General features: G+C 68.6%; 56 protein-coding genes (2 of these 56 running past the window's edge). 23 read left to right on the forward strand and 33 right to left on the reverse strand.

Annotation, left to right across the window (positions count from 1 at the left end; translation table 11 throughout):
* The 3 genes from glpX to AB0I34_RS08605 form a co-directional block, all read left to right on the forward strand.
* A protein-coding gene (gene glpX / locus AB0I34_RS08595) for a class II fructose-bisphosphatase (RefSeq protein WP_360441657.1) crosses the window boundary here: on the forward strand, positions 1-549 show its 3' portion. It extends 486 nt beyond the left edge of the window; the window shows 549 of its 1,035 coding nt (coding positions 487-1,035); its start codon lies beyond the left edge, outside the window; the stop codon is at positions 547-549.
* A 109-nt stretch (positions 550-658) separates the two neighbouring features.
* Complete coding sequence (locus tag AB0I34_RS08600) at positions 659-1,606, forward strand: carbohydrate kinase (RefSeq protein WP_360441660.1); 948 nt, start codon at positions 659-661, stop codon at positions 1,604-1,606.
* A gap of 1 nt (position 1,607) precedes the next feature.
* Positions 1,608-2,078: a hypothetical protein gene (locus AB0I34_RS08605; protein WP_360441663.1), complete on the forward strand. Its 471-nt coding sequence runs from the start codon at positions 1,608-1,610 to the stop codon at positions 2,076-2,078.
* Here AB0I34_RS08605 and AB0I34_RS08610 read toward each other — a convergent pair.
* Positions 2,075-2,743, reverse strand: a complete 669-nt coding sequence (locus tag AB0I34_RS08610) for a FadR/GntR family transcriptional regulator (protein ID WP_360441666.1) — start codon at positions 2,741-2,743, stop codon at positions 2,075-2,077. The two genes, AB0I34_RS08605 and AB0I34_RS08610, sit on opposite strands and share 4 nt — an antisense overlap.
* Positions 2,744-2,952: 209 nt before the next feature.
* Here AB0I34_RS08610 and AB0I34_RS08615 point away from each other — a divergent pair, with 209 nt between their 5' ends.
* Complete coding sequence (locus AB0I34_RS08615; protein ID WP_360441668.1) at positions 2,953-4,326, forward strand: 2-isopropylmalate synthase; 1,374 nt, start codon at positions 2,953-2,955, stop codon at positions 4,324-4,326.
* Complete coding sequence (locus AB0I34_RS08620) at positions 4,314-5,081, forward strand: ATP-binding cassette domain-containing protein (RefSeq protein ID WP_360441671.1); 768 nt, start codon at positions 4,314-4,316, stop codon at positions 5,079-5,081. The genes AB0I34_RS08615 and AB0I34_RS08620 overlap by 13 nt, the downstream gene beginning before the upstream one ends.
* Here AB0I34_RS08620 and AB0I34_RS08625 read toward each other — a convergent pair.
* The 3 genes from AB0I34_RS08625 to AB0I34_RS08635 are packed head-to-tail and all read right to left on the reverse strand — an operon-like array spanning position 5,078 to position 6,493.
* Positions 5,078-5,377 carry a helix-turn-helix transcriptional regulator gene (locus tag AB0I34_RS08625; protein ID WP_360441674.1) on the reverse strand — a complete coding sequence of 100 codons (300 nt, stop codon included), beginning with the start codon at positions 5,375-5,377 and terminating at the stop codon, positions 5,078-5,080. The genes AB0I34_RS08620 and AB0I34_RS08625 overlap by 4 nt on opposite strands.
* Complete coding sequence (locus AB0I34_RS08630; RefSeq protein ID WP_360441677.1) at positions 5,374-5,730, reverse strand: type II toxin-antitoxin system RelE/ParE family toxin; 357 nt, start codon at positions 5,728-5,730, stop codon at positions 5,374-5,376. The genes AB0I34_RS08625 and AB0I34_RS08630 overlap by 4 nt, the downstream gene beginning before the upstream one ends.
* A 58-nt stretch (positions 5,731-5,788) precedes the next feature.
* A complete protein-coding gene (locus AB0I34_RS08635; protein WP_360441680.1) occupies positions 5,789-6,493 on the reverse strand; it encodes a DUF1707 domain-containing protein in 705 nt (234 codons plus the stop codon).
* Between the two features lie 97 nt (positions 6,494-6,590).
* Here AB0I34_RS08635 and AB0I34_RS08640 point away from each other — a divergent pair, with 97 nt between their 5' ends.
* From AB0I34_RS08640 to AB0I34_RS08655, 4 genes are all read left to right on the forward strand, one after another.
* A complete protein-coding gene (locus tag AB0I34_RS08640) occupies positions 6,591-6,908 on the forward strand; it encodes a hypothetical protein (RefSeq protein ID WP_360441683.1) in 318 nt (105 codons plus the stop codon).
* Between the two features lie 67 nt (positions 6,909-6,975).
* Complete coding sequence (locus tag AB0I34_RS08645; protein ID WP_360441687.1) at positions 6,976-8,640, forward strand: fumarate hydratase; 1,665 nt, start codon at positions 6,976-6,978, stop codon at positions 8,638-8,640.
* Between the two features lie 347 nt (positions 8,641-8,987).
* Positions 8,988-9,131 carry a hypothetical protein gene (locus AB0I34_RS08650; RefSeq protein WP_360441690.1) on the forward strand — a complete coding sequence of 48 codons (144 nt, stop codon included), beginning with the start codon at positions 8,988-8,990 and terminating at the stop codon, positions 9,129-9,131.
* Positions 9,132-9,136: 5 nt separating this feature from the next.
* A complete protein-coding gene (locus AB0I34_RS08655; RefSeq protein ID WP_360441693.1) occupies positions 9,137-9,415 on the forward strand; it encodes a nitroreductase/quinone reductase family protein in 279 nt (92 codons plus the stop codon).
* 2 nt (positions 9,416-9,417) lie between these two features.
* Here AB0I34_RS08655 and AB0I34_RS08660 read toward each other — a convergent pair whose 3' ends face one another.
* From AB0I34_RS08660 to AB0I34_RS08700, 9 genes are all read right to left on the reverse strand, one after another.
* Positions 9,418-9,576, reverse strand: a complete 159-nt coding sequence (locus tag AB0I34_RS08660; protein ID WP_360441696.1) for a hypothetical protein — start codon at positions 9,574-9,576, stop codon at positions 9,418-9,420.
* A gap of 62 nt (positions 9,577-9,638) precedes the next feature.
* A complete protein-coding gene (locus tag AB0I34_RS08665) occupies positions 9,639-10,205 on the reverse strand; it encodes a hypothetical protein (RefSeq protein WP_360441698.1) in 567 nt (188 codons plus the stop codon).
* On the reverse strand, positions 10,202-10,885 hold the full coding sequence (locus AB0I34_RS08670) for a DUF402 domain-containing protein (RefSeq protein ID WP_360441701.1): 684 nt from the start codon (positions 10,883-10,885) through the stop codon (positions 10,202-10,204). The genes AB0I34_RS08665 and AB0I34_RS08670 overlap by 4 nt, the downstream gene beginning before the upstream one ends.
* A complete protein-coding gene (locus AB0I34_RS08675) occupies positions 10,882-12,285 on the reverse strand; it encodes a class II fumarate hydratase (RefSeq protein WP_360441704.1) in 1,404 nt (467 codons plus the stop codon). The genes AB0I34_RS08670 and AB0I34_RS08675 overlap by 4 nt, the downstream gene beginning before the upstream one ends.
* A 44-nt stretch (positions 12,286-12,329) precedes the next feature.
* On the reverse strand, positions 12,330-12,986 hold the full coding sequence (locus AB0I34_RS08680) for a hypothetical protein (protein WP_360441707.1): 657 nt from the start codon (positions 12,984-12,986) through the stop codon (positions 12,330-12,332).
* A 19-nt stretch (positions 12,987-13,005) separates the two neighbouring features.
* Positions 13,006-13,590 carry a dihydrofolate reductase family protein gene (locus tag AB0I34_RS08685; RefSeq protein WP_360441710.1) on the reverse strand — a complete coding sequence of 195 codons (585 nt, stop codon included), beginning with the start codon at positions 13,588-13,590 and terminating at the stop codon, positions 13,006-13,008.
* Between the two features lie 99 nt (positions 13,591-13,689).
* Positions 13,690-14,388, reverse strand: coding sequence for a hypothetical protein (locus AB0I34_RS08690; protein WP_360441713.1), 699 nt, complete (start codon positions 14,386-14,388; stop codon positions 13,690-13,692).
* Between the two features lie 184 nt (positions 14,389-14,572).
* On the reverse strand, positions 14,573-15,907 hold the full coding sequence (locus tag AB0I34_RS08695) for a PhoH family protein (RefSeq protein WP_131516496.1): 1,335 nt from the start codon (positions 15,905-15,907) through the stop codon (positions 14,573-14,575).
* Positions 15,908-17,336: 1,429 nt separating this feature from the next.
* On the reverse strand, positions 17,337-18,116 hold the full coding sequence (locus AB0I34_RS08700) for an isoprenyl transferase (RefSeq protein ID WP_360441717.1): 780 nt from the start codon (positions 18,114-18,116) through the stop codon (positions 17,337-17,339).
* A gap of 258 nt (positions 18,117-18,374) precedes the next feature.
* On the opposite strand from AB0I34_RS08700, the gene AB0I34_RS08705 reads away from it, so the two are divergent.
* Positions 18,375-19,070 (forward strand): hemolysin III family protein, encoded by a 696-nt coding sequence (locus AB0I34_RS08705; protein WP_360441719.1) that lies wholly within the window; start codon positions 18,375-18,377, stop codon positions 19,068-19,070.
* On the opposite strand, the gene AB0I34_RS08710 is transcribed toward AB0I34_RS08705, so the two are convergent.
* A complete protein-coding gene (locus AB0I34_RS08710; protein WP_360441721.1) occupies positions 19,067-19,519 on the reverse strand; it encodes a MarR family winged helix-turn-helix transcriptional regulator in 453 nt (150 codons plus the stop codon). The genes AB0I34_RS08705 and AB0I34_RS08710 overlap by 4 nt on opposite strands.
* A gap of 114 nt (positions 19,520-19,633) precedes the next feature.
* Here AB0I34_RS08710 and AB0I34_RS08715 point away from each other — a divergent pair, with 114 nt between their 5' ends.
* Together AB0I34_RS08715 and AB0I34_RS08720 are read left to right on the forward strand one after the other, a co-directional pair.
* Entirely contained in the window at positions 19,634-20,806 is a 1,173-nt protein-coding gene (locus AB0I34_RS08715) for a phosphotransferase (RefSeq protein WP_360441724.1), read from the forward strand.
* A gap of 62 nt (positions 20,807-20,868) precedes the next feature.
* Positions 20,869-21,393, forward strand: a complete 525-nt coding sequence (locus AB0I34_RS08720) for a hypothetical protein (RefSeq protein ID WP_360441727.1) — start codon at positions 20,869-20,871, stop codon at positions 21,391-21,393.
* 58 nt (positions 21,394-21,451) lie between these two features.
* On the opposite strand, the gene AB0I34_RS08725 is transcribed toward AB0I34_RS08720, so the two are convergent.
* The 3 genes from AB0I34_RS08725 to AB0I34_RS08735 form a co-directional block, all read right to left on the reverse strand.
* Complete coding sequence (locus tag AB0I34_RS08725) at positions 21,452-22,396, reverse strand: M28 family metallopeptidase (RefSeq protein ID WP_360441730.1); 945 nt, start codon at positions 22,394-22,396, stop codon at positions 21,452-21,454.
* 97 nt (positions 22,397-22,493) lie between these two features.
* Positions 22,494-24,566 carry a M4 family metallopeptidase gene (locus AB0I34_RS08730; protein ID WP_360441733.1) on the reverse strand — a complete coding sequence of 691 codons (2,073 nt, stop codon included), beginning with the start codon at positions 24,564-24,566 and terminating at the stop codon, positions 22,494-22,496.
* 225 nt (positions 24,567-24,791) lie between these two features.
* The gene (locus AB0I34_RS08735) at positions 24,792-26,774 is read right to left on the reverse strand and encodes a thioredoxin domain-containing protein (RefSeq protein ID WP_360441736.1); all 1,983 of its coding nucleotides are present in this window, start codon (positions 26,772-26,774) and stop codon (positions 24,792-24,794) included.
* Between the two features lie 248 nt (positions 26,775-27,022).
* Between AB0I34_RS08735 and AB0I34_RS08740 the strand changes: the two genes are divergently transcribed.
* Both AB0I34_RS08740 and AB0I34_RS08745 read left to right on the forward strand, forming a co-directional pair.
* A complete protein-coding gene (locus AB0I34_RS08740; protein WP_360441739.1) occupies positions 27,023-30,814 on the forward strand; it encodes a S8 family serine peptidase in 3,792 nt (1,263 codons plus the stop codon).
* A 77-nt stretch (positions 30,815-30,891) separates the two neighbouring features.
* Complete coding sequence (locus AB0I34_RS08745) at positions 30,892-31,428, forward strand: nitroreductase family protein (RefSeq protein WP_360441742.1); 537 nt, start codon at positions 30,892-30,894, stop codon at positions 31,426-31,428.
* Here AB0I34_RS08745 and AB0I34_RS08750 read toward each other — a convergent pair.
* From AB0I34_RS08750 to mca, 3 genes are all read right to left on the reverse strand, one after another.
* Positions 31,414-32,439, reverse strand: a complete 1,026-nt coding sequence (locus AB0I34_RS08750) for a CopD family protein (protein ID WP_360441744.1) — start codon at positions 32,437-32,439, stop codon at positions 31,414-31,416. The genes AB0I34_RS08745 and AB0I34_RS08750 overlap by 15 nt on opposite strands.
* 114 nt (positions 32,440-32,553) lie before the next feature.
* Positions 32,554-32,850 carry a hypothetical protein gene (locus tag AB0I34_RS08755; RefSeq protein WP_360441747.1) on the reverse strand — a complete coding sequence of 99 codons (297 nt, stop codon included), beginning with the start codon at positions 32,848-32,850 and terminating at the stop codon, positions 32,554-32,556.
* A gap of 32 nt (positions 32,851-32,882) precedes the next feature.
* Positions 32,883-33,746, reverse strand: a complete 864-nt coding sequence (mca, locus tag AB0I34_RS08760; RefSeq protein ID WP_360441749.1) for a mycothiol conjugate amidase Mca — start codon at positions 33,744-33,746, stop codon at positions 32,883-32,885.
* On the opposite strand from mca, the gene AB0I34_RS08765 reads away from it, so the two are divergent.
* Positions 33,720-34,388, forward strand: a complete 669-nt coding sequence (locus AB0I34_RS08765; protein ID WP_360441752.1) for a DUF4307 domain-containing protein — start codon at positions 33,720-33,722, stop codon at positions 34,386-34,388. The two genes, mca and AB0I34_RS08765, sit on opposite strands and share 27 nt — an antisense overlap.
* A gap of 206 nt (positions 34,389-34,594) precedes the next feature.
* Positions 34,595-35,107, forward strand: a complete 513-nt coding sequence (gene greA / locus AB0I34_RS08770) for a transcription elongation factor GreA (RefSeq protein WP_360441755.1) — start codon at positions 34,595-34,597, stop codon at positions 35,105-35,107.
* A 625-nt stretch (positions 35,108-35,732) separates the two neighbouring features.
* On the opposite strand, the gene AB0I34_RS08775 is transcribed toward greA, so the two are convergent.
* Both AB0I34_RS08775 and AB0I34_RS08780 read right to left on the reverse strand, forming a co-directional pair.
* On the reverse strand, positions 35,733-36,578 hold the full coding sequence (locus AB0I34_RS08775; protein WP_360441758.1) for an ABC transporter permease: 846 nt from the start codon (positions 36,576-36,578) through the stop codon (positions 35,733-35,735).
* Entirely contained in the window at positions 36,575-37,558 is a 984-nt protein-coding gene (locus AB0I34_RS08780) for an ATP-binding cassette domain-containing protein (RefSeq protein WP_360441761.1), read from the reverse strand. Before AB0I34_RS08780 ends, AB0I34_RS08775 begins: the two co-directional genes overlap by 4 nt.
* Before the next feature lie 169 nt (positions 37,559-37,727).
* Between AB0I34_RS08780 and AB0I34_RS08785 the strand changes: the two genes are divergently transcribed.
* Positions 37,728-38,984 carry an MFS transporter gene (locus AB0I34_RS08785; RefSeq protein ID WP_360441764.1) on the forward strand — a complete coding sequence of 419 codons (1,257 nt, stop codon included), beginning with the start codon at positions 37,728-37,730 and terminating at the stop codon, positions 38,982-38,984.
* On the opposite strand, the gene AB0I34_RS08790 is transcribed toward AB0I34_RS08785, so the two are convergent.
* Both AB0I34_RS08790 and AB0I34_RS08795 read right to left on the reverse strand, forming a co-directional pair.
* A complete protein-coding gene (locus tag AB0I34_RS08790) occupies positions 38,966-40,069 on the reverse strand; it encodes a hypothetical protein (protein ID WP_360441767.1) in 1,104 nt (367 codons plus the stop codon). The two genes, AB0I34_RS08785 and AB0I34_RS08790, sit on opposite strands and share 19 nt — an antisense overlap.
* A 150-nt stretch (positions 40,070-40,219) precedes the next feature.
* Positions 40,220-41,719, reverse strand: a complete 1,500-nt coding sequence (locus AB0I34_RS08795; RefSeq protein WP_360441770.1) for an MFS transporter — start codon at positions 41,717-41,719, stop codon at positions 40,220-40,222.
* Between the two features lie 88 nt (positions 41,720-41,807).
* Between AB0I34_RS08795 and AB0I34_RS08800 the strand changes: the two genes are divergently transcribed.
* Both AB0I34_RS08800 and AB0I34_RS08805 read left to right on the forward strand, forming a co-directional pair.
* Complete coding sequence (locus tag AB0I34_RS08800) at positions 41,808-42,260, forward strand: MarR family transcriptional regulator (RefSeq protein WP_360441773.1); 453 nt, start codon at positions 41,808-41,810, stop codon at positions 42,258-42,260.
* On the forward strand, positions 42,257-43,288 hold the full coding sequence (locus tag AB0I34_RS08805; protein ID WP_360441776.1) for an alpha/beta hydrolase: 1,032 nt from the start codon (positions 42,257-42,259) through the stop codon (positions 43,286-43,288). Before AB0I34_RS08800 ends, AB0I34_RS08805 begins: the two co-directional genes overlap by 4 nt.
* Here AB0I34_RS08805 and ilvA read toward each other — a convergent pair.
* Entirely contained in the window at positions 43,281-44,483 is a 1,203-nt protein-coding gene (gene ilvA / locus AB0I34_RS08810) for a threonine ammonia-lyase (protein WP_360441779.1), read from the reverse strand. The genes AB0I34_RS08805 and ilvA overlap by 8 nt on opposite strands.
* A gap of 53 nt (positions 44,484-44,536) precedes the next feature.
* Here ilvA and AB0I34_RS08815 point away from each other — a divergent pair, with 53 nt between their 5' ends.
* Positions 44,537-45,796: an aminoglycoside phosphotransferase family protein gene (locus tag AB0I34_RS08815; protein ID WP_360441782.1), complete on the forward strand. Its 1,260-nt coding sequence runs from the start codon at positions 44,537-44,539 to the stop codon at positions 45,794-45,796.
* Here the strand turns inward: AB0I34_RS08815 and AB0I34_RS08820 are convergent, their stop codons facing one another.
* From AB0I34_RS08820 to AB0I34_RS08845, 6 genes are all read right to left on the reverse strand, one after another.
* Positions 45,797-46,558, reverse strand: a complete 762-nt coding sequence (locus AB0I34_RS08820) for a hypothetical protein (RefSeq protein ID WP_360441785.1) — start codon at positions 46,556-46,558, stop codon at positions 45,797-45,799.
* A 109-nt stretch (positions 46,559-46,667) separates the two neighbouring features.
* Positions 46,668-47,480: an ABC transporter permease gene (locus AB0I34_RS08825; protein ID WP_360441788.1), complete on the reverse strand. Its 813-nt coding sequence runs from the start codon at positions 47,478-47,480 to the stop codon at positions 46,668-46,670.
* Positions 47,480-48,262 (reverse strand): ABC transporter permease, encoded by a 783-nt coding sequence (locus AB0I34_RS08830; RefSeq protein ID WP_360441791.1) that lies wholly within the window; start codon positions 48,260-48,262, stop codon positions 47,480-47,482. The genes AB0I34_RS08825 and AB0I34_RS08830 overlap by 1 nt, the downstream gene beginning before the upstream one ends.
* Positions 48,263-48,426: 164 nt before the next feature.
* A complete protein-coding gene (locus tag AB0I34_RS08835; protein WP_360441794.1) occupies positions 48,427-49,374 on the reverse strand; it encodes an ATP-binding cassette domain-containing protein in 948 nt (315 codons plus the stop codon).
* A 90-nt stretch (positions 49,375-49,464) separates the two neighbouring features.
* The gene (locus tag AB0I34_RS08840) at positions 49,465-50,196 is read right to left on the reverse strand and encodes an SDR family oxidoreductase (protein WP_360441797.1); all 732 of its coding nucleotides are present in this window, start codon (positions 50,194-50,196) and stop codon (positions 49,465-49,467) included.
* A complete protein-coding gene (locus AB0I34_RS08845; RefSeq protein WP_360441800.1) occupies positions 50,184-51,053 on the reverse strand; it encodes a CPBP family intramembrane glutamic endopeptidase in 870 nt (289 codons plus the stop codon). Before AB0I34_RS08845 ends, AB0I34_RS08840 begins: the two co-directional genes overlap by 13 nt.
* A 270-nt stretch (positions 51,054-51,323) precedes the next feature.
* On the opposite strand from AB0I34_RS08845, the gene AB0I34_RS08850 reads away from it, so the two are divergent.
* The 3 genes from AB0I34_RS08850 to AB0I34_RS08860 all read left to right on the forward strand — a co-directional run bounded on the left by AB0I34_RS08850 (position 51,324) and on the right by AB0I34_RS08860 (position 54,044).
* Positions 51,324-51,926: a MarR family transcriptional regulator gene (locus AB0I34_RS08850; RefSeq protein WP_360441803.1), complete on the forward strand. Its 603-nt coding sequence runs from the start codon at positions 51,324-51,326 to the stop codon at positions 51,924-51,926.
* Positions 51,923-53,539, forward strand: coding sequence for an MDR family MFS transporter (locus tag AB0I34_RS08855; RefSeq protein ID WP_360441806.1), 1,617 nt, complete (start codon positions 51,923-51,925; stop codon positions 53,537-53,539). The genes AB0I34_RS08850 and AB0I34_RS08855 overlap by 4 nt, the downstream gene beginning before the upstream one ends.
* Positions 53,540-53,612: 73 nt before the next feature.
* A complete protein-coding gene (locus AB0I34_RS08860) occupies positions 53,613-54,044 on the forward strand; it encodes a hemerythrin domain-containing protein (RefSeq protein WP_360441809.1) in 432 nt (143 codons plus the stop codon).
* Here AB0I34_RS08860 and AB0I34_RS08865 read toward each other — a convergent pair.
* Positions 54,024-55,292: an AI-2E family transporter gene (locus AB0I34_RS08865; RefSeq protein WP_360441812.1), complete on the reverse strand. Its 1,269-nt coding sequence runs from the start codon at positions 55,290-55,292 to the stop codon at positions 54,024-54,026. The two genes, AB0I34_RS08860 and AB0I34_RS08865, sit on opposite strands and share 21 nt — an antisense overlap.
* A gap of 33 nt (positions 55,293-55,325) precedes the next feature.
* On the reverse strand, positions 55,326-56,575 hold the 3' portion of the coding sequence (locus AB0I34_RS08870) for a glutamate mutase L (RefSeq protein WP_360441815.1). Its footprint extends 124 nt past the window's final position; only the last 1,250 of its 1,374 coding nucleotides appear in the window; its start codon lies off the right edge, out of view; its stop codon occupies positions 55,326-55,328.

Below are 56,575 nucleotides of genomic sequence, written 5' to 3' on the forward strand. Positions count from 1 at the left end.
CGGGTGGCGAAGGCGAAGGGCTCCACCGTCGACGACGTGACGGTCGTCGTTCTGGACCGGCCGCGGCATGAGGAACTGGCGGCGCAGATCCGGGCGGCCGGTGCGCGGATCAAGTTCATCAGCGACGGCGACGTGGCGGGCGCGGTCGAGGCGGCTCGGCCGGACACCGGTCTGGACATGCTGATCGGCATCGGCGGTACGCCGGAGGGCATCATCGCGGCCTGTGCGATGAAGTGCCTGGGCGGGCTGATCCAAGGCAGGCTCTGGCCGAAGGACGACGACGAACGGCAGAAGGCGATCGACGCCGGCCATGACCTCGATCGGGTGCTCGACACCGACGACCTGGTCAGCGGCGACGACTGCTTCTTCGTCGCCACCGGAATCACGGAAGGCGAACTACTGCGCGGCGTACGGTACGGCCGGTCCACCGCCCGCACCCACTCGCTGGTGATGCGCTCCCGCAGCGGCACCATCCGCAGCATCGAGAGCGTCCACCAACTCTCCAAGCTCCGCGCATACTCAGCCATCGACTTCGACCACGCCCGATGACGGTACCTTTGGCCGGGCCTCCGGCACCGGCGTGGTCACGGGGCTTTGACTCCCGCCCTTCCCTCGTCACTCCAGTCGCTTCGCTCCTCAGTCCAGGCCGGGAGGCCCCGTGACCGCACCCGTCCTTGTTATCGGTGAGGCTCTCGTGGACATTGTCGTGCCGGCGGCGCGGGCTCCCCGCAACGGCAACGGCAAGAGCACTGCGACGCCGGGGGGCTTTGCGGCGAATGTGGCGGTCGGGCTGGCTCGGCTCGGGGTGCCGACCGAGTTGGTGGCGCGGTTCGGGACCGATCCGTACGGCGACCAGCTCGGGGCGCACCTGTTCGGGAACGGCGTCCAGCTCGCACCCGGCTCGGTGGACCCGAGTTTCCGGACGAGTACTGCGACCGCCACGCTCGATCCGGCCGGAGTCGCGTCGTACCAGTTCGACATCACTTGGGATCCGCCGGCGCTGTCGCGGCCGCGGGGGTGCCCGGCGATCCACACCGGTTCGATCGCGACCATGCTCGAGCCGGGCGCCGGAGCGATCCGCGAGTTCCTGCAGTCTGTCGCCGATCAGCCGGTCACGGTGACCTTGGACCCGAACGCCCGGCCGACGATCACCCCGGATCCGGTGCCGGCGTGGGCCGCCATCCGGAAGCTGGCTGCGTGGTCCGATCTGGTCAAGCTGAGCGACGAGGACTGCAGGTTCTTCCGGCCCGGAGCGTCGCCTGACGAGATCGCCGCCGAGTTGCTGAGCGCCGAGCGGACCCAGTGCGTGGTGATCACCCTCGGCGGGGACGGCGCGATCGGGATCAGCCGGGACGGGCGCGTCGAGGTGCCGGCGCCGGCCATCGAGGTGGTCGACACGGTCGGCGCGGGCGACTCGCTCATGTCGGCGCTCATCGCCGGGCTGAACGCGCGCGGGCTTCTCGGCGCGACGCGGCTGTCCGGGCTGACGGCCGACGATCTGCGCGAGGTCGTCGACTACGCGGTGAAGGCGGCCGCGATCACCTGCACCCGGCACGGCGCCGACCCGCCGACCGCCGCGGAACACACGGCGAAGTGGGGATCCTGACATGTCCGCCGAGACCTGGACCTCCGAGCTGGAGTCCAAAGGCAGCGTGGTCTTCCCGCCACGCCGTGGACGGCTCACGATCCGGCTGGCCGGATTCGGCCTGCTGATGGTGCTGTCCGCGTGGACGAACGTCGACCACATCCGCGCGGGCGAGATGTCCGGGACGCTCGGCGTACTGCGGCTGACGGCGCTGGCCGCGTTCGTCTACGGCACCGGGCTCACGCTGTGGCAACTGATCACCAACCGCCCGGTCGTCAAGGTCGACGCCGACGGCATCAGCCGTGGCCGCAGCCTGCGGTGGTCCGGGATCACGAGCATCGACGATCCGGCCGGTCTGCCGGGAGTCCGGACGGTGCAGATCCGCCCGGCTGACCGGCGTACTCGACCGATCAGCATCCCGCAGGACAACGTCGAGGATCTCGACGCCCTCACGCCCTGGCTGCGATCACTCCACGACCAGCACCGCTCCTAGGAGACGGAGCTCCGGACCGCGCTCAGGTGCTCGCGGGACCGGGCGGCCGCAAGATCCGGGTCGCGGTCGCGGATCGCGTCGGCGATCGCCACGTGGGCCGCCTGGTCATGCCGGTGCCGGTGCTGCTCATCCATCCGCAGCATGTCGATCATCGCCCGCCGGATCCGCGGCACGAACGTGTCGAACAGCTCCGTCAGTACGGCGTTGTGCGCGGCCGTGATCACGGCTCGATGGAACGCCAGGTCGGCCTCGACGTACCAGTCGTCCGGTGAGTTCTCCGACGCCCGCTTCCGGTCGGCGAGCGTGTAGCGGAACGCCTTGAGGTCGGCCGGCGTACGACGGGACGCCGCCAGCCTCGCCGCCTCGGTCTCGATCGCGAGCCGGCCCTCCAGTACGTCGGTGATGTCGGCGCGGCGGAGGACCTTGTCCCAGTCCTCCGTGGCCTGGTGCGCGATCACGAACACACCGGCGCCCTGCCGACTCTCCAGCACCCGGCGGCCGGCCAGTTCCCGGACCGCCTCACGGATCGTCGACCGGCCCACGCCGAGTTGCGCGGCCAGCGTGGTCTCGCCCGGCAGCTTCTGGCCGAGCGCCCATTCGCCGCTGCCGATCCGGCGGAGCAGCTCCTCGGCGGCCTGCTCGGCCAGCGGGTGACGGCGGATCATGCCGCTCAGTGTAGGCCCGCCGGTGTCCGGAAGTTCTCAGCTTGTCTGAGGAGTTGGTTTCGGGTTAGCGTGTCCGCATGTCCTCGAACCTCCTGCTTGCGGGCCGCCTCCTTCTTGGCCGCCACGGCGGGAGCTGATTCGACCGGCACCCCCTCCGTGGAGTGCTTTCGCCTGCCGGTCCGTCTCCCGCACGAGCCGAAGGACCCACCATGGACTGGAACCGCCAGCAGAACTCCCCCATGCCCAGCCACCGCTATCGCGACGTCTTCGGCAAGGTCCCGGTCGCCCCGGTCGACCGTGAATGGCCGGACAGCCGGATCACCGCCGCACCGCTGTGGGTGCCGGTCGACCTGCGCGACGGCAACCAGGCGCTGGCCGACCCGATGGACCCCGAGCGCAAGCGCCGCTTCTTCGAGCTGATGGTTGCCATGGGCTACAAAGAGATCGAGGTCGGCTACCCGTCCGCCTCGCAGACCGACTTCGACTTCGTCCGGCTGCTGGCCACCAGCGACCTGGTCCCGCCGGACGTCACGATCGTCGTCTTCACTCCGGCCCGGCCCGAGCTGATCGAGCGGACCGTCGAGTCGATCGCCGGGATGCGCGGCCAGGTCGTGATCCACATGTACGCCGCGACCGCGCCGGTGTGGCGGGACGTCGTGCTGCGTCGTACCCGGGACGAGCTGGCGTCGCTCATCTACGCCGGGGCCGAGGACATCCTCAGGCTCGCGGGAGGGCAGGAGAACGTGCGCTTCCAGTTCTCACCGGAGGTGTACAACCTGACCGAGCCGGACTACATCCTCGAGCTGTCCGACCAGCTGACCAAGCGATGGGATGCGACGCCGCAGCGGCCGGTGATCCTCAACCTGCCGGCCACGGTCGAGGTCGCGACGCCGAACGTGTACGCCGACCAGATCGAGTACATGGACAAGAACCTGCCGCGGCGCGACAGCGTGATCCTGTCCGTGCACCCGCACAACGACCGAGGTACCGGCATCGCCTGCGCGGAGCTCGCCGTCCTCGCCGGTGCGCAGCGGGTCGAGGGCTGCATCTTCGGCAACGGCGAACGCACCGGGAACGTCGACATCGCGACGCTCGCGCTGAACCTGCACGCGCAGGGCGTCGACCCGATGGTCGACTTCTCGGCCATCGACCGGATCCGGGAGACGGTCGAGTACTGCACCCGGATGCCGATCCACCCGCGGCATCCGTACGTCGGTGAGCTCGTGTACACGGCGTTCTCCGGGACCCATCAGGATGCGATCCGGAAGGGTTTCGCGGACCATCACCGGCGGGCCGCGGAAGTCGGCGTACCGGCGTCGGAGCTGGCGTGGGATGTGCCGTATCTGCCGATCGACCCGGCGGACGTCGGGCGCGGGTACGAGGCCGTCGTCCGGGTCAACAGCCAGTCCGGGAAGGGTGGGATCGCGCATGTGCTGGAGTCGTCGTACGGCGTGCGGATGAGCGCGACGGAAGAGGTCGAGTTCGCCCGGCACGTGCAGCGACACACAGACGAGACCGGCCGGGAAGCGAGTGCGGTGGAGTTGAAGGGTCTTTACGAGGAGGTTTTCGGGTGCTCGAACTGAAGGACGTCGACTTCGTCCGGGACGGCAAACTGCTGCTCGGCGGGGTGTCCTTGACGGTCGGCGAGGGGGAACGCTGGGCGCTGCTCGGGCCGAACGGCGCGGGCAAGAGCACCCTGCTGAACCTGTGCGGCGCCATCACCCACCCGACCCGGGGCACGGTCGAGATCCTCGGCCGTCGCCTCGGCGCCGTCGACATCCGGACCCTGCGCGAGTCGATCGGGCACGTGAACCCACGTCATCCGCTGCGGTCGCCGCTGACGATCCGGCAGGTCGTCCTCACCGGTCTGACCGGGACGATCGAGCTGATGCCGCGCTGGGAGCCGACGCCCGACCAGGACGCCCGGGCCGCGGAACTGGTCGAGCTGCTCGGGATCGGTACGCACCTCGACGCGTCCTGGACCAACCTGTCCCAAGGTGAACGCGGTCGCGCGCTGATCGCCCGTGCGCTGATCTCCGACCCGCGCCTCCTGCTCCTGGACGAACCGACGACCGGTCTCGATGTCGCCGCCCGCGAACAACTCCTCGAAACCCTCGACCAGGTCCACGCCTCACATCCCCACCTGGCGTCGATCCTCGTCACCCATCACCTCGAGGAACTCCCGACCTCCACCACCCACGCGGCCCTCCTCCGCGAAGGCCGCCTCCTCACCGCCGGCCCCGCCGAAGACGTCCTCACCACTCCCCTGATCACCCGAACCTTCGCCCACCCCATCACCATCCACCGAACCGCCGGCCGCTGGCGAGCAACCGCCTAGGCCGCGGAGTGGCCCTCGTCGAAGCGGACAACCAGGCGCGCCTGGAATGCCTGGGCGATCCGTTCGAGGAGCGCGAGAGTGGGCACAGTCCCGCCGGCTTCGAAGCGCGCGAGCGCCGACTGTGTCATACCGGCCGCATCCGCCAGCCGGGTCTGCGTCCAGCCGCGCTGCTCACGCATCTGCCGCACCGCTGCTCCGAGTTCGTAAGCACGCCGGGTCGCGTCATACGCCTCCTCAGCACCAGGCTCTGCCATCCGGCGCCCGCGAACCTCGTCCCATCCCGTCCGGCTCGTCACCTGTCCTCCTCCGTCACCGGCACGATGTGCGCTTCCGCGACACACCTGCGATACGCCTTCACCGCTCGGTCTTTCTCCCGCGTCTCCCGCATTCGGGTCTTCCTGAACACCGTCAGCAGGATGATCCGACGGTCGGTGGCGATCCAGTAGCTGATCCGCATCGCGTCCCGATCGAGCCAGAAACGCAACTCTCGAAGCTTGCCGTCGAGCTGCTTCGTGTAGGGCTCGCCCAGCAACGGACCCTGCTCAGCAAGTAGGTCCACGTAGAAGGCAGCTCGTGCGAACAGATCGGTTGACAAGCTTTCGAGCCAGGTGCGCACCTCGGCTTCGAGTTCAACGGTACCCCAGGCCATAGCACGGATGCTATAGCAAGTTGATCACCCTCCGTTGCGGATGATTCCGTGCAGCCGGTCAGCTCAGGCCGAGGCGTTTGCTGAGGCGGGGGCCTCGTTTGATCTTGATCTCGCCGAGGATGGCGGTGCCGCGGATGTGGAAGGTGGTGGGGGTGGCGAGCGTGGTGGGGTCGGCGGCGGAGAGGGCGGATTCCTGTTCGGAGATCGAGCCGAGGATGGGGTTGCTGTCCAGGTGGACGATCGCGTTGCGCGGGACGCGGATCTTCACGTCGGCCAGGATCGACTTCACCTCGACGAAGACCTCGGCGGACGGGAGCTGGGCTTCGGTGTAGTCCAGGGTGACGTCGCCGAGGACGGCGTTGATCTCCTGGCGCTGCGGGACCAGCCAGTTGCCGGTGCGCTTCGTCTCCGACATGAACACGTTGATCACCGGGCCGGCCTCGACCATCGCCCCGCCGTAGTGCGGGCTCACGGCCGGCACACCCGACGCAGCCGGGACGCGCGGGCCGTTCGGCAGGTCTGCGGTGATCTCGACCAGTTCGCCGTACGTCTTGGAGGCGTACAGCTGCTCCAGCCGCTCCTCGAGCTCGGCGTACGACAGCCGGCCCTCGCCCGCGGCATCGCGTAGTACGTCGGCGACCTCCTCCCGCTCGAGGTCGGAGACCCGGCGGCGAAGCGCCAGCTCGTCACCCGTCGCCGGCGCGGGCTGCGCGGGCACCGAGTCCTGCGGTCGGTTGTCCTGGGGAACCTCATCCTGGGCCACGTCAGCACGATACGCGCGGACAGCACCACCCGCCGACGGGAATCTCCCCCGATTAACCCCTGATCCCGCCCCTGAGCCTGCGTCCATACTGTCCACCATGGACTGGGGCGGGATGCGCAACGGAAAGCTCGTGGCAGGCACGTACCTGATCGCCTTCGTGGCGCAGGTGGCCGGCATCGTGCTGACCTTGATCATGCAGTGGACCGGCGCCGGCGGTCTGGTCCAGGGGGCCGGGATCTTTCTGTTCTGCCTGGGTGGGCTGGGAGTCGGCGGGTTGGCGCTCGGTCTTCGGCGCCGGGTGAGGGCGGCGACCAGCAGGTTCGCGGGCAAGAACGTGACCGGATATCAGCATGCGTGGCAGCGGCTTGCACTCGGCCTGGAGGTGCGGGGTGCCTGGAACGCGGTCAAGGGGTGAGGGAGCGGCGCCCGACGGGCCGAACTAGGCTTGGATCCCTCAGACCAGCTCCCTTGGAGGTACGCCGGTGTCCGCCGACTTCAACTACTCCGATCTGTTGCCGCTGGGTGCCGACGACACGGAGTACCGGCTGCTGACGACCGAAGGTGTCAGCACGTTCACGGCTGGCGACCGGACGTTCCTGCAGATCGAGCCCGACGTACTGCGGTCGCTGACCGCGGAGGCGATGCACGACATCTCGCACTACCTGCGGACCGCGCACCTGGAGCAGTTGCGCCGGATCATCGACGACCCGGAGGCGTCCGGGAACGACCGGTTCGTCGCACTCGACCTGCTGAAGAACGCGAACATCTCGGCCGGCGGCGTACTGCCGATGTGCCAGGACACCGGCACCGCGATCGTGATGGGCAAGAAGTCCGAGGGCGTGCTCACCGGCGCGGCCGACGAGGAGTGGATCAGCCGCGGGGTGTACGACGCGTACACCACGCTGAACCTGCGCTACTCGCAGATGGCCCCGCTGACCATGTGGGAGGAGACGAACACCGGCTCCAACCTGCCGGCCCAGGTCGAGCTGTACTCGACCCCGGACCACGGCGACCCGGCGTACAAGTTCCTGTTCATGGCCAAGGGTGGCGGCTCGGCGAACAAGTCGTTCCTGTTCCAGGAGACCAAGGCGGTGCTCAACCCGGATGGGATGATGAAGTTCCTGGACGAGAAGATCCGCTCCCTCGGTACGGCGGCCTGCCCGCCGTACCACCTGGCAATCGTGGTCGGCGGCACCTCGGCGGAGTACGCACTGAAGACCGCGAAGTACGCCTCCGCGCACTACCTCGACTCGTTGCCGACCTCGGGATCGCCGATGGGGCACGGGTTCCGCGACCTGGAGCTCGAGGAGGAGGTCTTCAAGCTCACGCAGGAGTTCGGGATCGGCGCGCAGTTCGGCGGCAAGTACTTCTGCCACGACGTGCGGGTGATCCGGCTGCCGCGGCATGGCGCCTCCTGTCCGGTCGCGATCGCGGTGTCGTGCTCGGCGGACCGGCAGGCGCTGGCGAAGATCACGCCGGAGGGTGTGTTCCTGGAGCAGCTCGAGCGGGACCCGGCGCGGTTCCTGCCGGACACCACCGACGAGCACCTCGCCGACGACACCGAGGTGGTCCGGATCGACCTGAACCGGCCGATGAGTGAGATCCGCGCGGAGCTGACCAAGCTGCCCGTGAAGACCCGGCTGTCGCTGAGCGGCCCGTTGGTCGTCGCTCGGGACATCGCGCACGCGAAGATCAAGGAGCGGCTGGACGCGGGCGAGCCGATGCCGCAGTACCTGCGCGACCATGCCGTGTACTACGCGGGTCCGGCGAAGACTCCGGAGGGGTACGCGTCGGGGTCCTTCGGGCCGACGACGGCCGGCCGGATGGATGCGTACGTCGATCAGTTCCAGGCCGCCGGCGGATCGTTCGTGATGCTTGCCAAGGGCAACCGCTCGGCCAAGGTGACGCAGGCGTGCAAGGAGCACGGCGGCTTCTATCTCGGCTCGATCGGCGGTCCGGCAGCCCGGCTCGCGCAGGACTGCATCAAGTCGGTGGACGTGGTCGAGTACGCCGAGCTCGGGATGGAAGCCGTCTGGAAGATCGAGGTCGAGGACTTCCCTGCGTTCGTCGTGGTGGACGACAAGGGCAATGACTTCTTCACCGACACCCGCAAACCAGTCCCCTTGACCGTCCGCCCGAGAAGCTAACCCTGCGGGGAAGTGAGCAGAGCACACCCGCAAACCAGTCCCCCTCACCGTCCGCCCCAGAAGCTAACCCCGCGGGGAAGTGAGCAGAGCACACCCGCAAACCAGTCCCCCTCACCGTCCGCCCCAGACGCTAATCCCGCCGGGAAGTGAGCAGAACACACCCGCTGACTGTCCGTCGGAGGTGCTGGACCTGTGGGCCATCACCATCGGCACTCGTCGGGGCCGCTGAGCGTGAGTGCGATGTGGTGACGGCCGTTGTGATGGGCTGGCGGTCCGCACCTGCGACTGAGCCGAGTGGTTGACGGACGCGGGTGATCGCCGGACGCTCGGGAGCGGGGGTGGTTGTGATGGGTCGGCGGATGCTGCGGATGGGGAATCGGATCGGGGTGTGGATGTATCGCACCCTCGACGGGCGGTTTGCGAGTGGGAGCAAGGACGTGCACGTCCTGATGCTGACCACGCCCGGCCGGCGGACCGGAGTACCGCATTGACGTGCGTGCGATACCTGGAGGCGCCGGACGGGCTACTGGTGTGGGGAACCGGGTCGGGCTCCCGGCGGGATCCGGACTGGTTCCGCAACCTGCGCGCGGTCGAGGTGACCGACGTGCAGCTCGGCGCGAAGCACGTCCGGATGCGTCCGCGGGAGTTGACCGGGGTGGAGCGGCGGACCGCGTGGACTGATGTCATCCTGCGCGAGGACCCGGGCATCGGTCGGTTCGCGACCAAGGCCAAGCGCACGATTCCGGTCGCCGTACTGGAACCTGAGCAGCGCTGACCTCAGCTGGCCTGGCTTTGGACCGGCTCGGGCAGCTTGACCAGGACGGCCCTGGCGGCTCGCACGAGGTCGGCTTCGTTGTGGCCGAAGGCCTGGAGGTAGCTCCCGAGGGCGGATCGCAGTAGTTGCAGTTCCTCGGCTTCCAGCTCGATGGTGTACATGATTCCAAGGTAAGTCCGAACCGGGCAGAAGGAACCGCTCGTGATGCACCCGTTGTGAGCGGTCAGCTGATGGGCCAGCCGGCCTTGCCGAGGATCTCGGCCGCGGTCTCCGCCGGGGAGCCGTCGTTGGTGACCGTGAAGTCCTCGATCGGCTGGTGAGCGGCGGCCTCAGCCAGCGCGGCCTGCAGGTCCCAGTCGGGTCCGCGGGTCAACCGGGTCCGCGCTGCGACGAGGTCCGGCGGGGTCAACACCCTGACCATCCGTACGTCGCAGTCGGCGAGCGCCTCCGTGTACGCCGCTTTGAGCTCGGCGGTCTCGACATGCCCGCTCACGATCAGGAAGCGGGCGCCCGCGTCGCGGTAGGTCGGCCAGACGGCCGCAAGGTTGCGCGCCTTGAGCCGGTCGTGAAACCGGAGCCCAGAATCCGGCACCGCCTCCAACGCCGCATCCAGTGCGGCATCCAGTCCCGCGGCCGGTGCCGGTGGCGGCGGGCCGAACTGACCCACGGCGTCCAGGTCGACGACGGCGGTCGGGTGACGATCGGCCGTCAGCAGGCGGGCGATCGCCTGAGCGACCGTGGTCTTGCCAACTCCCCCACCGCCGGAGAGGAGCAGCGCCTGCGCGCTCAACTGTGCAGCTCCTCGGCGATCAGGATCGGCTGATGCGACGTCGGGGCCGTCGGCAACCGCCAGTCCGGTGGTGGGGTCCAGGTCTGCCAGCCGTCCGAGAACGGCGACGTCCAGGCCTCGATGTCACGGACGGCCGCGTGGGCATCGGCGATGATCCGCTCAGCCTCGGCCGCCGTGAAGCGCCCCGCGGTGACCGCACCCTCCAGTTCGTCCTCGTCCTTCCAGTCGATCGTGCGGTCCGGCTGGATCCACAGGTCAAGGACGTGGTCGACGGTGCTGGTCCGGCGTGCCGCCGCGTCGCGCACGTGCGGGGCCTCGAGGTTGACGTACCAGCCGCGGAAGCTGCCGTCCTCGGCCCAGAAGTGCCACACCGACCACGGCTTGCCCGGCGGCAGCACCTTGAGGATCCCCGTCCCGCGCCAGACGTCGAGCTTCAGCACCCGGTCGTCGGTGAACATCGCGACCGGACCGGCGTACCTGGTCTCGCGGCCGTCCACCAGCACGGGCTTGATCAGGGGCGTGCCCGGGGCGAGCCAGGCCACCAGGCCGTCCTCGTCGTCACGCACCACGGTCATCGGCCGGACGTTCGGCTTGTCCGCGTGCCGTCCGGTCCCCTCGTACACCCACTCGATCGTGGTCCCCGGCTGCCAGAAGCGCGCCTGCGCCGCGGCTGCCGTCACGGCCGGGCCGGCCGGGTCATGGACAGCACGTCGAGGGCCGCGTCCAACTGCTCCTCGGTCAGATCACCCTTCTCGACGTGCCCGTTCTCGATCACGACCTCGCGGATGGTCTTGCCCTGTTTGAGCGCGCTCTTCGCGACCGCGGCGGCGTTCTCGTAGCCGATGTAGCGGTTCAGCGGTGTCACGATCGACGGCGACGACTCGGCCAGCGCACGGGCGTGGCCGACGTTCGCGGTGATGCCGTCGACGCAACGGTCGGCCAGTAGCCGGGAACTGTTCGCCAGCAGGGTGATCGACTCGAGCAGGTTGCGGGCGATCACCGGCAGCATCACGTTGAGCTCGAAGTTGCCGCCGGCACCGGCCACGGTGATCGTGGTGTCGTTGCCGATCACCTGGGCGGCGACCATCAGCGTCGCCTCGCAGATCACCGGGTTCACCTTGCCCGGCATGATGCTCGAGCCCGGTTGCAGGTCCGGCAGGGCGATCTCGCCGAGCCCGGCGCGCGGCCCGGATCCCATCCAGCGCAGGTCGTTGCAGATCTTGGTCAGGCTGACCGCGATCGTCTTCAGTTGCCCCGACAACTCGACCAGACCGTCGCGCGCACCCTGCGCCTCGAAGTGGTCGGCGGCCTCGCTCAACTCCAGACCAGTCCGCCGATTCAGCTCCGTGATCACCTTGGCCGCGAACCCCGGTGGTGTGTTGATCCCGGTCCCGACCGCCGTGCCGCCCAGCGGAAGCTCGGCGACCCGCGGCAGCGTCGCACGCACCCGCTCCGCACCGCGCCGCACCTGCTGCGCGTACCCGTTGAACTCCTGCCCGAGCGTCACCGGCGTCGCGTCCATCAGGTGGGTGCGCCCGGACTTGACCACTTCACCGAACTCGGATCCCTTACGAGACAGGGATTCCGCCAGGTGCTCGAGCGCCGGCAGCAGCTCCTGGACGACGCCCGCGGTGGCGGCGACGTGGATCGAGGACGGGAACGTGTCGTTGCTCGACTGCGACGCGTTCACGTGGTCGTTCGGATGCACGTCGCTGCCGAGGGCACGGGTCGCGAGCGTGGCCAGCACCTCGTTCACATTCATGTTCGTCGACGTGCCGGAGCCGGTCTGGAACACGTCGATCGGGAACTCCGCGTCGTATTCGCCGCCGGTCACCTGGTCCGCGGCGGCCACGATCGCGGCCGAGCGCTCGCCGTCCAGCACGCCGAGCTCGGCGTTCACCACCGCCGCCGAGGCCTTGATCTGGGCGAGCGCGTGGATGAGCGCCGGCGCCAGCGGCCGGCCGGAGATCGGGAAGTTCTCCACCGCACGCTGGGTCTGCGCCCGCCACAACGCGTCCCGAGGCACCTTGACCTCGCCCATCGTGTCGTGCTCGATCCTGAATTCCGCATTGTCACCCATACCAGCAGAGTACGTCGCTCCACGCAGTCGCCGACGACCGATTGTCAAACTGTGGATAACGAGCCCTGGTACACGAAGTACGTCTCCGCCCGCCCCTGCAAAGTCACCGGGACGGGCATGACCGCACACGCCCCGAAGACCGCTGTGACCGCGGTCTCCAACGCATCCGACGCCGACGAGGACCAGACGGTCAGTACGCCGCCAGTCCGCAGCTTCGACCGGCAGACGGTCAGGAACGGCGACGCGTAGATAGCCGAGTTCTCGTTGTAGACAAGGAAGTCCGGGCCGTTGTCCACATCCAGCAGGATCCCGTCGAGCGACGCATCGGACGACGCGGCAACGACCGCACGTACGTCGCCGACGACCACGGACACCCGCGGATCGTCCAGCACCGACGGCACCAGTCCCGACCGCATCCACGCGACCAGGTCCGGCTCGATCTCCGCGACCACGACCTCACCGAGCCGGTCGTCGGTCAGCAACGCACGGACGGTGTAGCCGAGCCCGAGACCACCGACCAGGACGCGATCAGGACGTCGTACCGAGGCCAGGGCGGCGGACGCGAGCAGTTCCTCGCTGGAGGTCTCACGGTCGTCCATCACGAACACGCCGTTCACCCGCAGCTCGAGGGCTCCGTCGTCGTCACGCCGCCGCAGGACCAGCTCGCCCCGTTCAGTGCTCCCCCGCGCGATCTCCGGCACGCCGACATCCTGCCAGGCCTCAGTAGTGCACCTTGAACCGCAGGTGCGTGGCGTTGCCCGACGGTACGACGTCGGTCCGCTCCAGCTGGTACTGCCGGCCGCCGAGGTTCTCGAACAGCGGGGTCCCCGACTGCAGCAGAACCGGCACCAGCTGAATCTGGATCTCGTCGAGCAGTCCGGCGGCCAGGCACTGCTGCGCCGCGCTCGCGCCGTGCACCCCGACGACCCGGTCGCCGGCCGCGTCCTTGGCCGCCTTGACCGCCGCCTCGATGCCCTCACTGACGAACGTGAACACCTTCGGCGCCCGCACGGTCTCAGCAGCGGGTGGGTTGTGGGTGAGCACGAAGCACGGCAGCTGCCCGGCCGGACCGCCGTCGCCCCAGCCTCCGTCGCCCTCAGCCAGGTCGTAGGACCGCCGGCCCATCAGGATCGCTCCGGCCGAGGCGGCCATACCGTCGAGAACCGCGGTGTCCTCCGGGAACGGCTCCCAGAGCCAGCGGTGCAGGATGTCGCCGCCGACGCCGAGCTGGTGTTCCCTGGTCACGTCCGGACCGGTGATGTAGCCGTCCAGCGACATCGAGATGCCCGAGATGACGAGTGCCATGATGACTCCTTCGAAGAGGTGATTCCTACTCCTCGAAGCTTGCCGGTCAGACGCCCGTACGCGCCTCCGCGATCAGCACGGAAACACCACGGAACGGGCTCAGTACCAGCCCTTGGCCTGCGAGTGGCCCCAGGCCGAGCACGGCGAGCCGTACGCGTCCTCGATGTAGTCCAGGCCCCACTTGATCTGGGTGACCGGGTTGGTCCGCCAGTCCGAGCCGTACGCCGCCATCCGGTTGCCGGGCAGCGCCTGCGGGATGCCGTACGCAGAAGAGGTCGGGTTGTCGGCGTCGACCCGCCAGCGGGACTCCTTGTTCCACAGCTTCTCGAGGCAGCTGAACTGGCTCTCGCCCCAGCCGTGGTCGGGCAGGAGGTTCATCGCGACCTCCTTGGGCGTGCCCTCGAGCTTCTTCCGCTCGGCGTCGCGGCTGGCCCGCTCCTCGCGCGAGTCGTTGTCCTTCTCCTGCAGCGCCTTGTACCGCTTCAGGGCCGCGTTCTTGGCCGCGCGGACCATGGCAGCCTTGTCCTGGGTCGCCTTGCGCTGGGCCTCGACGGCCTCGATCTGGTTGCGCAGCCGGATGACCTCCTGGGCCTGCTCCTCGGGGGACAGTCCCTTGGGCGAGGGCGTCTTCACCGCGTGGGCCTTCTCGCTGTTCAGCACGGCCATCTCGGCCCGGCCGGACACCTGTTCCGAGGCGACGCTGCTCCCGGGGGAGCTGAAGAGGTCGATACCGGCGACAACGGAGACGACGACGATTCCAGTCACTGAGAGAACCGCGACGGAGCGCTTCGCTTTCATCTGTCCTTCCGAGGAAACCCGACCCCCGTCGGCTGGCAACAGGAACATACTCTGACGTAAACCGACCGTGATCACAAGCAGGTCACAGACAACGGTGCGGCCGCCCGACGGGCGACCGCACCGTGCACGCGGAAGTCTTACGCGTGCTTTACAGACAGAGATTACCTAAGGGTAGAAACGCTCCTTACAGCTGCAGATCGTCCAGCATCTCGGTGACCAGCGCGGCGATCGGCGACCGCTCCGAGCGGGTCAGGGTGACGTGGGCGAACAGCGGGTGCCCCTTCAGTTGCTCGACCACCGCGACCACTCCGTCGTGCCGGCCGACCCGCAGGTTGTCCCGCTGAGCGACGTCGTGCGTGAGCACCACCCGCGAGTTCGCACCGACCCGCGAGAGCACTGTCAGCAACACGTTGCGCTCCAGCGACTGTGCCTCGTCGACGATCACGAACGCGTCATGCAGCGAGCGGCCGCGGATGTGGGTCAGCGGCAGCACCTCGAGCATGCCGCGGTCGATCACCTCGTCGATCACGTCACTGCTGGTCAGCGCGCCGAGCGTGTCGTACACGGCCTGCGCCCACGGCTGCATCTTCTCCGACTCCGAGCCGGGCAGGTAGCCGAGCTCCTGGCCGCCGACCGCGAACAGCGGCCGGAAGACGACCACCTTCTTGTGCTGCCGCCGTTCCATCACCGCCTCGAGACCGGCGCAGAGCGCGAGCGCGGACTTGCCGGTGCCGGCCCGGCCGCCGAGCGAGATGATCCCGACGTCGGGGTCCAGCAGGAGATCGAGCGCGACCCGCTGCTCGGCCGACCGGCCACGAATCCCGAACGCCTCCCGGTCACCCCGGACCAGCCGGACGCGCTTGTCCGGCATCACCCGGCCGAGCGCACTGCCCCGCTCCGACAGCAGCACCAACCCGGTATGGGTCGGGAACTCGCCGGCCTGCGGCAGTTCCAGTACGCCGTTCTCGTACAGGTCGTCGACCACGTGCGTCTCGACCTCGAGCTCGCTCATCCCGGTCCAGCCGGACTCCAGCGTCAGCTCGGCCCGGTACTCCTCGGCCATCAGGCCACAGGCCGACGCCTTGACCCGCATCGGCAGGTCCTTCGAGACCAGCGTGACGTCCCTGCCCTCGGACTTGAAGTTGCAGGCCACGGCCAGGATGCGGCTGTCGTTGTCGCCGAGCCGGAAACCGGCCGGCAGGCTCTCCGGATCGGTGTGGTTCAGTTCGACCCGGAGGGTTCCACCCTTCTCCCCCACTGGCAGGGGCGCGTCCAGACGTCCGTACTGGATCCGGAGCTCGTCGAGCAGCCGCAGCGCGGTGCGAGCGAAGTAGCCGAGTTCCGGGTGATGCCGTTTGGCCTCCAATTCGGTGACGACGACCACCGGGACGACCACCTCGTGCTCGTCGAACCGCAGCATCGCGTGCGGGTCGGACAGCAGCACCGAGGTGTCCAGCACAAAGGTGCGCTGGGCCGGTGTGGATGAGGTACTTGACGCCTTGGCGTGGGTGGCAGCCATGTCGCACGTCCTCTCGGGCCGCGACGTGCACCACGCCCGGCCCACCAGTGGTTAGGTGATGGACCGGGAGCTGGCCCGGGGATCTGGTGCAGATCCCCTCCGGATCGCCGCACGGGCAGATCCGGGAACCAGTGAGATCGAGACGCGAGGTCTCGGGCACTCCGTTCTGCCCCTCATGGGGCAACCGGCTGGCGAACGATTCTCAAGCTGATCGGGCCTCCCGGACAGCCGGCTTCCCCTCCGACCGTCACTAAGGAGCGTAGGTCGGCGGCGCAAACCCCGCATTCCGACACGCCCGGCCACGGGGTTAACGGCGTGTTACTTCTTCCCCCCACGCGGGGGAGGTCGTTCACCCTGCGGAGTGATCCGGTCCGCGACGCTGCGCGACAGTCTCGTCACATGCGGAAGAACTGGCCGGTGTGGACCGGGTACGCGACGGTTCTGTGGTCCCTGACGTACGGCGTTCTGGGCATCTACTGGGCCTTCGGCGGAGCCGGCTACCCGTTCGCGAAAGTGACCGATGATCGTGCAACCGCCTCGCTCCTGGAGGGCACGCCCGCCCACGTCGTTGCCCCGGTCATGGCGGCCGTCGGGCTCGGTGGCGCTGTGCTGGCGATCGTGATGACCAGACGCCCGGCCCGGGGTTGGGTGCTGCAGGCAATCGCCGCCGTACTGGCCGTCGGGCTCGCGGTGGTGATCCCTGACTACACACTGATCGCGATGGTTGCCCTCGCCCCCGCATTGGTCGTCTTCGCGTTCACCGGCGTACCAGGTGAACAGGGCGGCGTGGGCGACATCCTCTATTGGCACCGGGTGAACCTGATCATCGTGTTCGTCGGTGGTCTGCTGTGGGCGGCCACCGCGATCGCGTACCACCGCCGCAGCCGGGACGCCTGTGTTTCCTGCGGTCGCAGCGATCGCCCCGATCCGGCCTGGACGACACCGCGGGAAGCCCTTCGCTGGGGTCGCATCGCGGTCACCGTCGCAGTGGTCGCGAACCTGCCGTACGAGTTCACCCGGGTGGCATGGTTCTTCGGCTGGCCGGTCGGGATCAGCGACGAGTTCCACCAGATGATGGCCGACACGCCCGGCATGCTGGCGATGGGCCTCGGCCTGGCCGTGATGGGCGTCGGCGGCGGCGTCCTGACCCACGGTCTGGTGCACCGCTGGGGCGAGGTCTATCCGCGCTGGATCTGGTTCAAGGCGGGCAAGCGCGTCCCACCATTCCTCGCGATCATCCCGGCCTCGGTGGTGGCCGTCGTACTCGTCCCGGCCGGTTTGATGAACACCCAGCTCCCCTTGGACGGCGACAACTGGGCCCTCAACGGTCCCGGCATCCTCTGGGTGGTCTGGGGAGCCGCCCTGGGTACGGCGACGTACGCCTACTACCTGCGACGACGTACGACGTGTGCACGCTGCGGACGCGGGGTCACGTCCCGAAGCGGCGCTCCCGTTGTGCGTAGCTCCGGATCGCCCGCAGGAAGTCGACGTGCCGGAAATCCGGCCACAGGGCTTCACAGAAGTAGAACTCGCTCAGCGCGCTCTGCCAGAGCAGGAAGCCGCCGAGCCGCTGCTCGCCCGACGTCCGGATGACCAGGTCCGGGTCCGGCTGGCCCTTCGTGTACAGGTGCCGCGCGATGTGCTCGACGTCGACGCGCTCGGCCAGCTCCTCGATGGAGATGCCCTGCGCGGCTTCCTCGAGCAGGAGCGACCGGACCGCATCGGCCAGCTCGCGGCGGCCGCCGTACCCGACCGCGACGTTGACCAGCATCCCGTCGACTTCATGCGTGGCCGTCTCGGCCGCCTTGAGCGTCTCGGCGGTGGCGCCGGGCAACAGGTCGAGCGCACCGACCGGGTGGATCCGCCAACGGCCGATCGCGGTCAGCTCGTCGACGGTCTGCTCGATGATCCGCAGCAGTGGCTCCAGCTCGTCGCTCGGCCGGCTCAGGTTGTCGGTCGAGAGCATCCAGACGGTGACCACCTTGACGCCGACGTCGTCGCACCAGTCGAGGAACTCGACGATCTTGTTCGCCCCGGCCTCGTGACCGCGCGACACCGGGTCGCCGACGGCCCGGGCCCAGCGCCGGTTGCCGTCGATGATGACGCCGATGTGCCGCGGGATCCGGTCCGGCGACAGCGATCGGACCAGCCGGCGTTCGTACAGGCCGTACACCGCGTCGCGCAGCTTTTGCTTGCCAGGTGTCCGCATGGGCAGGTGCTCTCCTCGAAGACTCTCGGTCACGAGGCTAGCCCAGATTCCACGCTGTTGAGAGGGCCCGGAGCGGCTCGCAGAAAGCTGCCGGGAAGTTCGAACTTTCGCCGAAGTTCGTGCGTCGGACACGCGGGTGGCGGTGTGCCAACGGGTGATGTCGCCTACATTTCATGCTTATGGACGATCGAACCTACGGTCCCGTAGGTTACGGTTGCGTAGGTACTGAACCGCCCGGCACCCCTCGAAAGGACGGCGATGACCGCTACCAGCGCCCAGCCCCAGGACGTCGGTCACCGGCTGTCCGGAAGACTCGCGCCGCTGAAGCCCAAGCTTCGCGGCTGGCTGCACGCCGGCACGTTCCCGTTCGCGACCGCCGCCGGCATCGTGCTGATCTGTCTCGCCCCCGGCGCCGAGGCCCGCTGGGCCGCCGCGGTCTACACCATGGGCGCGATGCTGCTGTTCGGCATCTCCGCGCTGTACCACCGGTTCTACTGGGGCCCGACCGGTGAGGCGATCCTGCGCCGGCTCGACCACAGCAACATCTTCCTGCTGATCGCCGGCACCTACACCCCGCTCGGGATGGTCCTGCTGCACGGCGACAACCGGGTGCTGATGCTCGGCCTGGTCTGGGGTGGGGCGCTGCTCGGCATCCTGTTCCGGATCTTCTGGGTGAGCGCACCGCGCTGGCTCTACACGCCGATCTACCTCGCCCTCGGCTGGGTGGCGATCTTCTGGATGGGCGACATCTATCACGCGGGCGGCGCGGCGGTGGTCACGCTGATCGCGGTCGGCGGCGGGCTCTACTCGATCGGCGCGGTCATCTACGGCACCAAGCGGCCGAACCCGTCACCGCTGTGGTTCGGCTTCCACGAGATCTTCCACGCGTTCACCGTGGCCGCGTTCGTCTGCCACTACATCGCCGTCAGCATCGCGACGTACCAAGTCGGCTAACTTCCCAGATCCTTCAGGGTTTCGCGCAGTACGTCGTACCTTTCGCGGCCCAACTGCTGTTCCCACAACTGTTCCACGCGGGCGATCGCGGCCCGGCTGAACTCGACCGCCTGGTCACCTCGCGGCGTACGGCGCACCAGCCGGACCCGGCGGTCACCGCGCAGCCGGTCGGACTCGGTGAACCCCAGCCGCTGCAGGTAGTCGACGTGCTGCCCGAGGCCCTGCTTCGTCATCCCGGCGGCCTCGGCCAGGTCGGTGATCCGGCCGCCCTCCGGCGGGATCATCTCGAGCAGCCGGTAGTGCGACACCCGTAGCCCCGGGAACGCCCGCTCGGAGTCGGCCAGGATCTCTGCCCGTAATCGCGCCATCACGAGTCCGAGCAACCCGGCGATGTGATCGGACCCGACCGGGTCGGCGGGTGCGCCCGAAAGGCCGTTGACGGAAGTCATAAGGCAACTTTACTATCTCGGTAGTAAGGCTGCTTTACTTCTTTCCGTGCTGCCTCTGAAGACTGGCAGAAGGCGCGGGCGGACGATGGGCGGCAGACTGCTTTGGGGGGACGCATGACCACCACTCTGGAACCACTGGGCCGCGATGCCCTGCGCGACGACGATCTGACCGATCTGGTCCGGACCATCACCGGGGACCCGGCCGCCCAGCCCGGCGCGGTCCGGGTCGAGCCGGTCGACTACCCGATCGGCACTCCAAGTACCGAGGCCCTGTTCCGGCTCTTCGGTACGGCGACCACGGCCGGCGGCGACACGGTCGGCTGGTCCTGCTTCATCAAGAAGCTCCAGTCGGTCCGGCACTGGGCGTACATCGACTCGGTACCCGAACAGTTCCGCGCCGCGTTCATCCAGAACCTGCCGTGGCAGCTGGAGATCGCGGTCCACCGCAGTGGCATCGCGGACGTGCTCCCGGACGGCCTGCGGCTGGCCACGGCGTACCGCATCGATCTGTACGACGACGATCGCGGCACCCTCTGGATGGAGAACGTCGTCCAGGAGCCGGGTCCATGGCCGATGGAGCGGTTCGAGCGGGCGGCGTACCTGCTAGGGCGCCTCTCCGCGCGTCGTCAGCCGCATCTGGTCGAGCCACTGCTCCCCCGCGGCGACATCACCACCCCCGGCGTCGGGCTGCGGTACTACACCGGCGGCCGCGTGATGATGGCCGCCTTGCCGACCATCGCCGACCCGCAGACGTGGCGGCAGCCGCTGCTGGCCGCTGCGGTCTGCCATCTGGGCGACCACCGTCTGCGTGACGACCTGCTCGACCTGGGTGATCGCTTGCCCGCCGTACTGGACGCGCTCGACGCGCTGCCGCAGTGCTACCAGCACGGGGACGCGAGTCCGCAGAATCTGCTGGTTCCGGAGGGGAGTCCGGACGAGTTCGTGGTCATCGACTGGGGGTTCGACTGCCCGCAGGCGGTCGGGTTCGACCTGGGGCAGTTGCTCGTCGGACTGGCGCATGCCGGTGAGCTGGCGCCCGACGCGCTGCCGGCGGTGCACACCGTGATCTTCAAGGCGTTCCTGAAGGGCCTGGCCGAGGATGGGATGCAGGTGACCGAGGAACAGGTGCTGTACGGCTATCTCGGCTCACTGTGCGCCCGTGCGACGTTCACCGCGCTGCCGCTGGAGCAGATCACCAAGACCACCGACGAGGCGACGCTCGCGATGTTCGAGGACCGCGTCCGGCTCACCCGCGTGCTGGTCGACCTGGTGTCGCAGGTGGTCTAACAAGAACATTTCGGTCGTGTCACAGCTGCAACGAACCGGCCGGCTAGAGGTATCCATGGTGCGTGAGGAACCTCAGCAGATACGCAGTGGTCGCCACGATCAGCACCGTCGCCGGACTGGTCCTGGTCGGCTGTGGCGCCGAGTCCGGCGATGGTGCGGGCGGTACACCGTCCGCGCCCCCCACGCTGCCCAGCAGCACACCCACGGTGACCCAGTCGACTCCGGTCGGCACGGCTCTGCCGATGACGGTCAGCCGGACCGGTGGTTTCGCGGGCTTCGACGACAAGGTGGTGATCGGCACCAACGGCGTCGCGACGGTGACCTCGCGCGGCAAGGACCCGGTCCGGTGCAAGCTGGACGCCACCCTGCTGACGACCATCCAGACCGCCGCACAACAGGTCGACTGGGCCAGTCTCACTCCTACCAAGCCGAGCACCCGGCACCCCGACGACATGATCCTCGCGGTCACCGCGAACGGGAAAACGGCCCGCATCGAGGACCCGCAGCTCAAGCCGATGTCGGAGTCGGTGAACCAACTGCTCGCCCAAGCCACCATCCCACCGGGCAAACTCTGCAAGCCGGTCTAACAGGGAGTCCGGGGCGCGCGTGCTTGGGCGGAGGCCACGCGCCCCCGGACGGGGGTTGTCAGCTCGCGGTGTAGTCCTTCTGGGTGTAGGTCCAGATCATGTGGCCGATGGCATCGATCTGGTGGTCCAGGGAGGTCAGGTCCAGGTTGCTGATGGTGTCGCAGGACCGGTGGTAGCAGCGGTCGAACGCCTGCCCCGCCGTACCACCCCACTTCGCTGCCTGGGCTGACGTCTTGGTCTCCTCGGCGCCGGCGAACGTACCGGCGGTCGGGATGCCGAGCGCCCGGAACGCCGCGTGGTCGGATCGGCCCTGGACGTCGATGAACTCGGTCTGGACATTCTGTTGGGTGAAGTACGCGACGAGATCGTCGCGGGCGCCGTTGCCCGCGGGATTGTCGTCGTACACGAAGTAGCCCGGGTTCGGCGACGCGATCATGTCGAAGTTCAGGTACAGCTTGAGCTTGTCGCGTTCCGCGGTGGGCAGGTTGTTCACGTAGTACCTCGAGCCGACCAGCCCGAGCTCCTCGGCACCCCAGAACCCGAACCTCAAACGGTTCCTGGGAGTCTGGCCGCTGGCAGCGTAGGCGAGGGCGGTTTCGAGTACGCCGGCGCTGCCTGAGCCGTTGTCGTTGATACCGGGACCGGCGCTGACGCTGTCCAGGTGTGAGCCGGCCATGACGACGTGGTTCGCGTCGCCGTGCGGCCATTCGGCGATCACGTTGTACGACGTACCGGCCCAGGTCGGGAAGGACTGCAGAGTGGTGGTGTAGCCGGCCGCGTCGAGCTTGGCCTTCACCCAGTCGGCCGACGCCTTGTAGCCGGGGCGTCCGGCGGCGCGGTTGCCGCCGTTGCCGGTCGCAATCGACTGGAACTGGTCAAGATGAGCCTTGGTGTTGGTGACGGAGATGTCCGGCGACTCGGCCGCGGTGGCGATGTTGCCTGGGGCAAGCACTGCGCCGGCCACGAGGACGGTGCCGAGTCCGGAGTACAGGAAGGTACGCATGGTGGATCTCCTTCAGCCGGGGCGAGCGAAAGGAAATCCGGGGCGCGCGAGCCTGGGCGGAAGGCCGCGCGCCCCGGACGGGATCACCGCGAGACGGTCAGCTCGCGGTCAGCGAGGTGTCGTCGATGACGAAGCTGGTCTGCAGGGAGGAGTCCTCCTGGCCGACGAACTTCACCGTGACGGTCTTTCCCTTGTACTGCGTCACATTGAACGTCTTCTGCACGTACGACGTGTTCTTGTTCAGGTTCGAGTACGTCGCCAGCGTGGTGGTCGTACCACCGTCGACGATCTGAACCTTCGCCGTGTCGTACACCGTCGAGGACGTCGTCTCCGCGGTGTCGATCCGGATCCAGAACGAGAGCGACGCCGCCGTCGCCGAAGCCGGGATCGCGACCGACTGGCCGACGTTCTCGGTGGTGGCGCGGCCGTTGCCCTGCAGCCAGAGCTTCCAGGTGCCGGTGCGAGCCGGACGCCCGGTGTTGTTGGTGATCGGGCCGGCGGTGCCGGTCCAGTTCACCGCACCGGACTCGAAGCCCGGGTTCAGCAGCAGGTTGTCGCCGGTGGGCGGCGGCTCGGTGCCACCACCACAGGCGGCCGCGCCGGCCGGGACGGAGATGCCGCTGAAGGCCGCCTCGATGCCCTTGCACTGCGCGGAGTCGGCGCCGTACAGCTCCTTGGCCGAGGTGATCGCACCCTCACGAGCATCCTTGTAGGTGCTGCCCGAGCTGAGCTTGGTGCTCAGCGTGCGGTACCAGACCTTGGAGGCCACGTCGCGGCCGACACCGGTGAGGGTCGCGCCGTTGCAGGCGGTGCTGCTGTGCGTGACGCCACCGATGACCTTGCTGCCGGTGCCCTCGGAGGCCAGGTAGAACCAGTGGTTCAGCGGGCCGGACGAGTAGTGCGGGTCGGCGTTGCCGACCGAGCTGCTCCAGCAGTCGTAGCTGGCCCCGTCCTTCGACGGCTTGTCCATGTAGCGCAGCGGCGTGCCGTTGCCGTTGATGTTGATCTTCTCGCCGATCAGGTAGTCACCCGGGTCGGAGGAGTTGTTGGCGGAGAACTCGACCATGGTGCCGAAGATGTCCGAGGTGGACTCGTTCAGGCCACCCGCGTCACCGAAGTAGTTCAGGTTGGCGGTCGCCTCGGTGACACCGTGGCTCATCTCGTGGCCGGCCACGTCGATCGCGGTCAGCGGACGGGCGTTGCTCTGACCGTCGCCGTACGTCATCTGGGTGCCGTCCCAGAACGCGTTCACGTACGCGTTGCCGTAGTGCACCCGGGACCGGGCGCCCTGGCCGTTGTTGAAGATGCCGTTGCGGCCGTGGACGTTCTTGTAGTAGTCCCAGGTCAGCTGCGCACCGTAGTGCGCGTCGACACCGGCGGTCTGGCGGCTGGACGTCGAGCCGTTGCCCCAGGTGTCGTCGGCGTCGGTGAACGTCGTGCCATTGCCGGAGGTCGCACCGTTGAGGTCGGTGGTGAAGTTGCCACCGCGGCTCGGGTCGCTCATCGTGAAGCTGCCCGACGTACCGATGCTGACGGTGCCGGAGTACATCGAGTTGCCGGTACCCGTCTTGATCTCGTCGTCCTGCGCCAGCAGGGCGCCGGACTTGGCGTCGATGAACGAGTGCAGCACCGACGGGGTCTGGTCCGGCTTCACACCGGTGGTGACGACCTCGTAGGCGAGCACGGGCTTGGCCGGCGTGACGAACACGACCAGCGCGCCCTTGTTGCCGGTGGCCTTGAACTTGGCCGCCTGGGCGCCCTTGGTGAGCGCGGCCGACTGGGACAGAGTCGGCTTGGTCGCGACACCGACGGACTTGGCGCCGAGGTTGTAGGTCACCTGCCCGATCGCCTCGCCCTTGCGCTTGACGATCAGGTCACCACCGACGACCTTCAGGCCGTTGAAGGTGCGGTCGTAGCGGACGTACTCGGTGCCGTCGGCGTCCTTGACCACGTCGCGGACCTTGAGCACCTCGCCACCGGCGAGTCCGAGGGCTGCGGCCGTCTGCGCGGTCTGCGCCTGTTCGGCCTGGACGGCGGCCGGCTGGTTGAAGCCGGACGCCGGGAGCGGAGCCGCGCGATTCGCGGCGCCCGCGGTCGAGCCGGTGAACGCCGTCGCAAGACCCGCTGTCGCGACGATGGCCACCGCCCCTGCTGATGTCAGTCGTTTCAAGACAACATCTCCTCACGGTGTGGTCGCTGTTTGGGCGCAGCGACCGAATTCAGTTGGGGACGCCGGATGCGTTGGCGCAGCAGTGCCACTTCCTCAGTTGTGACACTGTGTGTCAAGACGTGCGAGTTCTGTTACATCCGACTGAGGGAGGACTCTCGTCCCCAGCGGGCCCGGAGTCAAGGGATTCTTCCGAAACGACAGGGAAAACCCGCACTGCCGTCGTTGTCAGTTCGCCGGGCGGAACTCGCGGCGAAGGTCTTCCGGCAACACGACCGGGAGCCGGCAGGTGAATTTCTGACAGACGTACGCCGCGGGCTGGTCCTGGATCAACGTGCGACCGTCCATCAGCGGTACGGCCAGACCTGGGTCGCCGTGGACGATCGCCGTACCCCACGGCGCGGCCGCGAACGCGGTCCGGAGCAGCTCGGGCGAACGGCCCGCGATGGCGATCTCGAGCGGACCGGCGGCAGTCGTCTCGGCCACCGCAAGGGCGCGGCCGGCGAACCGGGGTGCGCGGGCGGCGATGGTCGCCGAGGCCTTCAGAGCCTCGGCGGCCGCAGTCTCGTACCGGACCGATCCGGTCATGCTGGCCATCGTCGTGAACGCCTCGGCTGCCAGACTCACGCCGGCCGGGCTGGCGTTGTCGGTCGGGTCCTGTGGGCGCCAGACCAGCTGCTCGGCATCGGCCGCCGTGTCGAAATAGGAGCCGTCCGCAACGAACTGATCGATCGCCCTGTCCAGCAGGCGTTGCGCGGTGTCGTACCACTCGATGTTGCCGCTGGCACCGAACAGCACCAGACAAGCCTGCGCGTACGCCGCGTAGTCCTCGAGGACACCGTGGGCCGTCCCGACAACGCCGTCCCGAGAGGCGCGGTGGAGGCGTCCGGTCGCGTCGTCGACGTGCACGTCCCGGACCAATCTGGCCGCCTGGGTGGCGGCTTCGACGTACCCGGGGCGATCCAGGATCACACCGGCTCTGGTGAGGGCCGTGATGGCGAGACCGTTCCACGCGGCAACTACTTTGTCGTCACGGCCGGGGTAGGTGCGCTGCCCGCGGACCTCGCGCAGGATCGCCCGGATCCGCCGCCAGCGGTCGGAGTCGTCGGGGTCCTGGCGGAGCTGGAGGACCGAAGACCCGTGCTCGAAGGTCCCGCTGACATCGCAGAGTTCGATGACCCAGCGGGCGTCGCCCTCGGTCAGTGCCTCGTGCAACTGCTCCGGCGTCCAGACGTAGTACTTGCCTTCCACACCTTCGGTGTCGGCATCGAGAGCGGAGGCGAAGCCACCCTCCTCGGTCCGCAGCTCGGCAAGGAGGAAGTCGGCGGTCTCCTCGGCGATCCGCCGGGCGAGCGGGTCGGAGCTCACCGCCCACCAATGGGTGTAGACGTCGAGCAGCAGCGCGTTGTCGTAGAGCATCTTCTCGAAGTGCGGAACGATCCACTGGCGGTCGACCGAGTAGCGCGCGAACCCGCCGGCCAGCTGGTCGTACATGCCGCCCCGGGCCATCCGGTCGCAGGTCTTCGCGACCATCTCGAGCGCGTCGGCCGAGCCGGTGCGGCGATGGTGGCGGAGCAGGAAGTCGAGGACCATCGACGGCGGGAACTTCGGCGCGCCGCCGAAGCCGGCATCGGCCGGGTCGAAGTCGGTCTTCAGCAGTTCGGCGGCGTGGTCCAGCGTCGCGGTGTCGATCGCCCCCTCGGCCGCGTGCTGCTGGGCCCCCAGTTGCCCGACCACTCGGCGGCCGATGTCGTCGATCTGATCGCGCTTGGTCCGCCACGCGTCGACCAGCGACTCGAGCACCTGACGGAACGACGCCATCCCACCGCGAGGGTCCTTCGGGAAATACGTGCCGCAGAAGAACGGCTCGGCGTCCGGGGTCAGGAACACCGACATCGGCCAGCCGCCCTGCCCGACCATCGCCACCGTCGCCGACATGTAGATCGCGTCCACGTCAGGGCGTTCCTCGCGATCCACCTTGATGCTGACGAAGTGCTCGTTCAGGTACGCCGCCGTCGCCTCGTCCTCGAACGACTCGTGCGCCATCACATGACACCAGTGGCAGGCGGAGTACCCGACCGACAGGAAGAGAGGTCTGTCCAAGCGCCGTGCTTCTGCGAACGCTTCAGGGCTCCATTGCCACCAGTCCACCGGATTCTCTGCGTGCTGGAGCAAATAGGGGCTGGTGGTACGCGCCAACCGGTTCGTCATCTCGACGCCTCCTGTCCCGGACTGACCTGGCGATGCACGGGGTTGGCAGAACCCTGGAACGCCACGCTACCCTCCGTGCCCGGCCGAAGCCGCCGCGCGGGTGGTGACGAGGCGTTCCCGCAGTTGCCCACCCGGCAGGGTTGTCTTCTGGGCAGAATCGGACCGGCAGCTGGGCAATGGACGAAATCGATTGCACGGGCTCCACCGGAATGGTCGGATGCGCCTACCTGAGGACCTCCGGAGGAAACGTGCGACGCCCTTCTGCCAAACCGCACCTACTGTCGGTCGCAGCATTTCTACTTCTCGTCACCGGCACGACGGCGCCTTCGCCGGCCGGCGCCGAGCCCCCACCACCCGCCGCGGGCGCCCCGGCGGCATCCCGCGGCGCGCCGGTCGAAGTGACCTTGATCACGGGCGACAAGGTTATCGCCGGACGGGGACCGGACGGAGCGGTCTCGGTGCAGGCCGTCGAGCGTGGGCCGCGGTCGACCGGAGCGGTTCGGGTCACCGTCGAGACGGGCGACACCTTCGTCCTGCCCGACGAGGCCATGCCGTACGTGGCGACCGGCCGGCTCGACAAGCAACTCTTCAACATCACCGATTTGGTGGCACAGGGCTATGACGACGCCCGGATCGACGCCCTGCCGCTGATCGTCACCGGCCGGTCCGACGGTTCCGCCCGGGGGCTGCAGTCCGCCGCCGGAGCACTGCCTGGGGCGAGCGTCACGCAGAATCTCCCGTCCGTCGGAGGCTCCGCCGTTCACGCTCGGCGGTCGACGGCCACCGCTTTCTGGTCGGCCCTCACCAGCGGAACGAACGTCCGCCGGTCCCAGCCCGGGATCGGCGCCACCGCGGGCGAACCGTCGTTCGCAGCCGGTATCGACAAGATCTGGCTGGACGCGAAGGCGAAGGCACAGCTCGCCGACACCACGGCGCAGATCGGCGCCCCGAAGGCCTGGCAGGCAGGGGCGTCCGGCGCCGGTGTCCGCGTCGCGGTGCTGGACACCGGTATCGACACCGGCCATCCGGACCTGGCCCCGCGCATCGTGGCGACCCGCAGTTTCATCCCCGGCGTGGACGTGGTCGACCGCGACGGCCATGGAACGCACACCGCGTCCACCGTCGCCGGCACCGGCGCCGCTTCGGACGGGAAAGAGCGCGGGGTCGCTCCCAGCGCCGACCTGGTGGTCGGCAAGGTGCTCGACGACCACGGGTCCGGCCCGATCTCGGGCGTCATCGCCGGGATGGAGTGGGCGGCGCGGACCGAGCACGCCAAGGTGATCAGCATGAGCCTGGGTACGTCGACCTGGCACACGCAGGATGATCCGGTCAGTCAGGCGGTCAACCGGCTCAGCGCCGAGACGGGCGCGCTGTTCGTCGTTGCGGCAGGCAACGAGGGGAACAGCCCGTACACCGTCACCGCGCCCGGTACGGCGGACGCCGCGCTGACTGTCGGCGCGGTCGACACGTCGGACCAGCTCGCCTCGTTCTCCAGCACCGGCCCCCGGATGATCGACGACGGCCTCAAGCCCGATCTGACCGCACCCGGAGTGGACGTCCTGGCCGCGCGTTCCCAGTACATGGACGACGGGGCCGAGGGCTACTACCGATTGGAAAGCGGTACGTCGATGGCGACGCCGCATGTGGCCGGTGCGGCCGTCCTGCTGGCGCAGAAGCACCCCGAATGGACTGGACAGCAACTCAAGGACGCGCTGATGGCGACCAGCGCGGTGACGCCCGCGTACACCCCCTACCAAGCCGGCACCGGGCGGTTGGACGTCGGCGCCGCCTACCTCGAGGATCAGGTCGTCGCCACCGGATCGGTGGATGCCGGGCGGATTGCCTGGACGCCGCGGCCCGACCGCACCCCGGTCCAGCGTCAGGTGACTTACCGCAACACCACCGGCAGCCCGATCACGCTGAGATTGTCGATCGACCACGGCGCCTCACGCGCCGGGGTCTTCTCGCTCGCGGCCGATCAGGTCGTGGTCCCTGCGCACAGCACGGCCACGATCGGAGTCACGGCGGACCCGCGGGGTCTGCCGCCCGGCCAGTACGGAGCTCAGGTGTCGGCGCGTTCGGCGACCGGCACGGTGCACACGGCCATGGGAATGTCCGTCGAGCCGGAGAAGCACGACCTGACTGTCCACCTGAAGGACCAGTCCGGCAAACCGGTCAGCGGCGAGGTCGAGATCACCGGCGCCGACGGGAAGACCACCGTGTTGTGGGTGCCTGACGGCAAGCTCACGAGCCGCTGGGCGCCCGGTTCCTACACGATCGTCTCCACGCTGGACGTCGCCGGCCGGCACGGCCCGCACTCGATCGGTCTGGCGGTCCTGACCGCCCCGGAAGTCATCCTGACGAAGGCTCGCGACGTCGTGCTGGACGCGTCCCGTAGCCGGGAGATCAAGGTGGCGACTCCCCTGCCGACGGCGGTCAGCACCAGCAGAATCGACATCTTCCGCTCGTTCACGTCGGCACAGCCGACACCCGACGACAGGCAGGCTCTGCACCAGATCCTGATGCCGCCGCCTGAGTACGACAGCCTGTGGGCGCTCCCGACCGGGACCAAGGTCCAGCAGGGCAGCTTCGTCTTCACCACCCGGTTCCGGGCCGAGCAGACTCCGCTGAAGATCACGTACGCGGGCCGCAGCCTCGACGACACGACCCTGGTGCAACCCGGGTCTGCCTCGTTCCAGGACGGCAAGACCCGCATCCCGGCCGTGTTCGCCGGTACGGGGACGCCGGCCGAGTACAAGGGCCTGACCGTCCAGGGTAAGGCCGCGGTCGTCCGGAGCAACTCCGAGGTCGCCGCCACCGACCAGGCCGCCGCCGCGCACGCGGCCGGTGCCGCGATGCTCCTGGTGGTCAACGACGGCGACGGCCGCAAGAGCGACTGGTACGGCGCCCCGGACGGCAAAACCGCCGGTCCGCTCCCGACCGCTTCACTCACCTTCGACGACGGCGAAGCCCTGATCAGGAGGATCGCGTCCACGGGCCGGACCGAGCTCACCGTCGAAGCCCATCCGAAGCCGGCGTACCTGTACGACCTGGCCGACTACCACGACGGACTCGTACCGAACGATCCGTCCGCGGCCACCGATCCGGGCAGCCTCGCCCGGATCGAGAACGACTTCGTGGCTCCGGGCGGACGCCCGGTCATGGAGAGCCGCGAGGACAGTCCCGTCTACGAATACTGGCCGGCCGACTATCCGTACGCCGGTTTCGGGATGGTCCGTGTTCCGAGATTCCCCCGTAAGCCGGTCACGGGGCACCGGACGGACTGGGTGTCCGCCGGCGTCAAGTGGCAGCAGTACGGGTCCATCGACGGCTGGCAGACCTTCACCGACGTGGTGGGCTACCAGCCGCGCAGCGTGCGGAACGAGCGGTGGTTCGGCCCGATCGTCCGGCCCCGGATCCTCGACTTCGAGGTCCCGCACCGGGTCGGCAGCGGGATGGGCGGCATGATCGCCGGGTTCGGCGACGGAGGATCCGCGCACAGCGGAGACGCCAGGATGACTCGCAGCTTCGCGCTCTACCAGGGAGACCGGCTGCTGGCGCAGAACGGGCCGAAACCGGAGTTCGGCGTGGGCGGCCTGGCGCCGGAGAAACTCCCGTACCGGCTCGTGGCCGACACGGCGGGGAACCCCGACCTGACGCCGTACTCGACCACCACCCATACCGAGTGGACGTTCACGTCCGGCGAGGTCGAGAACCAGGCGCTTCCGCTCGCGCAGCTCGACTACGTCGCGGAGGTGGACGCCGCAGGCCGGGCGAAGCGCACCTCGGCCTTCTCCATCAAGCCTGTCGTCGTCGGCAGCAGCGCGCGTGCGGACGCGGTCACCGCCGTACAACTGGAGGTCTCCTACGACGACGGTGCGTCCTGGCGACGCCAGGATCTGAAGGAGCACGATGGGACCTGGCAGGCGCGGTTGTCGGCGCCGGCCCAGGCGAGCCAGGTATCGGTTCGGGTGACCGCCCGGCAACGCAACGGCGGCGGTATCAGCCAGACCGTCATCCGGGCGTTCGGCCTGAAGTGAAAGGTGCGCGGGCGGCCGGTGTGGATCGGCCGCCCGTCGGACGGAATGGACCGGGCCGGGTGGGACTTGAACCTGGCATGGCCGTTCATCCGTTGCTCGCGTCGCGCTTCAGTCCCCTGCGGTTCGACTCCGAGGCGCCCGTCACGGATGACGATGTGGACCTGCTGCTGGAGGCAGCCCGCTGGGCGCCGTCGGCCGGCAACTCACAACCCTGGGCCTACTTCACCGCGCGGCGCGACGAGCCGGAGCACAAGCGGATCGTGCGCCATCTCGCGGCCAGTTCGGGCCGATGGGCGCCGAGTGCGGGTCTGCTCGTCGTGACGATGGCGCACCGGTTCGTCGAGGACACGGACTGGGCGTACTCCGACTTCGCGGACTATGACCTGGGCCAGTCAGTGGCCCATCTGACCCTTCAGGCGCACGCGATGGGTCTGGCCTGCCGCCAGTTCCGCGCCTTCGACCTCGACGCGCTGACCGCGGACCTCTCCCCTGGCGCCGGCTGGCACATCGTCTCGATGATCGCCATCGGCCGTGCCGCCGAAGACCGGCCCCAGGACCGCGAACGCCGTACCACCGCGGACCTGCGCAGCGCGCCGTGGTCAGGCGGTCTGTGACAGGGCGACGGACAGGCCCAGGGTGACGGCCATGACGAAGAGTTCGGTGCCGACGATCCGCCAGAACGGGTTGCCCCCGTCAACCAAGTCACCGATCGCCCGGCGACGGTGCAGCCAGGCCGCGACGATCAGGATCACGAACGCGGCGATCTTCGCCAGCAGGAGTACGCCGTACGCGTCCGAAGTGAGCGCGTCGGGAATCGAACCCCAGCCGCCGCCCTTCGCGGCCAGCCGGCCGGCGGCACTCAGCAGGCCGCTCAGCAGTACGGCGATCGACGAGATCGACGCGACCTCGTTGAACCGCTCGAGCACGATCGGGAGGCCAGTGCGACTCGCCCGTCCGTAGCGAACCAGGCCGGCCAGTCCGCCGACCCAGGTCGTCGCGGCAATGACGTGGACGACAAGGGCCGCGCCGGCGACGACGACGTACGACTCGTTCCGCGGGTACGCCGTCAGGGCGGTCGGGACCAGGGCCGCGATCGCAACGAGTACGCCGAGACTGGCGGCCGACGAAGTCTGGACGCGGCGGATGCCGATCGCCAGCGCGACGACCAGGATGCCGGTGATCAGCAGCGCCTTGACCTCCGGTACGCCGAGGGCGTCGTCCAGCCGGAGGCGGAGCAGGTTCACCGGGGTGTCGAGCAGAATGGACGCGGTGACGATCGCGCCGGCGAACGCACAGACCGCCCAGATGATCGCCGCGTTGCTGGCGTCGCGCACGGCCCGGCGGCCCTGCACTCCGAGCGGACCGCCCTCGATCCGCAGCAGCACCACCGCGGCCAGCAGCGCACCCGCGCAGCCGACGGTCGCGAAGATCGAGATCAGCCGGAACAGCGGCAGCAACCAGCCGACGAACACCGACGGTCCGCCGATGCCACCGGTGTCCTGCGGTTCACTGCCGGCCGCGAACAGACCGATGGCGAGCGCCACCGAGGCGACGATCACGGCCGTCAGACCACCCGCTACCAGACGTCCGGGCATTCGGTGCCGGGCGGCGCGGGTCGCGGTCACAGAGCGAACTCGGCAGCGGCACGATTGAACACGCGCTCACTATAGGGGCGACATCAGTGGGCGGCCCACGCACGACACCATCTCGTGATAACGGTGTCACGAGATAGCGCGGGATCAGTGCGTTGTGTGTTCCTTCGCGTCACTCTGGGTCGGCGTCGTACCCGTCGTACCCGTCGGCTCGGCATCGCCAGCCGGGGCCGCTGAGCTGTCCGGACTCGCTGGGCCGTCGGACGGTGCTGGGGCGTCCGCACCATCGCCGTCGAAGTCGATCTTCTTCAACTGCTTGCCCATGTTGCGCCACAGCAGCACTGTGGCGGCACCGAGAGCGAGCACGATCAGCAGCGCGACCCAGCCGGGGCGCACCGAGTTCGGGTCGACCTCGGCCGCCGGAAGGAAGGTCATCACTGTCACGCCACCAGTCTCTCACTGTCCGCGCCCCGCCGTCAGCGCAGCCCCGCGAACAGATCGTCCTCGGGGAGTTCGGACTCGACCACGCTCCGCGCCAGCTCGAAGTCCTCGGTCGGCCAGGCCGCCTGGTGCACCTCCAGCGGCACGGTGAACCAGCCGCCGTCCGGGTCGATCTGGGTGGCGTGCGCGAGCAGCGCCTTGTCCCGGACCTCGAAGTACTCGGCGCACTCCACCCGGGTGGTGATCCGGCGCTCGTTCTCGGGGTCCGGCTTCCAGTCCTTCAGCCGCTCGGCGTACGGCGACTCCAGTCCGCGGGCCACCATCGCGTCGTGCAGGGCCTTCATCCGCTCGCGGTGGAACGTGTGGTGGTAGTACAGCTTCAGCGGCTGCCACGGCTCGCCGAGTTCCGGGTACGCGTCCTTGTCGCCGGCCGCCTCGAACGCGGCCACCGTGATCTGGTGGCACATCACGTGGTCCGGGTGCGGGTAGCCGCCGTTCTCGTCGTACGTCGTGACGACCTGCGGACGGAACTCGCGGATCAGCTTCACCAGCGGGGCCGCGGCGTCCTCGACCTTGAGCGCGGCGAAGCAGCCCTCCGGCAGTGGCGGCGGCGGGTCGCCCTCCGGGAATCCGGAGTCCACCCAGCCGAGCCAGGTCTGCTCGATGCCGAGGATCTCCCGGGCCGTGTCCATTTCCTTGCGGCGGATCTCGGTGATGTTGGCCAGCACCTCCGGCCGGTCCATCTTCGGGTTCAGGATCGACCCGCGTTCCCCACCGGTGCACGTGGCCACCATGACCTCGACGCCCTCCGCCACGTACCGGGCGGTCGAAGCGGCCCCCTTGCTGGACTCGTCATCTGGGTGCGCGTGCACATGCAACAACCGAAGATCTTCACTCACAAGACACAATGGTCCTCCAACCCCGGACCAAACCCACGACCGACCCCCTCTGGACATCTCTTGACGGACCCCACGCCGACCACCCCCTCCACGCCACCCGAAGCCATCGAGGCGCTGGATGACAGGGCTCTGGACAACAGCGCCTCTGCCGCAGCCGCGAGCAACCAGGCAGTCACCGGGCCGGCCGCATTCGCGCCGAGCTCAGGCGGGAGCGGGGATGGAGGAGGAAATGGGAGTTCGGCGGCCGAACTTGATGCGCGGTACGGGCGGGGGCGGCGGTCTCGGCGGCCGTTGATCATCGGGGTGGTGGCTGTGGTGGCCGCGGCCGGACTGGCGTGGTTGGCGTGGGCGGCGATCGTCGGGTCGAATCCGCCCGTGACGTCGCGGTTGCTGCGGTTCGAGGTGACGTCGGCGACCAGCGCGACGGCGACCATCCAGGTGGACCGGACCAAGTCGGTGGAGGCGAACTGCCGGCTGCAGGCCAAGTCGGCCGACTTCTCCATCGTCGGCGAACTCACGCTGACGATCCCGGCCGACTCCCCCAGGCACCAGACCCTGCCCGCGACGCTGACGACGCAACGCTCCGCAACCTCGGTGGTACTGATCGGCTGCACGACCGCGGACTCGCACCGGCCGCACTGACCTCCGGACGGCCGTCCGGCAACCGATTACCGGTCAGTTCGCCGGGATGTGGGAAGAACCACCAAGCAAACGGTTTCCCCGCGTTTGAGGCCTCGCAGAACTGTGGGGTTCTCCGCCGGATCTTGCTACGCTCAGTGGATTGGTCGCCGTCGACGACGGCGGCCAGCAGCTTTTCCTGCCCATCCCACCGACACAAGGAGCAGCCCGTGACGCAGAGGATCGATGAGGACAGCGTTGTCTGGCTGACGCAGGAGGGTTACGACCAGCTGAAGGCCGAGCTCGAGCACCTCAAGGGCCCCGCCCGTGCCGAGATCACGCAGCGCATCAGCGACGCCCGTGACGAGGGCGACCTGAAGGAGAACGGCGGGTACCACGCCGCCAAGGACGAGCAGGGCAAGATCGAGGCCCGGATCCGGCAGCTCGAGGACATGCTCCGCCGTGCCCGGGTCGGCGAGACCCCGAAGGCCGGCGGCAAGGTCGAGCCCGGGATGAAGGTGTCGATCAAGTTCGCCGGTGACGACGACGTCGAGACGTTCCTGCTCGGCTCCCGCGAACTGCTCGCCCTGGACGCGTCGGTCGACATCGACGTGTACTCGCCACAGTCCCCGCTGGGCTCGGCGATCCTGGGCAAGAAGAAGGGCGACAAGGCCAGCTACGAGGCCCCGAACGGCAAGGACGTCACCGTCGAGATCGTCGCCGCCGAACCCTTCACCGGCTGACCCACCCGCCTCGAGCGCCCCGGTGGATCTCTCCACCGGGGCGCTCGCCATTCCACCGGCTGACGCCGCAACCGTCCCGCTCAACCACGCTCCCCCCGCCCATCCCCCGACCGGGAGCCGCCGCCACGTCCACTCACACGCCACGGGCACCCATTCGCCGCGCGTCATCCCCGACTCGTGGAATCTGGTGCACGCCGGGCCCCGATCCCGACCCCAATCCACGACACGGCGATCACCGCGAGCACACACCGGGAACGGCCCGGCGTACCCGGGAACCAGGCCGCCACAACCACCGGTACGCCGCCACGCGCACCTGTTCGCCCCGGGTGATCGCGACTCGTGGAAATCTGTGCACACCAGGCCTCGATCTCGACCTCGATCGACGACTCGACAAACACCGCGACCACACCGGGAGCGGCCCGGCGTACCCGGGGACCGAGACGCCACAATCACCGGTACGCCGCCACCGGCACCCGTTCGCCCCGGGGTGATCGCCGACTCGTGGAAGTTGGTGTACGCCGGGCCTGGATCCCGACGCCGATCCACGACTCGACAACCACCGCCACCGCCATCCGTTCGCGCCGGGGGTGTGGGGTGGCTCGAGGGCTCGGGGTAGGCAGGGGGGTTAGTGGCTGGTGGCGCTTCGGTATTTGCGGACGGCTAGGGGGGCGAAGACGGCGATGATGGCGGCGCACCAGATGAGGGACAGCCAGACCGGGTGTTGGGCGGGGAAGCCGTCGGGGCTGGCGAAGGGTGACGGGTTGCCGAACAGGTGGCGGCACGCGGCGACGATGGAGGAGATCGGGTTCCACTCGGCGACCGGTTGCAGACCGCTGGGCAGGTTCGGCGTCGGGACGAAGGCGTTGGACAGGAAGGTCAGCGGGAACAGCCAGATCAGTCCTGCCGACGCCGCCACCTCGGGACTGCCGACGGACAGACCGATGAGCGCACCGACCCAGAGCATCGCGAACGCGAACAACAGCAGGATCCCGAACGCCGCCAGCGCCTGACCGAAACCGTGGTGCCAGCGCCAGCCGACGATGAAGCCGCAGATCACCATCACCAGCATCACGAACGCGTTGAACACGACGTCGCCGACCACCCGCCCGGCGATCACGCCGGACCGCGCCATCGGCAGCGACCGGAACCGGTCGATCAGGCCTTTCGACATGTCGTCGGCCAGCCCGACACTCGCCGACGCGACCGCGAACGCCATCGTCTGCGCGAAGATCCCGGCCATCAGGAACTCCCGGTACGCTCGCGGACCCGGGAAGCCGGGGATCGGGATCGCGTTGCCGAACACGTACGCGAACAGCAGCACGAACATGATCGGCTGGATCGTCGCGTAGATCAGCATGTCCGGCGTCCGTGGGATCCGCTTGAGCGTCCGCCACGCCAGGATGCGGGCATCGGAGAATGCCCGGCCGAGCGGATTCACTTTGGCCGGCTCGTCGATGTCCGCCGCACTCATGAGCCCTCCTCCTTCTTCTGCTCGGCCTCGTGCCCGGTCAGGGTGAGGAACACGTCGTCCAGGGTCGGCCGCCGCAGCCCGATGTCGGCGATCCGGATGCCACCCGCATCGAGGGTCCGGATCACCTCGACCAGCGCGCTCGATCCGCCCGGCGCCGGCATCGTGATCCGGCGCGCGTGCTCGTCCTTCGTGGTGGAGTCCGGCTCGGTGATGTCGAGCGAGTCGATGAGCAACTCGAGCGCCCGAGTGGTGTCCGCCGGGTCGTGAACGACGACCTCGATCCGCTCACCGCCCACCTTCGCCTTGAGCTCGTCCGCCGTACCGCGGGCGATCACCGAACCGTGGTCGACGACCACGATGCTGTCCGCGAGTTCGTCGGCCTCTTCCAGGTACTGCGTCGTGAGCAGGATCGTGACGCCTTCACGGACCCGGTCGCGGATGATCTGCCACAGGTCGAGCCGGCTGCGCGGGTCGAGCCCGGTGGTCGGCTCGTCGAGGAACAGCACCCGTGGGTGAGCGATCAGCGAACCGGCCAGGTCGAGCCGGCGGCGCATGCCACCCGAGTAGGTCTTCAGCGTCCGGTCCGCGGCGTCGGTGAGGTCGAAGGTATCGAGCAGCTCCTCGGCCCGTTGCTTCGCTTGCTGACTGCTCAGCTGGTACAGCCGGCCGAACATCCACAGGTTCTCCCGGCCGGTCAGCAGTTCGTCGACGGCGGCGTACTGTCCGGAGAGTCCGACCAGTGAGCGGACGCGGTCTGCTTCCTTCACCACGTCGTGGCCGAGCACGCGGGCGGTGCCCTGGTCGGGCTTCAGCAGCGTGGTCAGCACGCGGACCGCCGTGGTCTTGCCCGCCCCGTTCGGCCCGAGCAGGCCGAGCACCGTCCCTTCCGGAACCTCGAGGTCGATCCCGTCGAGCGCCTTGACTGTGTCCTTCCTGGTCCTGAATGTCTTCACGAGGCCGGTCGCCTCGACAGCAGCCATTCCGTCGATCCCCCTTCTGGATGTGACGCAAGCCACCATCCTGACCGACCCCACCGACACTTTCGACACTTTTCTGGCCGATCTATTTCAGGCTCAGATTGAGTCGACCAGACTCAACTTTGTTGATAGTTGAGTCGACAGGACTCAAGTCTCGGCCTAGCGTCGCGGCATGACCTCCCGGAGCATCCTCAGACACCCCGATTTCCGGCGGTTGTGGATCGCTGATCTGCTCAGTCAGCTCGGCAGCCGCCTGAGCATGATCGCGATCCCGCTGCTCGCCGTTCTCACCCTCGACGCGTCCACCCTCCAGGTCTCGCTTCTGAGGACATGCGAGACGGCCGCCTGGCTGCTACTCGGACTGTTCGCCGGTGCCTGGGTCGACCGGATCCGGTGTCTCCCGGTGCTCGTGTACGCCGATCTGGGCCGGGCACTGCTCTTCGCGACGATTCCCGTCGCCGCCTGGTTCGGCGTGCTGAGTCTCACGCAGCTGTACGTCGTACTGGTGCTGACCGGCGTCCTCACGGTGCTCTTCGACGTGGCACACAGCACCTACCCGCCTCGGCTGCTGGATCCTGACCAACTGCTGCCCGGCAACGCCAAGCTAGCGGCCAACCACTCCGTCGGCGCTGTGATCGGCGCGGGCGCGGGCGGCGTACTCGTGCAGTGGCTCGGTGCGGCAGTCACGATCGGCGTGAACGCACTGAGCTTCCTGTGGTCCGCACTGTGGCTTCGCTCGATCCGTACGCCGGAAGCACAGCCGGCCAAGGCGACCCGGCCGAACCTCAAGCGGGAGATCGCGGAGGGGATGCGGTACGTCTTCAGTCACCCGCTGCTGCGGCCGATGGCGCTCAACACGGCGACGACCATGCTCTTCCAGGCAGCCGCCGGCGCGATCATGATCGTCTACCTGGTCCGCGAGGTTCACCTGCAGCCGGGCACCATCGGCGTACTGAGCATGATCGGCCTCGGCGGAGCGATCGTGGCGTCAGGCGTGACCGAGAAGATCAGCACCAGGTACGGCGACGCCCGCACGTTGCTCCTGGCGTCGACGGGCATCGGTGTCGCATTCACCCTCCAGGCGCTGACCGCACCGGGCTGGCAGGTGAGCTGGTACGTCGTCTCGATGCTGCTCGCCGGCTTCTGCATTATCGTCTGCTACATCCTGCAGGTGAGCACCCGGCAGCGCGTGTGCCCACCGGAACTGCAGGGCCGGGTCAGCGCCACCATGAGCTTCGTCAGCTGGGGCGCAGCTCCGCTCGGCAGTCTGCTGGGCGGTGCGCTCGGTACGGCGTTCGGATTGCACGCGACCTTGTGGATCGCCGGTCTGGCGGCCCTGGCCGGCAACGCGTTCCTCTATTTCTCACCGTTCCGCACCTTGCGCACCGTCCCGGCCACGCAACAGGTCGATCAGTCGGAGGCGATCTGAGCGGTGCCGACAAGGACCTCGACGTCGAGGGCGGCGCGGCCGCGGCCGATCTCCACGTCCTTGGACTGGCCGGAGACCGCGCCGGTCCAGGTGACCCGACCGAGCTGGGCCTCGGTGTGGACGCGGACGTCGGAGCCGCGGCGCAGCACAACGTTCGCAGTGCCGGACTCGACCCGGACGCGGGACCGGCCCTTGGTGAGCTGGGCGTCCAGATTGGCCGAGCCGGCCTGGACGAGCAGATCGATCGGGCCGTCCACGTCGGAGACCTTCGCCGTACCGGCGGTGACGCGGACCCGGCTCAGCCCGGGCAGGCGCTCAGCGTGCACGCTGCCGCCCGTCACCTCGACCTCGACCTGCAGGCCGGGGTTGACCCGGATGGACAGTTCCTTGGCGAGGCCGTTCACGTGCGACTTCAGGTCGGTCGGGTTGCGCAGCATGCTGAACCCGTCGATCGAGACGCCCATGTCGCCTTCGCTGCTGATCGCGAGGGTGTCGCCGTCCCGCTTGATCACGTGCGGTCCGTCCACCGCGACGCCGTTGACGGCCGGCTCGCCGATCAACCGCACCCGGCGACCGATCGCCCGCACCGTCACCCGCTGCACCCCCGCCGGCATCGGCACGTTGCTGTGCTCCTCCTCGACCTCCTCGACCTCTTCAACCTCTTCGATCTCGTCGGTACCGGAGTTCTCAGCAGTCGCGGGGCTTTCGACGGGAGCTTCGTCGACCACGCTGTCCTGCACACCGTTCCCGGCGGCAGCATGCCGCCCGCCCGGCGTCGCGCCGGCCTCGCCACCATTCGCGGCGCCCTCGGGTGCCGCCGTGTCGGCGGCGTCCGGGGCGTCCACCACATCGGCCCAGACCGAGGTGGACGGGAGGTCCTCCGCGGCCGGCCAATCCGTGGACGGCGCGTCCTTCGTCGAGTCTTCGGCAACCGGAGGCGTTGGCGCCGGCTCGTCAGCCTCGGTGGTCGTCGGGGCCTGAATGGCGGCGATCAGGGTGGTGGCTTCCTCAGGTGAGAGGTGGCCCTTGGCGACCCGGTCGAGGACGTCCTTGACCCGCCGGTCGTAATCGCTCTGGTTGCTCATGCGCCCAGTCCAGCATCCCCGCGGGTCGAAACCAATCCGGGATCGCCCGGAATCCCGCCGGACGCAGCGGTGCGGATCCCGGGGAGTAGCCCGCGACCCGCACCAGCTGGGTTTCTCATATGTGCACAGCCCACACAGGGCTGGTTGTTGTCACGCCGCCGGGGTCATCTCCTCCGCGGCCAGTTCGTCCTGTACGGCGGCCAGCTCGGCAGCCTCGGCCTCCTCAGCGGCCCGCCGACCGCGCAGACCACGCAGACCGGTCAGGGCCACCACCAGTCCGAGCGCCGCGATCCCGGTCACCACAGCCAGACCAGGCTTGTACGCCGACAACATCCCGGCCGAGGTGGTCACGCCGTCCGACCTGCTGCTGATCACCGCGGTCACGATCGCGAGGACCACCGCGCCACCGACCTGGTTGGAGGTGTTGAACAGCCCGGACGCCAGCCCCTGCTCGTGGTCCGGGACCCCGGACACGGCCTGGATATTCAGTGCCGGGAACCCGATCGCGAACCCGAGACCGAGCAGCATGATCGTCGGGAACACAGTCGAGAAGTACGCCGACTCCGGACCGATCCGCAGCGACAGCGCGTACCCGACGACGAACAGCGCCATCGACGCGATGATCATCGTCTCGGTGCCGAGCCGGTCGGCCAGCTTGCCCGCGTTCGGCGACAGGGTGGCGACCAGCAGACCGGCGGGCAGGAAGGCCAGCGCGGTCTGGAACGACGACCAGCCGAGCAGGTTCTGCAGGTACATGGTGCCGATCAGCTGGAAGGCGACATACGCGCCGAAGACGGTCAGGATGGCCAGGTTCGCCCGCCGGAGCGAGGCGTTGCGGAGGATGCCGAGCCGGACCAGCGGATGCTTCGACCGGAGTTCGATCGCGACGAAGCCGGCCAGCAGGACGATCGCGAGCGCGAACATCCCGAAGGTCTGCACCGACACCCAACCTGCTTGCTCGGCACCGACCACGGCGTACACCAGAGACAGCATGCCGCCGGTGACGGTGATCGCTCCGGGGACGTCGTACCCGCCGGAAGCGTTGTCGCGCGGGCTGTTCGGGATCAGCTTGATCGCGAACAGCAGCACGATCAGGGCGACCGGGCCGGGCATCAGGAAGGTCCAGCGCCAGCCGACCTCGGTCAGCGCGCCGCCGAGGATCAGGCCCATCGAGAAGCCGCTGGCGGCGCAGGTGGTGAAGATGCTGAGGGCACGGTTACGGTCCGGGCCCTCGTGGAAGGTCGTGGTGATGATGGAGAGCGCGGCCGGCGCGGTGAACGCGGCGGCGACGCCCTTGACGAACCGCGCGGCGATGAGCAGTTCGGGGTTCGTGGCCAGCGAGCTCAGCATCGAGACCGCGGCGAACACGGCCAGCGCGATCAGGAAGACGCGGCGCCTGCCGAGCAGGTCGGCGGTCCGGCCGCCGAGCAGCAGCAGGCCGCCGTACCCGAGCACGTAGCCGGTCACGACCCATTGCAGAGAAGAGAGGGAGACGCCCAGGTCGGCGCCGATGGACGGCAGGGACATACCGACCATGGACACGTCCAGGCCGTCGAGGAAGATCACGCCGCAGACCACCAGGAGGGCGCCCCACAGGCGCGCGTCCCAAGTCATCCGGGCCGGTGATGTGGTGTGCGTTGTCTGTGTCACGAGGGGAGACTATTCCATGCGTGTGCATCTAATGTCCAGGCATTAAATGCGTTTGCATTGAATGCGCGTGCATGCTATGGTCCCCTCCATGGCCGCCACGAAGGTCAGCGCCGGTCCTGGTGAGACCGCCGCCGATGTCAGTGCAGATGTGAGGGAATGGCGCGAGCTGCTGGCTCGCCACGCCGACCTGACCTGCGCCCTCGATCGGGCTCTGCAGGCCGGCCACTCGCTGGGCATGAGTGAGTACGAGGTGCTCGAGCGTCTCGCCGAGCTGCCCGAGCACTCCGCCAAGGTGCAGACGATCGCGAAGTCGGTCCATCTCAGCCAGAGCGCGCTGTCCCGGGTGATCGGCCGGCTGGAGACCGCCGGCCTGGTCGAGCGGCACATGTGCCCCGAGGATCGGCGCGCGGTCAATGTCCGCCTCACCGACGACGGTCTGCACCTTCAGGCAGAGGCCGAGCCGACCCAGCGCCGAGTGCTCGCCGAGCGACTGCACGCACCTCTGGTGAAGAGCTGTCAGCCCCCTACCATCGGTGAATGACTGACGAACCGCTCCTGACCGCCGAGGAAGCTCGGGAAGTCATCGAGGACCTGAACCGCATCGTCGCGCCCGACGGCATCCAGGAGACGTACCAACTCCGGGCCGGAGGCATCGACCACTGGGTCTACGCCCGTGGTCAGGACCGGTCGAACCCGGTCATCCTGTTCGTGCACGGTGGTCCCGCGTCGCCGCTCTCGCCGGTGATGTGGCAGTTCCAGCGGCCGATCGAGGAGTACTTCACAGTCGTCACCTACGACCAGCGCGGCGCCGGCCGGACTTTTCGTACGGTCGATCCGGACACCATCGCGGACACGCTGAAGATCGAGCAGTACGTCGCCGACGCGATCGAGCTCACCGAGCAGATCCGGGAGCGGTACGGCGTCGACAAGGTGATCCTGATGGGTCACAGCTGGGGCACCGTGATCGCAACGCACGCCGCCCTCGCCCGGCCCGACCTGTTCCACGCGTACGTCGGGATCGGCCAGTTCATCAACTCCCGGACCAACGAACGACTCTCGTTCGAATACGCCGTCGAGCAGGCCCGCGAACACAACCACACCGAGGCCCTCGAGCAGCTCGCGTCGATCGCGCCGTACCCCGGCGACGAGCCGGTGACCCGGGACCGGATCATCATCGCGCGTGAATGGGCGCAGTACCGCGGCGGCCTGACGGCGTACCGGAGCGACTCGACCTACTTCTTCCAGGCGCCGCTGCTGTCGCCGGAGTACACCCTCGACGAGGGTGAAACCATTGGCGAGGGCAACATGTTCACCCTCGGCCGGGTGCTGGACGAGTTGTTGGAGGTCGACTTCACCGGGGTGACCGAGTTCCCGATCCCGGTGGTCATGTTCCTCGGGCGGCACGACTACACGACGCCGAGTGCCCCGACCGCCGAGTGGATCGAGGCGGTCAAGGCGCCGTACAAGCAGGCCGTCTGGTTCGAGCGCTCGTCACACATGTTGCCCTGGGAGGAGCCCGGCAAGATGCTGGTCAGCCTGCTCGCCCACGTCCGGCCGCAGGTCAGTTGAGCGTGTACGTGTAGCCGTTGCCGGTCAGACCGGCCAGGACGCGGTCTCGGTGGTCCTCACCCCGCAGTTCGAGTTGCAGCGCCACCTCGACCTCGTCCAGGTTCAGCGTCTCCGAGATGCGCTCGTGCAGTACCTCGATGAGGTTCGCGTCCATCCCGGCCAGTTGCGTCAGCAGTGTCGCGAGCCCGCCGGGCGTGTCCGGGATCCGCACTCGCAGCGACAGGTACCGCGCGGCCGCGGCCATGCCGTGCCGGATGACGCGCATCAGCAGCAGCGGGTCGATGTTGCCGCCGGACAGCACCACCACGACCGGCGGCTTGAACCGCTCCGGCTCGTCCAGTACGGCGGCCACCGCGGCGGCACCGGCCGGTTCGACCACGAGCTTCGCCCGCTCCAGCAGCAACAGCAGGGCCTTGGACAACGAATCCTCGCCGACCGTGCGCACCTCCCCGACGTACTGCTGGACCGCCTCGAACGGGACCTTGCCCGGCAGTCCGACCGCGATCCCGTCCGCCATCGTCGCCATCTCCGCCAGCTGGACCGGCTCGCCGGCTGCCAGTGAGGCCGGGTACGCCGCCGCGCCCGCGGCCTGCACGCCGACGACCTCGATCGGCGCCCCGTCGCGTTGCATCGCCGACGCGATCCCGGCGATCAGGCCGCCGCCACCGGTCGGCACGACGATCGTCCGGACCTGCGGGCACTGCTCGACGATCTCCAGCCCGGCGGTGGCCTGACCGGCGACGATGTCAGGGTGGTCGAACGGGTGGATCAGCACCGCGCCGGTCTCGGCCTCGAACGCGTGTGCCGCCCGCAGGCAGTCGTCGATCGACGTGCCGACGAAGCGAATCTCCGCGCCGTACGCGCGCGTCGCCTTCTCCTTCGGGATCGGTGCGCCGTGCGGCATGAACACGGTCGCCTTGATGCCGAGCAGTTGGGCCGCGAGCGCGACGCCCTGGGCGTGGTTGCCCGCGCTCGCCGCGACCACGCCGCGCGACCGCTCGGCCTTCGACAGCCGCGCCATCCGCACGTACGCGCCGCGCAGCTTGAACGACCCGGTGCGCTGCAGGTTCTCGCATTTCAGGAACACGTCGCCGCCGACCAGCTCACTCAGCCAGCGCGAGTACTCCAGCGGCGTCGGCGCCACCACGTCATGCAACAGGTCCGCCGCTCGCACGATGTCCTTGGCATCGATCACGTCCTTACCCTACGCAGCAAAACCACTTGCACCCGCCACATACGCTGCGGCTCATGAAGGTCACGGCTGTCGTGATTCGCCCGTCGGACGAGGCGGTCCTCGTCCTGCCTGCCGGTCTGCCGCAGGTGGAGGTCGCCGAGAAGCTCTGGTTCCCCGACGTGGAGGCCGCGGTCGGCCGGCTCCGCGAGCAGCTGTCGATCGAGGCCGTCGTCCTCACCTGCCTCGGCGAAGAGCCGACCACCTACCTGATGTTCTCGACCGGCACGGTTCCAGCGGATGCCCGGTGGGTGCATGACCTCGACGATCCGGCGGTCGTGGCCGCGCGCGAGTACCTCGCCCTGCCGGCGGACTCCCCCGTCACGCCGGCGTGGACCAGGCCGGGCTGGTACGACGAAGCGCTGTCGTGGATCGACGAACAGGTCGCGAGGACGAGACCGTGGTCCCAGGTGCGCTCGTGGGGGCTGTCGAACGTACTGCGTGTCCCGACGGCCCCCGGAGACGTGTACTTCAAGGCACTTGCGCACTCCAGCACCATCCGGCCGGCGCGGGCGGATGCGTTGCCGCTGTTGTTCGCGCACGAGCCGATGTTGTTGAAGCAGCTGTCCGAGGAGCGGCCTGGTGAGGTGCCTGCGCCGCTGGCCGTGGACGAGAAGCGGGCCTGGATGTTGCTGCCCGACCTCGGACCCCCGTTGGCCGACTTTCCGGACGTTTCGCTGTGGATCGACGCACTGCGCGGGCACGCCAGGTTGCAGCGCAGCTATGCGGATCAGCCGGATCGGCTGCTGGAGTTCAGCTGTGTCGACCGCCGGCTCGCCGTACTGCAGGCGGAGATCGACCGGGTGCTCGGGCCGACCCCCGCCACCGATCTGCTCGAACCCGCGGAGCGCGCGCTGCTGCCGAGGCGGGCCGAACAGTTGCGTGAGGCAATCACCGAGCTCGCGGCGATCGGCGTACCGGAGACTCTGCTGCACGGTGATCTGCATCCGCGGAACCTTGCTGTCCGGGATGGCCGGGTGTTGGCGTTCGACTGGACGGACGCCGCTGTGTCCCATCCGTTCCTGGACCTCGTGACGTTCTTCGAGCAACGGTCGCCGCTGTCGACCGATCCGCGGCTGAAGGATGCCTATCTGGCCGAGTGGGAGTCGTACGCCTCGCCCGCGGACCTACGTCGTGCGCTCGAACTGGCCGAGGAGCTGGGAGCACTCCACCAGGTCATGACCTACGCGCACCTGCCGGACAACGTGTCCGGACCGAGCAAGGAGTCGATGCTCCGCGGCGGCGTGTGGTGGCTCCGGAGGATCCTTGCGCAGTAGTCATCGGTGCAGCACGGCCAACTGGTTGCGCATACCGCGGCGGACCGGCGGATCGAGGTGCCGGTCCCACGTCGGACGACGCTCTCCGCGCAGCAAGGCGTAGTACGCGAGCGCCTCGGACAACGCCGCTTCACGGAGGTACCCGCGCGCCAGCGGCTGCTTGCCCCGCCCGTTCGGTCGCGGCCGTCGCTCGTACGCCGCGTTGGCGGTGAAGATCCCGAGTCCGTAGAACACGGTGAGCAGATCGGTCAGTGGTTCATGGTCGGGCCGGCGCGCCACCGAGATCCGGCTGCTGCCGAGCAGCAGTTCGTGCCCGGCTTCATGGGCGAAGATCGCGATCAGCGCGACCGGGTCGGCGGCCAGCGTCGGCGAGAGCTGGATCTGGTTGCGCTCGGCGCCGCGGATCCACCGGCCGGACGGTTCCTTCACCACCGAGGCCGACCTGCGGTACGCCGGCCGCCGGATGCCGTCACCGACGAGTTCGAAGCTGAGGGCGCACTGATCCGGCCGAAGATCCATCCGCTCGCTGACCAGCCGGCACAACTCCTCGGCGGCCGGCCGGCTGCCGTCGTACCCGGCCGGGATGAGGTCGGTGGGCAGCGCGATCGGCCGCAGCACCACGTCGCGGCCGAACTCGGTGATCATCCACTCCATCGACGACCGGATCCATCGGCGGCTGCCACCCGGCAAGCGCTCCCGTGGCGCCTTCAACTGGGACCGCACCTGCTGGCTCCGCCGCAACACCCCGATCGGATTCCTCACCCGCCGGATCATGCCAATCGGACGCCGATGTAAACCCGATCGGTTTCACAGAGTTCCCGATCGCGTACGCCGAGCTAGTGTCCTGAGTCGGACGTTCGGCTCAGGACACTTACTTCAGCAGCAGCTTGCCGAGGCGTTGGGAGGCGATGTACATGCCGATCGTGCCCATGGCGGCGAGGTAGAAGGCGTGGACGAGGAGGAACCAGCCGACCGTGCCGGTGGTGAGTGCGCGCTCGATCACGACGCCCTGGTAGAGCGGGGTGATCTCGACCAGCCAGCGGATGGCCTCCGGGTACGTCTCGACCGGGTAGAACGTGGCCGAGAACAGGAACATCGGCATCGCCGCGAGCTGGACGAACTCGAAGTCCTGCCAGCTGCGCATGAACGTCGTCAGCGCCATCCCCGCGCCGGCGAACGCGAACGCGATCAGGACCGAGGCGGGCAGCGCGAGCAGCGCCCACCAGGACGTGATCAGGCCCATCCCCAGCATCACCGCGATGAACATCGCCGAGTAGCAGGCACCACGCAGCAGAGCCCAGGTCACCTCGCCGGTCGCGATGTCCCACGGCCGCAGCGGCGTCGCCAGCATCGAGTCGTAGAGCTTGGCGTACTTCATCCGGAAGAAGATGTTGTACGTCGAGTCGAAGATCGCACCGTTCATCGCCGAACTGGCCAGCATCGCCGGCGCGACGAAGGCGGCGTACCCGATCGTGGTGCCGTCGGACAGCGTGAAGTCGCCGACCAGTTGCGCGACGCCGATGCCGATCGAGAGCAGGTAGAACAGCGGCTCGAAGAAGCCGGACAGGAAGACGATCCAGGACCGGCGGTAGAGCAGGAAGTTGCGCTCCACGATGTGCCGGCCGCCGCCGCGGCCGAGGACGCGGGCCGGGACCGGGACGACCCGGGCGGTGAGGGTCGTCATCAGCCCACCAGCCTCTTGGTGAAGCCGCGGACGGCGAACCACGTGCCGACCACGAACCAGGCGAGCAGGTAGACGACGTTGAGTAGCGCGAGCGGCGGGTTGATCGTGCCCATCGCCAGATCACGGGACAGGGCCACGCCGTGCCACAACGGGCTGAGGTACGCGAGCCACTCGATCCAGTTCGGCAACTGCGAGACCGGGAAGAACGCACCGGAGAACAGGAACGCCGGGATCACCCCGAAGCGGAAGATCATCGCGAAGCCGGAGTCGTTCTCCAGCGTCGAGGCCACCGCCGCGACCGGCGCCGCGGCAGCCATCCCCACCAGCAACGCCACCGGCAGCGCAAGCACACCGAGCGGTGACTCCAGTCCGCCGAACACCGCAATCACCGCCAAGAAGACCGCACACGTGCTGCCCACCCGGAAGGCGATGAAGCCGAGCTGACCGCCGACCACGTCCACCGGCCGCAGCGGCGTCGCGATCATCGAGTGGAAGAACTTCTGCCACTTCAATCCACTCATCACCGGGTACGTCGCTTCGCCGACGGCCACCTGCAACGCGGTGGCGGCGAGCAACCCGGGCGCGATGAACTGCAGGTAGCTCACACCACCGAGCGCACCGGTCCCGTTCCGGTCGACGAAGGAGCCCAGACCGATCCCCATCGCGGCCAGATAGAGCAGTGGCAGCAGGAAGCTGCTGATCAGCGTGCCCTTCCAGGTCCGCTTGTAGACGGTCAGCCAGTAGTCGAACTGGCGACGGCCGTTCTCTAGCGCGAGGGCCATCAGGGCGTGTCTCCTAACTCCGCGCCGTAGCGAGCAGGTGCTCGGTGCGGTGCATCGGCGTGCGGGAGCGAAGGTCTCGATGCGGCGCATCGTGGCCTTTGCTCACGTGCGGTGAGGTGCCGTGCCGAGTGCCGCGCAGTAGGCGGGGAGTTGGGAGACACGCCCTAATCCACCAACGTCCGGCCGGTGAGCCGGAGGAACACGTCCTCGAGGGTCGAGCGCCGGACCAGGACCGAGGCCGGCTGCAGACCGCGCTCGTGCACCGCCGCGACCGCGTGCTCGCCGTCGTCGGTGTAGAGCAGCAGGCGGTCCGGCAGCACCTCGATGCGCTGGGCCAGGTCCTCGACCTTCCCTGCCAGTGCGTCGTGGTCGGACGACATGACCTCAGGCCCGAACCGCAGCTCGGTCACCTCACGCGTGGAGTAGTCCCGGATCAGGTCGGCCGGCGATCCCTCAGCCGCGATCAGGCCGCCGTCCATCACGACCAGCCGGTCGCAGAGCTGCTCGGCCTCGTCCATGTAGTGCGTGGTGATGATCAGCGTCACGCCGGCCTGCTTGAGCCGGAACAACTTGTCCCACAACAGATGCCGGGCTTGTGGGTCCAGCCCGGTCGTCGGCTCGTCGAGCAGCAGGAGATCGGGGTTGCTCACCAGCGAGCGCGCGATCGTCAGCCTCCGCTTCATCCCGCCGGAGAGCTCGTCGACCTTGACCTCCGCCTTCTCGGTGAGCGAGACGAACTCGAGCAACTCGTCCGCGCGACTACGGCACTCCGCCCGGCTCAGACCGAAGTACCGGCCGTAGATGGTCAGGTTCTCCCGGACGGACAGCTCGGTGTCGAGGGTGTCGTCCTGCGGGCACACGCCGAGCCGGGCCCGGATCGACGGGCCGTCGGTGGCAGGGTCCATGCCGAGGATCCGCAGGGTGCCGCCGCTGGTCGGGGAGACCGCGCCGATCATCCGCATCGTCGACGACTTGCCCGCGCCGTTCGGCCCGAGGAACCCGAACGCCTCCCCGCGCCACACATCCAGGTCGATGCCCTTGACCGCTTCGAAGTCGCCGTACGACTTCCGCAGTCCACGGACATGGACCAGGGACTCCCGCTGCTCACTCACGGTCCCGACCCTAGACGGACCGGCCGACAGTTTTCTTGTCGTTTTGGGCGGTTCCATCCATCGACGCTAGAACCTCAACACGACTGGAAGTCAACCGCGGCCGACGTACGGCATGCCGGCGGCCATCACGGTCAGGTGCGGTACGGCGACCGACGTCGGGAGCTGGGCGATCCGGACCACGAAATCCGCCACGATCTTCGGATCGAACGTCGGCTCGACCGCGATCGACCCGTCCGGCTGCAGCACGCCCTGCCCCATCCGCTCGGTCATCGGGGTCGCGGCGTTCCCGATGTCGATCTGGCAGGCCGTGATCCCGTGCGCCCGGCCTTCCAGCTCGAGGCCCTTCGTCAACCCGGTGACGGCGTGCTTGCTGGCCGTGTACGCGATGCCCTGCGGCCGCGGGACATGCGCCGAGATCGAGCCGTTGTTGATGATCCGTCCACCCTTCGGGTCCTGCCGCAGCATCAACGCGAACGCCGCCTTCGCACACAGGAAGGACCCGGTCAGATTGGTGTCCACCACCCGCCGCCAGTCCTCCTCGGCCAGATCCTGCACCCCGGCCGCCGGCGCGCCGGTCCCCGCGTTGTTCACCAGTACGTCGATCCGCTCGAGCCCACCGAAGAGCGCACGCACCGCCCCGCCATCGGCGACATCCAGCACCGCGGTCCGCACTCGCCCCTCGGCCGACAGAGCGGCGGTCTCGCGCAGCTTCTCCTCGGTCCGCCCGGTGACGGTCACCTCGAACCCAGCCGCCGCGAGCGCCAGCGCCATCTCGCGCCCGAGCCCCGAACCACCACCGGTCACCACTGCTACCTGCGCCATCCTGGCACTCTCCTGTCGCTCGCCGAATCGGCGTCCAGGATCGCAGGATCCTCAGTACGACGGTGCCGCGGAGCGCGTCGCCAGTACCAGCCGACCGCGGCCGCCGTGGCGGTCATCATGAGGAGGTCGACCCACACACCGTTGCCGAGCGGAGGAATCAGCTCCTCGCTGAGGTTCCACGCCGCGTGCACGAGGATCGCCGCCGGTACGCCGCCGCGGAGGCGTTCGGTGACGAACAGCATCACGTAGGTCAGCGGGAACAGCCCCAGGAAGAAGGTCAGCCCCTGCTGGGTGAACAGCCCGTCGTCATGCTGACCGGTGCCGTTCAGGAAGTACAGCGGCACGTGCCAGAGCCCCCACGCCGCGCCCAGGACCGCAGTGGTGGCCAACTGCCCGTAGTACCTGCGGAGACGGGGCTGCACATAACCCCGCCAGCCGAACTCTTCCGCCACCGGTCCGGCCAGGAACGTGTAGGCCAGCGCCCCGAGTGGTCCACCGGCGCCGGCGATCACGTCGGCGGCATGGTCGGGAAACGCTGCGAGGTGTCCGGTCAGCAGTGACGCCGCCAGTGGCGGAAATGCACCGAGCAGTACGGCGGCGACCGGCCAGCTCCACGACCACCTCACCAGCCGCTGCTTCTCGCGTCGCCACAGCCACATCACCAAGGCGGCCAGCGACGGCCCGGACGCCGCCAGGGCGAAGACGAGCATCCCGCCGCCCTCGTCGAGGTTCGCGCCCAGCACGCCCAGGACCGCCCAAGGCAACCAGGTCAGGGCGATACAGACCGCTCCGAACTCCAGCAGCCGGCGCCTCGTCGTCGCCATGCTGTCCACCGACCGGTCGTCGATCGCCGTCACGCGTCCCCCAGTAGCTAGCAGGAATGTCTCCCGGGCCAGCCTCGTTGTGGGGAGAGGGGCAGGCCAGGGTGCCAGACCGACCAACCACCGGGGACCTAGGCCCACCCTGCGTCACAGAACGCAGCCCTCCACCGTCAGTAGATCGTGTACTGGTTCTCATCTTCCACGAACAGTGACCACCTGAAGACTGTGAGTAAGTGAGTGGCGGCTCACTCGGAAATCTTGGAAACTCATTTGCGTGTATCACGCAAGCATGTATATGCTTGCAGCATGCAAGTAAACGACGCGTACTCTCCGCAGACCCCGATCGAGGGCGTGCTGCACGCGTTTACCAGGATCGGCCGGCGGCTGAAGGCCAAGCAGCCGGGGGACACGATCGACCACAGCGTCCACCTGGTGCTGTTCGTGCTGCGGTGCAGCGGTGCGCTGCGCCTGTCCGACCTGGCCAACCGGATGGAGCTGGACGCCTCGACCGCGAGCCGCCACGTGCGGTCGCTGGAGCAGCTGGGCCTGGTCCGCCGCTCCCCCGACCCCGACGACGGCCGCGCCTTCCGGGTCGAGCTGACCGAGAAGGGCATCGAGGAGTGGGACGCCGGCGCCCGACGCCGGATGGAGCTGCTGAGCGCGGCGATGGACGGCTGGTCCGAAGACGACGTCCTGACCTTCGAGCGCCTGATGACACGGTTCGCCGACGGAGTCGCGAGCCTTACCGACCCGGCCATCGAGAAGAGCTGGGCAGACAAGGGCTGGGCCGCTGTTGCCCCGCGGTTACGCCCGACACCCGCGGCAGAGCGCCGTACCCAAGACTTCGCGGCCGGCGGCGACCCCGCTGATCGCGAGAACACCGACAAGAAGCTGGGGAGCACTACATGAGCACCACCGAGCCCGCCACCACCGGCGGCGCTGCGCCTGAAACTCCGGGATACCTGTCCCACAAACAGATCCTCGTCGTCCTCGGCGGCCTGATGGCCGGCATGTTCCTGGCGGCGCTCGACCAGAGCATCGTCGGAACCGCGCTGCCGCAGATCGTCAGTGAGTTCAACAGCCTGGACAAGCTGTCCTGGGTGGTCACGGCGTACCTGCTGACCTCGACCGCCTCCACGCCGCTGTGGGGCAAGATCTCCGACCTGTACGGCCGTCGCCCGCTGTTCATCGCGGCGATCGTCACCTTCCTGGCCGGCTCCGTGCTGGCCGCGCTGTCGCAGAACATCGAGATGCTGATCGGCTTCCGGGCCGTCCAGGGTCTTGGCGCCGGTGGCCTGATGTCACTGGCCTTCGCCACCATCGGCGACGTGATCCCGCCGCGCGAGCGCGGTAAGTACATGGGGTACTTCGGTGCCGTCTTCGGCCTGTCGTCCGTGGCCGGCCCGCTGCTCGGCGGTCTGCTCACCGACGGTCCCGGCTGGCGCTGGATCTTCTGGATCAACCTGCCGATCGGACTCGTTGCCCTGGGCATCGTCGGCGCCGTCCTCCGGCTGCCGCACGTGAAGCGTTCGCACAAGATCGACTACCTGGGTGCCGCAGTGGTCACCGGAGCCGTCACCTCGCTGCTGCTGGCCGTCTCCTGGAGCGGCCCGACCAACGGCTGGGGCACCGCCACCACGATCGCCCTGCTCGCCGCGGCCGTCGTACTGGCCGTCACCTTCGTGCTGGTCGAACTGCGGGTGGCCGAGCCGATCATCCCGATGGACCTGTTCAAGGGCCGGATCTTCTCCGGGTACGCCGGGTACGCGTTCCTGCTCGGGTTCGCGATGTTCGGTGCGCTGATCTTCCTGCCGCTGTACCTGCAGGCGGTCAAGGACATGTCGCCGACTCGGTCCGGCCTGGCGCTGCTGCCGATGATCGTCGGTATCTTCTCCGCGTCGATCCCGAGCGGTCAGCTGATGAGCAAGACCGGGCGCTACAAGGTCTACCCGATCATCTCCTCGGTCCTGGTCGGTGGCGCGATGCTGCTGCTGTCCACGCTGAGCCTGGGTACGCCGTACTGGCACCTGGCGATCTACATGTTCATCATGGGCGCCGGTCTGGGTCTGTCGATGCAGATCACCGTCACCGCCGCGCAGAACAGCGTGGACCGCAAGCACATGGGCAGCGCGACCTCGACGATGACCTTCTTCCGCTCGATGGGTGGCGCGATCGGTACCGCGGTGTACGGCGCGGTGCTGACCAGCCGGCTCAAGGAGCACCTGGGCGACATCGTTCCGAACGCGACCCAGACCGTGGTCGACGGGCTCGCCAAGGCGGCGAACAGCGTCCAGGCGCTGCACAGCCTGAAGGAGCCGATGAAGGGCTGGGCCCTGCACGGTCTGGTCGACTCGATGGGCGACGTGTTCCTGGTCTCGCTGCCGTTCCTGGCGATCGCGTTCATCCTCGCGGTCATCACTCCGGAGCAGCGGCTGGCCGGCCGCTCCGACGGCCCGTCCAAGCCGGAAGGCGAGGGTGAGGAAGGCTCCATGGAGGCTTCCGCAGCCGCGGCGATGCACTGACCCTCCGCACCAACCGAACGACCGGCCGTCCTCTCCCGAGGACGGCCGGTCGTCGCACGTTAGGCTTGCGGTGATGTCACGCCTGCAAGGATTCGGAAACCAGCTCGTCGCCTTCCACGATCAACTCCGTGAGCAGATCGACGTACTGCGGGAACAGACTGCACCCGATGGCAGGGATCTACTGGCTCACTGTCTGGCCTTCTGCGGCGCGCTCACTCGTCATCACACCGGTGAGGACGACGGCGCGTTCATGGTGCTCGCGGAGGAGTACCCGGACCTTCGTCCGGTGCTCGAGGAGCTGGCCCGTGATCACCTGATCATCGCGGAGGCCCTGCAGCGGTTGGAGAAACTCGCCGAACTCGATCCGGCCGGGCGGAAGCGGGAGCTCGACACCGTAGCCGCCCTGATGGAGACGCACTTCACCTACGAGGAACGCAAACTCGTCACCGCCCTGAACGCCCTCGATGACGACGGGACGGGGCGCTTAGCTCTCCCGTTCCGCTGACTCCGCCGCGGGTTTCTCCCGGAAAAGGTATCTACGGGGCAACGGTCGCGGTGGTTCCGGATCGACGTCGTTGCCGGCCAGGTGGTTGACGATCGCGTTCAGTACGGCGGCCGTCGGTACGGCGATCAGCGCGCCGACGATCCCGGCGATGATCACACCCGTGGCGATCGACAAGATGATGGCGAGCGGGTGGACGCTGACCGCGCGGCCGAGCAGGAACGGCTGCAGCACATGCGCCTCGAGCTGCTGCACGCCGATCACCACGGCCAGCATGATGATCGCGACGATCGGTCCCTTGGCAACCAGCGCAACCAGTACGGCGACCACGCCGCTGATCAGCGCGCCGACGACCGGGATGAATGCGCCGACGAACACCAGAATGCCGATCGCGCTCACCAGCGGCAGACCGAGGATCGCCGCGCCCAGTGAGATCCCGATCGCGTCGACCGCCGCGACGATGATGGTTGCCCGGACGAACGCCGTGAGCGAGACCCACGCCTTCCGCCCGGACGAGTCGGCCTTCTCGCGCGCCTGCCGCGGGAACAGCCGGATCAGCCACGCCCAGATCCGATCGCCCTGGTAGAGGAAGAAGAACAGGCAGAACAGCGCGATGAACAGGCCGGCCACGACATGCGTCGCCGTCGTACCGACCTCGGCCGCACGCTGACCGAGAGCACCACCGGACGTGATCTCGTCCTGCAATCGCTTGAAGGCGTCGGTGATGTCCTTGTCGGTCAGCCCGAAGTTGATCCGGGCCAGGTCGCGCAGTTTCTGCACACCTTCGCCGACCTGGGTGGACAGACTCTCGAACTGGCCCGCGATCTGCGTACCGACCAGGGTCAGCAGACCGGCGACGACGATGATGGTCGCCAGAACGGTGATGCCCGCCGCGGGACCGCGGGGAATGCGGAGCCGCTGCAGGCCGTCCGTCACCGGCACCAGCAGAGCCGTCAGCAGTACGCCGACCGTCACCGGGACGACCACCTCGGACAGATAACGCATCCCGTAGGCGATCACCAGCACGGCCGCGACGATCACCAGGAACCGCCAGGCCCAGGCACTGGCGATCTGCATCCCCGGAGTGACCCCGGTGTCCACGCGACCCCGGCTGGACGACGCGGTCAGGCGATCGTCGTCCACCGCCGTCGCGCCGGCCTCGTCGAGCACCTCGTTGTCAGCCACCGGACTCTCGTGGTCCCGTCCGACGTCCGGCGCCTCGATCTCGTCGCCCCGCCCCGACTCGCTCATCCCACCTCCGCAGCTCACCGCTTGGTGCTGAGACTAGTGCCCGGTGCGGACTGTTCCATGAATGTGGCGGGCGAGCCCTTCGGCTGCGGCTGGGGCACGGTCGGCGAGCAGGCCGACGCCGGCCAGGACGTAGTCCTTGTCGACGCAGACTTCCGCGCGCTCCGGGACGAGCCAGCCTTCCTCCTGTGCATTCACCCCGACGGAGCCCAGGATCCGCGCGGCAACGTCCGGCCCGTTGTGCCGCAGCACTCCTCCGGACCCGACCAGCAGGTCCACCTCCCGCAGGTCCTTGCCCGACCGCTCGATCACCCGACCGCCGGGCCCGAACACGATCCGCTGGCGACCCGCGTGCCGCCGCAACGCCACCGTCGCCGCGACCCTCGCAAGCAACTCGTCGTACGACGCCTCCTGCTCGCTGTCGGGGAGGTACGACGGATCCGCGTGCCGGCGAGCGGCCGCCGTACTGAACAGGTCGCCGTCCGGGATGAGACCGGACTCGACGCCGGCGGCGACTACCGGGACCGCGCTCCAGCGCATGCCGAGGTCGCCCTCGACCGTGCGCGTCACGGGATGCGTCGCGACCACCTCGCGGCCGAGGTTCGCGTCCTCCGGGTCGAGCTCGATCACCGAGTGCACGTCCGTGGTCGCACCACCGATGTCCACGACCGCGACATCACCGTGCAACCCGGCCAGCACCTCGACTCCGCGCAGTACGACGTCCGGCGTGGCGGCGCGGACCATCCGCGCGAACGCCGGGTCCCGGGACAGGTTCTTCCCGCCGATCACATGGGCGAGGAACATCTCCCGGATCGCGGCCCGCGCACTGTCCGGCGCGAACACCCCGATCTCGGGTACGACGTTGTCCGCCAGGACATGCGGTACGCCGGCCGCCGCAAGGGTCTCGCCGATCCCGGCCTGCGCATCAAGGTTGCCTGCGACAACGACCGGTCGACGCCACTTGTACCTGGCCAGCACCTCGGCAGCGTTGCGCAGTACTGCCGAATTGCCACCGTCCGTGCCGCCGAGCAGCAGGACCACGTCCGGGCGGTCCTTGCGCAGCTCCTTCAGGGAAGTTGCCGTGAGCCCGCCGTTGACCACGGCAACCACTCGGCCGCCGCTGGACAACGCGACCCGCCGGCCGGCTTCCGCGGTGACGAGCTCTTCGTTGCCGACGACACCGATCCGGAGACCGCCGCCCGCACTCGAACAGGCCAGCACCTCGGCGCGCTCGACGCCGCGATCGGCTTCCAGCAAGGCGTTGCGGCAGGCGTGCCAGCCGTCCA

The sequence above is a fragment of the Kribbella sp. NPDC050281 genome (assembly GCF_040655855.1).
GTDB lineage: Bacteria > Actinomycetota > Actinomycetes > Propionibacteriales > Kribbellaceae > Kribbella.

Coding starts and splice junctions, on each gene's coding strand:
- AB0I34_RS08695 (WP_131516496.1), bottom strand. CDS start 15,907: ATGGCTGCCACCCACGCCAAGGCGTCAAGTACCTCATCCACACCGGCC.
- AB0I34_RS08800 (WP_360441773.1), top strand. CDS start 41,808: ATGGCCGCCACGAAGGTCAGCGCCGGTCCTGGTGAGACCGCCGCCGAT.
- AB0I34_RS08840 (WP_360441797.1), bottom strand. CDS start 50,196: ATGGCGCAGGTAGCAGTGGTGACCGGTGGTGGTTCGGGGCTCGGGCGC.
- AB0I34_RS08675 (WP_360441704.1), bottom strand. CDS start 12,285: ATGGGTGACAATGCGGAATTCAGGATCGAGCACGACACGATGGGCGAG.
- AB0I34_RS08775 (WP_360441758.1), bottom strand. CDS start 36,578: ATGAGTGCGGCGGACATCGACGAGCCGGCCAAAGTGAATCCGCTCGGC.
- AB0I34_RS08705 (WP_360441719.1), top strand. CDS start 18,375: ATGACCGCTACCAGCGCCCAGCCCCAGGACGTCGGTCACCGGCTGTCC.
- AB0I34_RS08850 (WP_360441803.1), top strand. CDS start 51,324: ATGCAAGTAAACGACGCGTACTCTCCGCAGACCCCGATCGAGGGCGTG.
- AB0I34_RS08785 (WP_360441764.1), top strand. CDS start 37,728: ATGACCTCCCGGAGCATCCTCAGACACCCCGATTTCCGGCGGTTGTGG.
- AB0I34_RS08615 (WP_360441668.1), top strand. CDS start 2,953: ATGGACTGGAACCGCCAGCAGAACTCCCCCATGCCCAGCCACCGCTAT.
- AB0I34_RS08745 (WP_360441742.1), top strand. CDS start 30,892: ATGGCCGTTCATCCGTTGCTCGCGTCGCGCTTCAGTCCCCTGCGGTTC.
- AB0I34_RS08690 (WP_360441713.1), bottom strand. CDS start 14,388: ATGAAAGCGAAGCGCTCCGTCGCGGTTCTCTCAGTGACTGGAATCGTC.
- AB0I34_RS08735 (WP_360441736.1), bottom strand. CDS start 26,774: ATGACGAACCGGTTGGCGCGTACCACCAGCCCCTATTTGCTCCAGCAC.
- AB0I34_RS08765 (WP_360441752.1), top strand. CDS start 33,720: ATGCAACAACCGAAGATCTTCACTCACAAGACACAATGGTCCTCCAAC.
- AB0I34_RS08700 (WP_360441717.1), bottom strand. CDS start 18,116: ATGCGGACACCTGGCAAGCAAAAGCTGCGCGACGCGGTGTACGGCCTG.
- AB0I34_RS08630 (WP_360441677.1), bottom strand. CDS start 5,730: ATGGCCTGGGGTACCGTTGAACTCGAAGCCGAGGTGCGCACCTGGCTC.
- AB0I34_RS08715 (WP_360441724.1), top strand. CDS start 19,634: ATGACCACCACTCTGGAACCACTGGGCCGCGATGCCCTGCGCGACGAC.
- AB0I34_RS08660 (WP_360441696.1), bottom strand. CDS start 9,576: ATGTACACCATCGAGCTGGAAGCCGAGGAACTGCAACTACTGCGATCC.
- AB0I34_RS08780 (WP_360441761.1), bottom strand. CDS start 37,558: ATGGCTGCTGTCGAGGCGACCGGCCTCGTGAAGACATTCAGGACCAGG.
- AB0I34_RS08710 (WP_360441721.1), bottom strand. CDS start 19,519: ATGACTTCCGTCAACGGCCTTTCGGGCGCACCCGCCGACCCGGTCGGG.
- AB0I34_RS08830 (WP_360441791.1), bottom strand. CDS start 48,262: ATGGCCCTCGCGCTAGAGAACGGCCGTCGCCAGTTCGACTACTGGCTG.
- AB0I34_RS08685 (WP_360441710.1), bottom strand. CDS start 13,590: ATGGCACTCGTCATCTCGGGCATCTCGATGTCGCTGGACGGCTACATC.
- AB0I34_RS08610 (WP_360441666.1), bottom strand. CDS start 2,743: ATGATCCGCCGTCACCCGCTGGCCGAGCAGGCCGCCGAGGAGCTGCTC.
- AB0I34_RS08650 (WP_360441690.1), top strand. CDS start 8,988: ATGGGTCGGCGGATGCTGCGGATGGGGAATCGGATCGGGGTGTGGATG.
- AB0I34_RS08725 (WP_360441730.1), bottom strand. CDS start 22,396: ATGCGTACCTTCCTGTACTCCGGACTCGGCACCGTCCTCGTGGCCGGC.
- AB0I34_RS08825 (WP_360441788.1), bottom strand. CDS start 47,480: ATGACGACCCTCACCGCCCGGGTCGTCCCGGTCCCGGCCCGCGTCCTC.
- AB0I34_RS08855 (WP_360441806.1), top strand. CDS start 51,923: ATGAGCACCACCGAGCCCGCCACCACCGGCGGCGCTGCGCCTGAAACT.
- AB0I34_RS08815 (WP_360441782.1), top strand. CDS start 44,537: ATGAAGGTCACGGCTGTCGTGATTCGCCCGTCGGACGAGGCGGTCCTC.
- AB0I34_RS08865 (WP_360441812.1), bottom strand. CDS start 55,292: ATGAGCGAGTCGGGGCGGGGCGACGAGATCGAGGCGCCGGACGTCGGA.
- AB0I34_RS08790 (WP_360441767.1), bottom strand. CDS start 40,069: ATGAGCAACCAGAGCGATTACGACCGGCGGGTCAAGGACGTCCTCGAC.
- AB0I34_RS08860 (WP_360441809.1), top strand. CDS start 53,613: ATGTCACGCCTGCAAGGATTCGGAAACCAGCTCGTCGCCTTCCACGAT.
- AB0I34_RS08605 (WP_360441663.1), top strand. CDS start 1,608: ATGTCCGCCGAGACCTGGACCTCCGAGCTGGAGTCCAAAGGCAGCGTG.
- AB0I34_RS08640 (WP_360441683.1), top strand. CDS start 6,591: ATGGACTGGGGCGGGATGCGCAACGGAAAGCTCGTGGCAGGCACGTAC.
- AB0I34_RS08805 (WP_360441776.1), top strand. CDS start 42,257: ATGACTGACGAACCGCTCCTGACCGCCGAGGAAGCTCGGGAAGTCATC.